The sequence below is a fragment of the Streptomyces sp. NPDC054783 genome, assembly GCF_053611725.1.
In genome coordinates this window covers 1-48,184 of sequence record NZ_JBSHAY010000051.1, presented here as the reverse complement: position 1 = coordinate 48,184, position 48,184 = coordinate 1, and the positions used below count along the sequence as shown (strand labels likewise).

Here is a 48,184-nt window from a genome sequence, read left to right as displayed (position 1 = left end):
GTTGATTTTTGGCACGCTGTTGAGTTCTCAAGGAACGGTCGCTTCCTTTGTACTCACCCTCTCGGGCTTTCCTCCGGGCTTCCCTTCGGTGTTTCAAACTCTACCAGGGTTTTTCCGTCTCTCTGACCACCGCCCTGCGGACATGCCGAAGCGGATCCAGAGATAGGATCTGACGAGTTTGGGTGCTGCTGAGCGAGGGCGCTTTCGCGGCCTTCGCCCCAAGCAGGAGTACGACTGTACACGGAGCCTTGAAGGCGGTGCAAATCCACGGGGCTGGTGGTCTAGACCACTACCTGGTAGCTTCCATACGGAACCGCCACTTCATATGACATACGCTGCTGCCAGCGCCGTCCGGGACAGGTAGTGACGGCCCGTACGCAGCTCCACTCCTTGGGAGGCTTCCCATGACCACCGTGACGTCCCCGCTCGCTGGACGGGCCATCGGACTGGCCGAAGTGCCTGATCCGGTCTTCTCCGGGGCCATGGTCGGCCCGGGCACCGCGATCGACCCCGTGCGTGAGCCCTCTGAAGCCGTTGCGCCCGTGGACGGCGTCATCGTCTCCCTGCACCCGCACGCCTTCGTCGTGGTGGACGAGAGTGGGCACGGCGTGCTCACCCACCTCGGCATCGACACGGTGCAGCTCAACGGCGAGGGTTTCGAGCTCCTCGTCAACAAGGGCGACACCGTGACGCGCGGGCAGGCCATCGTGCGCTGGAACCCCTCCGCGGTCGAGGCCGCCGGCAAGTCCCCGGTCTGCCCCGTCGTCGCCCTCGAAGCCACGGCCGAGTCCCTCTCGGACCTCCGTGACAGCGGAGACGTGAAGGCCGGCGACAGCCTCTTCGCCTGGAACTGACGGCAGTGCCGTCATCGGACGGCGATCAGTACAACCACCGCGGCGGTGGGACCCGCCGCACTATCGGAGACGGGTGAGATGGAGACAACGCTGCGAGGCGTCGGCGTGAGCCATGGCGTGGCCATCGGCGAGGTTCGGCACATGGGTACGGCGGTGCTGGAGCCGCCCGCCAAGCAGATTCCCCCGGAAGATGCCGAGCGTGAGCAGGGGCGGGCCCGCCAGGCCGTGGACGCCGTGGCCGCTGATCTGATGGCGCGCGGCAATCTGGCGGGGGGCGAGGCCCAGGCCGTGCTCGAGGCGCAGGCCATGATGGCCCAGGACCCCGAGCTGATGGCGGACGTGGACCGGCGGATCGCCGTCGGCAGCACGGCCGAGCGGGCGGTGTACGACGCGTTCGCGGCGTATCGGGAGCTGCTGGCCGGTGCGGGTGAGTACCTCGCCGGTCGGGTGGCCGACCTCGATGATGTGCGGAATCGTATCGTCGCCCGGCTGCTGGGCGTTCCGATGCCCGGTGTCCCGGACAGCGACCAGCCCTATGTGCTCGTGGCGCGGGATCTGGCGCCCGCCGACACCGCGCTGCTGGATCCCTCTCTGGTGCTCGGTTTCGTGACCGAGGAGGGCGGGCCGACCAGTCACAGCGCCATCCTGGCGCGGGCGCTGGGTGTGCCGGCGGTCGTGGCGCTGCCGGGGGCCGGTGAGCTGGCCGAGGGCACGGTGATCGCTGTCGACGGCAGCACCGGTGACATCTTCGTGCACCCGAGCGAGGAGAAGAAGGCGCAGCTGCAGGCCGCGGCAGCCGAGCGCAAGTCCGCGCTGGCCGCCTCGACCGGGCCGGGTGTGACGGCGGACGGTCACAAGGTGCCGCTGCTGGCCAACGTGGGTGGGCCGGCGGACGTACCGGCCGCGGTTGAGGCCGGGGCCGAGGGTGTGGGTCTGTTCCGTACCGAGTTCCTGTTCCTGGACGACAGCAAGAACGCTCCTTCCGAGGCGAAGCAGGTGGAGGCCTACCGGCAGGTGCTGGAGGCGTTCCCCGAGGGTCGTGTGGTCGTGCGGGTGCTGGACGCCGGCGCGGACAAGCCGCTGGACTTCCTCACTCCGGCCGACGAGCCGAACCCGGCGCTGGGCGTGCGGGGTCTGCGGACGCTGCTGGACCACCCCGAGATCCTGCGATCGCAGCTGACCGCGCTGGCGAAGGCCGCCGAGGGGCTGCCGGTCTACCTCGAGGTCATGGCGCCCATGGTGGCGGACCGCGCGGACGCGAAGGCGTTCGCGGACGCCTGCCGCGCGGCGGGGCTGCAGGCGAAGTTCGGCGCGATGGTGGAGATCCCGTCGGCCGCGCTGCGGGCGCGTTCGATCCTGCAGGAGGTCGAGTTCCTGTCGCTGGGGACCAACGACCTCGCGCAGTACACGTTCGCGGCCGACCGTCAGGTGGGCGCTGTGTCCAGGCTGCAGGACCCGTGGCAGCCGGCGCTGCTGGACCTGGTGGCGCTGTCCGCCGAGGCGGCCAAGGCCGAGGGCAAGAGCTGTGGTGTGTGCGGTGAGGCCGCGTCCGACCCGTTGCTGGCCTGTGTGCTGACCGGTCTGGGTGTCACCTCCCTGTCCATGGGTGCTGCGTCGATTCCTTATGTCCGGGCGACGCTGGCGAAGTACACGCTGGCGCAGTGCGAGCGGGCCGCGGCGGCCGCGCGTGCCGCGGACAGCGCCGAGGAGGCGCGCGGCGCGGCTCAGGCGGTGCTGTCCGGCGAGTAGCCGTACCGGCGCCGCGTTGCGCGTGCCGGGTGCAGGGGCGTCCCGCCTTCGGGTGGGGCGCCCCTGGTGCGTTCGGCGTGTGCTCGGCGTGTGCTCGGCCTCGTCAGTGCCTTCGGCGCACCGCGGGTCAGTGCCGGTGGCCGGGTGTCGTGCTCTCGTCCCCGAGGTCGGGGGGCTCGCAGTAGTCGACGCCGGATTCCGGCGAGATGATGTCGCCGGATTCGATGTCGGTGCAGTAGGCGTCGAACACCTCGGAGGCGGTGAGTGGTTCGAGACCGCCGGAGCGCAGTCGCCAGCCGTAGACGCGGTCGGTGGTGTCCGGGGCGCTGGTGCGCAGGACGAGTCCGCCGGGGCTTCGGGTCGCGAGGCCGAGGGCGAGGACGCTGGTGAATTCCAGGGCCTCGGCCTCGTCGAGGCGAAGGGCGCCGTCGCCGTCCTGGTCGCCGTGCAGGACGGAGACCAGGGTGTCCGGTGGTCCGGAGACGCTGCACACGAGGTGCCGGTCGCCGTCGGGTGCGCTGTCGAGGATCCGGAACAGGAGGTCGGAGGCGCGGGTGAAGGCCGCCCTGCCGATGTCCTCGCCGCAGGTGGGGCAGGGGCCGAGGCGGGACAGCAGGGTGGTGGCGTACTCCCATGTCGCCTGGCGTACTGCTTCGTCCACAAGGGCGGGTACGAGCGTGGCGAGAGGCTGGCCGTCGTAGGGGATGGTGGGGCCCGTGGCCGCCAGCTCCGCCGTGAAGCGGGTCCGGCTGGTCGGGGCTTCGGGGTCGAGGCCGGTCTCCGCGCAGTAGGCGGCGTAGTCCTCGGGGTCGAACAGGGCGAGGGTGGTGTGGGTGCCCTGGGCGGCGCGGGCTTTGAGGACGGCCTCGACCTGATTCAGGTAGGTCGTGTGGTCGTCGAAGGTGAAGCTGCGGTAGCGCCGCATGGCGCTGAAGTCGTGTTCGTCGGTGAGCAGGCCGATGGTGCCGGCGATCTCACGGCGCAGGACGCGTCGCAGGGTCTGGTGGTCGGTGTGCGCCATTTTTCCCCCATAGTGCGCGGTCGATCAATGCTCACTCACCGTAACCGGCGGCACTGACAACGGGCTTCGCTGGAGGCGGTCCCGGACCAGTCGGTGCTGGAGTGCGCAGGTCGCGGCGATGGTGGCGCCGAAGACGGTCCAGCCGAGGGGGCCGGTGGCGATGGCGGCAGTGACGGCGAGTGGGCCGAGGCTGCGCTGGCCGGACTGGGCAAGGCCGTGTACGCCCAGGTAGGCGCCCTGTGCGGTGTCCGGCGCGAGGGCGAGGGAGAGCTCCCAGGACACGACGGCGTGCAGCATCTCGGCCAGGGTGAACAGGGCGGCGGACGCGGTGAGCAGGCAGATCGCCTGGGAGGTGCCGCCGGTGGCGGACAGGGCGAGGGTGATGCCGCCGGCGGCGGAGGCGGCGGACAGCGGGAGGAGCAGTTTGCGGGCTGCCGCGGTGGTGGTGCCGTAGCGGGCGAGCGGCACCTGGAGGGCGACCACCATCAGGTTGTTGAGGACGAGCAGCAGGGGTGCGAGGCCGTGGGGCACGCCTTCGGTGTGCGCGATCCACAGGGGCAGGCCGATCTGGAAGACGGAGTCGTCGAGGAAGAGGACGGCATCGGTCGCCACGTATGCGAGGTAGGTGCGGTCGTGCCAGGGGCTGGCCGGCCTGGCGGCGCAGGGTGTGGTGCCGGAGGCGGCGACACGGCTGACGGACGGGGGTTCCCCGCAGGTGAGGGTGAGGAGCGCGATCGCCACGAAGGAGAGCGCGTCGCCGGTGAGGAGCCAGCCGTAGGCGGTGGTGGTACCGAGGGTGAGGGCGGTCGCGGCGGCGAGGCCGCCCAGGGCCCAGCCCGCGTTGGAGGCGGTGCGGTTGACGGCCTGGTAGCGGACGCGGTCGGGGCCGGCGATGCGGGCGGCGTAGAGCTTGGTGAGGACGCTGGAGGCGCGGTCGGCGAGGCTGCCGACTGCCGAGATCGCGAGCAGCGGGAGGTAGTGGTCGGTGGTGAGCAGGCCGAAGGAGGCGAGCGCGCGCAGGAGTTGGAGTGGGATCAGGATCCGGGTGAGGGGGAAGCGGTCGGCGATGCGTCCGCCGAGGGGTGCGCCCGCGATGCCGACGGCGCCGGAGACGGCGACGAGGGTGCCGACCTGGGCGACGGAGAGTCCCGAGACGTAGGTGAAGTACAGGACGGAGACGGATGCCCACAGGCCGCTGCCGATGCGGTCGATGAAGGTGATGAGGAGCATCCGGCGTCCGTCGCGGCCTCCTGGTATGCGCGACGGACGGATGGCGGCCTCGGGCTTGGCGTCCACTGGTTCCCCCTCTGGTGGAGCTTGTCACTTGCCGAAAGTTATGTACTGATACATAATTGCGAACGTGGCAACACAATATGAGATCAGCGGTACGACGGCCAAGGGAATTGCCGGATCCGTCGAACGGGGCGTGGCGGACGGAGCGTTGGCACCGGGGGTCGCGCTGCCGCCCGTGCGGCGGCTCGCGGACGAGCTGGGGGTGAGTCCGGGCACGGTTGCCACGGCCTACAAGGAGTTGCGGCGGCGGGGCATCGTCGTCACGCGCGGGCGTGGCGGCACGGTGGTCGCGCCGGCTCCCGCGGTCGGGTCTCGGCGGCCGCCCAAGGTGCCCGAAGGACTGCGGGACCTGGCCGGCGGGCACCCCGATCCAGCACTGCTGCCCGCTCTGGTGCCGCCCTCACGCCTCTCCCCGGGCGCCCGCTCCCATCGGTCCACGCCCCGGCTGGCGCGGCTCGAGGACGTGGTGCGCGAGTGGCTGGGCGCGGACGGTGTCCCCGTGGAACACGTGACGTTCGCGCACGGGGCGCTGGACCTGATCGACCGGGTGCTGTCTGTCGAGTTGCGTCCCGGGGACGGCGTGGCGATGGAGGACCCGGGGTACCACCATCTGCTGGATCTGGTCGCTGCACTGGGGCTGCGCATCGTCCCAGTCGCGGTGGACGACGAAGGAATGCGCCCGGAGGCTCTGCGCGGGGCGCTCGCGGCCGGGGTACGGGCCGTGGTGTTCAGTCCGCGTGCGCAGAATCCGTACGGCGGATGTCTCTCCGCCGGCCGTCGGGACGCGCTGGCCGAGGTGCTGCGTCACGCGCCCGATGTCCTGGTGGTGGAGAACGACCACGCCTCCGAGGTGGCCGGCGGCCCGCTGCACTCGGTCACGGGTGCGGGGCCGGCACGCTGGGTGCATGTGCGGACCGTGAGCAAGTTCCTGGGGACGGATCTTCGCTGGGCGGCCGCGGCCTGCGACCCGGTCACTCTCGCCCGGCACGACGGCCGGCTGCTGCTCACCTCGGGCTGGGTCAGTCACCTGCTGCAGGAGACCGTGCACGGCCTGATGACGGACGAGGGCACGCGCGCGTTGGTGGCACGCGCGCGTGAGACGTACGCGCTGCGGCGCACCGCGCTGGCAGGCGAGCTGGCCGCACGCGCTATCGCCTCGCACGCCGCGAGCGGCATGAACGTGTGGGTGCCCGTGCGCGACGAGTCGGCGGTGGTGAACGGCCTGCGGTCGTACGGCTGGTGGGTCGCGGCCGGGGCGCGGTTCCGCCTGGCTTCGGGGCCGGGGGTGCGGATCACGGCCGCCGGTCTTGAGCCCGCCGACGCCGCGCGGCTCGCCTCGGACTTCGCCTCCGTGCTGGGTGAGTCCGAGGCCACCTATGGCGGGTGACCCGCCTGCGGGTCAGGCGCGCTTGCGGGCGAGTTCCTCGTAGAAGCCCAGCAGGGCGAGGTTGTCGATGGAGCCGGGGTTGACCGCCTTCTCCAGGGGCGTGCCCTGCAGCAAGCGCTTGACGGGGACCTCGATGCGCTTGCCGGTGAGGGTGTGCGGGACCCCGGGCACTTCGATGATCTCGTCCGGTACGTGGCGCGGCGAGAGCTGTTCGCGGATGGTCTGCTTGATGCGGTTCAGGAGTGCCTCGTCGAGGACGGCGCCCGGCGCGAGGTGCACGAACAGCGGCATCCAGTAGCCGCCGTCGGGCTGCTCGATGCCGATGACGAGGGACTCCTTGATCTCGGGCAGGCGCTCGACGACCTCGTAGATGTCGGCGGAGCCCATGCGCACGCCCTGCCGGTTGAGGGTGGAGTCGGAGCGGCCGTGGATGATCACGGTGCCGCGTGAGGTGACGGTGATCCAGTCGCCGTGCCGCCAGACGCCGGGGTAGGTGTCGAAGTAGCTGTCGTGGTAGCGGCTGCCGTCCGGATCGTTCCAGAAGCGGATCGGCATGGAGGGCATGGGGTTGGTGACGACCAGCTCGCCGACCTCGTCGGCGACGGGCTTGCCGCTCGGGTCCCAGGCCTGCAGGTCGGTGCCGAGACCGGGTGCCTGGAGTTCGCCGGTGTACACCGGGAGGGTCGGTACGCCGCCGGCGAAGCAGGAGCAGACGTCGGTGCCGCCGCTGACGGAGGCGATCCACAGGTCGTCGCGCACCTCGTCGTGCAGCCAGCGGAAGCCGTCGGGCGGCAGCGGGGAGCCGGTGGTGGCGACGCACTTCACGGCGGACAGGTCGTAGTCGCGCGCGGGGTGGACGCCGGCCTTGCGGCAGGCCATGACGTAGGCGGCGGAGGTGCCGTAGAGGGTGGCCCCGGTGCGTTCGGCGATCCGCCACTGGGCGCCCGTGTCCGGATAGCCGGGGCTGCCGTCGTAGAGGACGATCGTCGTGCCCGTGAGCAGGCCGGAGACGAGGAAGTTCCACATCATCCAGCCGGTCGAGGTGTACCAGAAGAAGCGATCCTCGGGGCCGAGGTCGCAGTGCAGGCCGAGCTGCTTGAGGTGCTCGACCAGGATGCCGCCCTGGGACTGGACGATGGCCTTGGGCAGGCCGGTCGTGCCGGAGGAGTAGAGCACCCACAGCGGGTGGTCGAACGGGACCTGCTCGAAGACGGGCTCGGTGTCCCCCGCCGTCAGCGCCGACCACTCCAGCGCCCCCTCGGGTGCCTGGGTGCCCAGCAGCGGGATGTGGACGACGGCACGCACCGTGGGCAGCTCGCGGCGCAGCTCGGCGACGGTCTCGCGGCGGTCGTGCTCCTTGCCGCCGTAGCGGTAGCCGTCGACGGTGAACAGGACGACGGGTTCGACCTGCTGGAAGCGGTCGAGGACGCTGCGGGCGCCGAAGTCGGGCGCGCAGGAGGTCCAGACGGCGCCGACGGCGGCCGTGGCGAGCAGGGCGACGACGGCCTGCGGGATGTTGGGCAGATAGCCGCTGATGCGGTCGCCGGGGCGGACTCCGAGGGTCCGGAGTCCGGCGGCGAGGGAGCCGACCTGGCGGCGCAGTTCGGACCAGGTCACCGGGCGCGGTTCGTGGGTCTCGTCGACGTACAGGAGGGCGGGGTCGTCCGCGCGGTCGGCCGCGGCCCGCAGGGCGTGCTCGGCGTAGTTGAGGGTGGCGCCGGGGAACCACTGGGCGCCGGGCATGGCACGGTCGCCGAGCACGCGCGCGTAGGGCGTCGAGAACCGTACGTCGAACCACTCGGTGACGGCTTTCCAGAAGGTGTCCAGCTGGTCGACGGACCACTGGTGCAGCGCCGGGTAGCCGCCTTCGGCCGGGGCGCCGTGGTGCTCGGCGGCCCATGCCTGGAACTGGGTGATGCGTGCCTGGGCGATCCGCTCGGGGTCGGGCTGCCAGAGCGGCTGGGGGTTCGCGGTCGTCATGGGGCGGCTCCCGGGCTGTGCGCGTCGTGTGCGTCGGTCCGCGCACGGGCTGGGGTGTGCGCGTGACGCGGCTGACAGGGACGATGCCATGTGATCGACTTCTGCACCAGGGTGCGCCCCACATAGTCCGTGTCGTGAAGATGTGGTCCCGGCACGGGTGAACGGCAGTTGAACGACACGCGCGCGTGGGGCGCTCAGTGGCAGGGTGAGCAGCATGGACGGTCGTGACCTGGTGCGTTCGGTGAGTGTGGTCGGTTCGGGGAGGGCGGCTCGGGGGTTGCGTACCGTGCGGGCCGCGTGGCGCAGGAGGCGGATCGACGCGGTCGGCCTGCCGCCGCGGGGGGCCGAGCGGGCGCGGGTCCCGGGACAGGTGACGAGCGTGGCGCCGGGGCCGGGGGGCGGTGTCATCCGGTTCGGCCGGTCCGAGCTGCGGATCACCGTGGCGGTGAACGGGGCGGTGTTCTGGGGGTGGGACGGGGCCGCTCCGCAGCCGTCGTACGCGCTCGCGGGGGGCTGTCCGGAGCCGGATCCGCGCGCGGTGCTGGAGCCGGACAAGGACGGTGGCTGGCGGGTGGTCGCCGAGCGGGTGACGGTCACGGTCTCGCGGCACGGGGCGGTGGAGGTGTGCACGCCGGGCGGGGTGACCCTGCGCCGGGATCTGCCGCCGCGCTGGTGGGAGCCTGTGGGCGGAGGCACGGCGCGCTGGATGCAGCGGTCGGAGGTGGCGGCGGACGCGCGCTTCTTCGGTCTGGGCGGCCGGGCGTCCGGGCCCCGGCTGCGGGACGGCACGTACCGGCTGTGGAACACCGATCCCGGCCGGGCGTTCGGCCCCGGCGACGATCCGCTCTACGTGACCATGCCGGTGCAGCTCGTGGTGGCCGACGCCGGCACGCATCTGGTGTTCCACGACTCCACGTGGGACGGCACGGTCGTGCTGCGCGAGGGCGAGGAGGGCGCCGGGTCCGGGCACGACCGGGCCGGGCGCTGCGAGCTGCGGATGGACGGCGGGCCGCTGCGCTGCTGGGTGATGGTGGGCACCCCCGCGCGCGTGCTGCACACGTGGGCCTCGCTGACCGGTGCGCCCGCGTTGCCGCCCGCGTGGGCGCTCGGCCACCAGCACGCGCGGTGGGGCTTCGGCAGCGAGCAGGAGGTCCGCCGGATCGTCGCCGGCTACCAGGAGCGCGAGCTGCCGCTGGACGCCGTGCACCTGGACATCGACCACTACGACGACCACCAGGTGTTCACCGTCGATCAGGAGCGGTTCCCGAAGCTGCGCCAATTGGCCGAGGAGTTGCGCCGGGACGGGATCCGGCTGGTGTCGATCGTCGACCCGGCCGTGAAGGCGGTGCCGGGCAACGCGGTGTACGCCGGCGGTTCGGCCGTGGACGCGTTCGTGCGGGACGCCTCCGGGCGGACGGTGGGCGGTGTGGTGTGGGCCGGGGAGTCGGTCTTCCCGGACTTCACGCACGCGCGCGTGCGCAAGTGGTGGGGCTCTCTCTACGAGGAACGACTCGGGCAGGGCTTCGCGGGCTTCTGGCACGACATGAACGAGCCGACGTCGTTCAACGCCTTCGGAGAGCTCACCTTGCCGCGGTCGGCCCGGCACGCCCTGGAGGGGCGCGGGGGCGACCACCGGGAAGCGCACAACGTGTACGCGCTCTGCATGGCCCGGGCGGGCTACGAGGGGCTGCGCGAGCTGTCGCCCGGGGAGCGGCCCTTCCTGTTCTCCCGGTCGGGCTGGGCGGGGATGCAGCGGTACGGGGGGACCTGGTCCGGGGACGTGGCGACGGGCTGGCCGGGGCTGCGGGCGTCGCTTTCGCTGGTGCTGGGGCTCGGTCTGTGCGGGGTGCCGTACTCGGGCCCGGACGTGGGCGGTTTCGACGGCAGTCCGTCGCCCGAGCTGTATCTCCGGTGGTTCCAGCTCGGCGCGTATCTGCCGTTGTTCCGGACCCACGCGAGTCTGCGGGCGGGGCGCCGGGAGCCCTGGGAGTTCGGTGCCGAGGTGCTGGAGCACGCGCGCGTGGCGCTGCTCGAACGGCGGCGGCTGCTGCCGTACTTCATGACGCTGGCCCATCTGGCGCGGCGCACCGGCGCGCCCTATGTGCGGCCGCTGTGGTGGGGGGCGCCGGAGGACCGGGCGCTGCGCGACTGCGAGGACACGTTTCTGCTCGGGGACGCTCTGCTGGTGGCTCCGGTGCTGGACCCGGGTGCCGACCGTCGGGCGGTGCAGCTGCCGCGGGGCCGCTGGTACGACACCGTGACGGAGCAGGCGTACGAGGGGCCGGGGCAGGTTCTTGTCGACGCGCCGCTGTCACGGATACCTGTGTTCGCCCGGGCCGGCGCGGTCATTCCCGTGCGCGGCGCCGACGGCGGCCTGGAGCTGGAGGTGTGGGCACCCGCGCGTGGCCGGACGGGCGGCGGTCTGGTCGTGCCGGACGCGGGCGCCGCGTGGGACGAGCCGGAGATCGAGCGCTACGTCGCCCGCCGGCAGGGCCCTCGGGTGGTGGTGACCCGGGAGCGGGAGGACGGTTCCGCCGAGCCCCCCTTCCCGGTGCGGGTGCGGGGGCTCGGCTGAGCCGCGCCACTCAGACGTACCGGCCCTCGAACCAGGCCCGTACGGCGACGGTGTGCAGCGGGAAGGCGAGCTCCTCGGGCCGGCGCAGCAGCCGCCAGCCCTCGGTCTCGTCCGTGGGGTCGGCGGGCGGGAGCCCTTCCGCCGGGCGCTCCGGGAGGAGTCCGAACAGCAGCAGGTGACCGTCGGGCGAGCTCATGGCGTCCACGAGCCGTACGTCCCGCGCGGCCGCGTCGATGCCGGTCTCCTCCTTGAGCTCGCGTACGACGGCCTGCTTCCAGTCCTCCCGGTCGTCGATGTAGCCGCCGGGCAGTGCCGTGCCCCCGCGCGCGGGGGCGACGGTCCGGGTGATGACGACCAGGGCCGTGCCCTTGGTGTCGTACACGGGCTGGAGCGCGATCGCGACCGGCAGCGGATTGCGATAGGCGACGGCCCTGCAGGACGGGCAGGTGCGCGGCCAGCCGGAAACGCCCTCTCCATAGGGCGCTCCGCAACTCGAACAGTGGGAATCCGGTGCGGAGTTGTCAGTTGAGTGCTGAGTTTCGGACACGCGCGGACTGTATCCGATCAGAGGAGGGACATCTTCCGGAGGTTGCTCAGTGGTCGCCGATGAGCGACTTCGAGGACACGGGGAAGTCGAAATAGGTGTCCGGGTAGGGCTCGGGCTTGTACGTGTAGTGCCACCACTCCTCGGCGAGGTTCACGAATCCGAGGCTCTCCAGGGTGTTCTTGAGGAGCAGGCGGTTGGCTCGCTGTTCGCCCTGGATGCGCGGGTCGAGCGTGTGGGCGAGGGTGTCGAAGCAGTCGAATCCGGTGCCCATGTCGACGGAGTTGTCGGGGAAACGCTCATCCTTGGGCGCGAAGCAGGGCACCAGCGGCTGACCGGGGTGGTAGGGCCGGGTCGGCCTTGCGGGGAGCTGCACGATGGTGAGGTCCATGGTCGAGCCGCGGCTGTGGCCGGATTTCTCGGCGATGTAACCGTCGGCGAACAGACGGGTCTTGTCGACGTTCGGGTAGAACTCGCCCTTCATCGACTGGTCGTCGAGGTCCTTGGCCCAGCGGACGAAGTGGTTCACGGCCCGCTGCGGCCGGTAGCAGTCGTACACCTTGAGGGTGTAGCCCTTGCGCAGCAGGGTGAGCTGCGCCTTGTGGAGGGCTTCGGCGGCGGGGCGGGTCAGGATGCACATCGGCTGCTCGTAGCCGTCGATGCGCTCGCCGACGAAGTTGTGCGGGGTGAAGTAGCGCATCTCCTGGATGATCGTCGGATCCACGGTTCTCAGGGCCACGAAGTCCTTCGGCGCCTTGGTCCCCGTCGTCGCCCCGGCGGTGACGGGGGCGGTGGTCACGGCCAGCAGGGCGGCGAAGGCGGTGACGAGACCGCGGACTGCACCGGTGAGTCGTGTCATGTCTCCTGCATCTATCAGGTTCGCGTTCCGGCCGGGAAGCGATCGGATGCGATTCCCTCGGATGCCCTGCCCATTTCCCGGCGCCCGTGCCACACTCCTGACGCTCCGTCAGGAAACGTGATGATGGGAGGCACCTTTGCCGCACACACGCACACCCGTGGTCGACGGATGGTTCGCCGGCGAGGGAGACGGCTTCCGGCTTCTGGGCACCCGCTGCTCGTCCTGCGCCACGGTCTTCTTCCCGCGCGAGGACGTCCGCTGCCGCAACCCCCACTGCGACGGCGGCTCACTGGAGGAGGTGCCCCTGTCACGAAGCGGGCGTGTCTGGTCGTACACGGACAGCCGGTACCGTCCGCCGTCACCCTATGTGAGCGACCGGGAACTTCCGTGGGAGCCCTACGCGTTGATCGCGGTGGAGCTGGAGGCCGAGCGGATCGTGGTGCTCGGACAGGCGGCTCCCGGGGTCACCGTCGCCGATCTGACGGTGGGCATGGAGGTGGAGGTCGTCCCCGGAGTACTGCACGAGGACGCGGAGACGGCCTGGACGACCTGGCACTGGCGGCCGACGGGGGTGAGGGCGTGACGATGGACGTGGCGGTGCTCGGCGCGGGCATGCACCCATGGGGCAAGTGGGGCCGCTCCTTCGTGGAGTACGGCACGGCGGCGGCCCGCGCGGCCCTCGCGGACGCCGGTCTGGACTGGCGCGAGGTCGGCTCGGTCGTGGGAGCGGACACGGTGCGTGGCGGGTATCCCGGGTATGTGGCGGGAGCGACCTTCGCCAAGGCTCTGGGCTGGCAGGGGGCCAGGGTCGCCAGCGTGTACGCGGCGTGCGCCTCCGGAGCGCAGGCGATCGCCACGGCCCGGGCCCAGATACTCGCCGGGCTCGCGGACGTCGTGCTCGTGGTGGGGGCGGACGCGGCGCCCAAGGGGTTCTTCCGGCCGGCGGGCGGCGACCGGCCGGACGATCCGGACTGGCTGCGCTTCCGCGTCCTGGGCGCGAGCAACCCGGCGTACTTCGGGCTGTACGCGCGGCGGCGGATGGCGGTGCACGGGGACACGCCGGAGGACTTCGCCCTGGTCAAGGTGAAGAACGCCGCCATGGGCGCGCTCAACCGGCACGCCCGCTACCGCAAACGGGTCACCGTCGAGGAGGTCGCCGCGTCCGCGGTGGTCGCCGATCCCCTGCGGCTGCTCGACATCTGCGCCACCTCCGACGGCGGGGCGGCCCTGGTGCTCTCCAGCATGGAGTTCGCGCACCGGCACGGGACGACCCGGCCGGTGCGGATCCGGGCGGTGTCGACTGTGACCCCGCGCTTCCCGAACACGGTGCTGGACCTGCCGGACATCGCCACGGACTCCGCCGTCGCGGTGGGCGCCCCCGATGAGACCTTCCGGGCCTCCATAGCCCGGGCCGCCTACGAGGAGGCCGGCGCCGGCCCCGGCGACCTGTCCCTGGCCGAGGTCTACGACCTGTCCACCGCGCTGGAGCTGCAGTGGTACGAGGACCTGGGACTGTGCGGCGAGGGAGAGGGGGCGAAGCTGCTGCGGGAGGGCGCGACGGCCCCGGGCGGCCGCATACCCGTCAACGCCAGTGGCGGGCTCGCCTCGTTCGGGGAGGCGGTGCCGGCCCAGGCGATCGCCCAGGTCTGCGAGCTGACCTGGCAGTTGAGAGGCACGGCCGGCGACCGGCAGATCGCCGGGGCACGCGTGGGGATATCCGCCAATCAGGGACTCTTCGGGCACGGATCGTCGGTGATCGCGGTGAGGTGACAGCATCGGAGGAGAGCGGGGTGTGACACCAGAGGCCACAGAGGTTTTCTACGCTGTGTGACCACCCCGGAATCCTGCGTGAACGTCTCATGAACTGCCCCTGGGCGCACGCGGGCAGCGAAATCATGCTCCCGTGCACTCCTGGACGGACACTCTCCGCTTCGCCTTCCAGCCGGTGGTCAACCTGAGGACGGGCGCGGTCACCGCACTGGAGACACTCGCCCGCCCGGAGACCGGTGACATCCTGGCCGAGGCCCGCCGAGACCCCGAACTCGACGGAAGGCTGACGGTGTTGGCGCTCCGCGCCGCGACGCACAAGGAAACCCTGCTGCCGCTGCATCTGAACGTGTTCGCGGCCACCCTCGCCGACCTCGGCGGCCTGGCCCCGCTGCACGACGCCGTGCGCGCGGCCGGACGCCAGCCCTGGGAGGTGACGCTGGACGTGGTCCCGCCCTACACGCACGTGCCGCAACGGGCCCTGCTGGAGGCCGTGGCCACACTGCGCGAGCAGGGCTTCCGGATCAGCGCGGACGGCATCGGGGACGGCGACGTACCGCTCCGGCTGCTCACCGACCTCTCCCCCGACCTGGTCAAACTCGATGCCTCGCTGCTGTCCCGGCCGGCCGCGGTGCGGGCGATGCGGACCCTGTGCGAGGTGCTGGGCGCCCTGGTGGCGGTGGAGGGGGTGGAGACCGAGCTGCAATACGCGGCGGCGCTGTCGGCCGGGGCGCAGCTGGGCCAGGGCGAGCTGTTCGCGCCGCCGGCCCGGATCCCCGCCGCGGACGTATACGTTCCGCCCCGCTCCCCGGGCACCGTCGGTGTGCCCCGGTCCGGGCCGTCGGTGCGGGAGTTCGTGCGCCCGGCCGCCGTACTGCCGGTGACCGCTTCGGCGGGACAGGTGCGGGGGCTGCTGACCGGATCGCCGGACGTGTCCGGTGTGCTGCTGGTGGACCAGGTGGGCAGGCCCGTGCGCTCGGTGCACCGCTCACGGTTCCTGCTGTCGATGTCCGGCCGCTATGGGCACGCCCTGTACGCCGACCGGCCGGCCTTCAAGCTGGGGGACGCGCCCCGTACGGTCGGCGTCGACGCCACCGCATGGGAGGTGCTGGACGTCGTCGCGATCGGCGGCCGGGACCGCACCTCCGACGATGTCGCGGTGGTCGACCGGTACGGCCGGTGCGTCGGTGTCGTACGGCTCGCGGACCTGGTGCGGGCCCTGGCCGAGAGCCGGGTCGAGGAGGCCGCCGGGCTCAATCCGCTGACCCGGCTGCCCGGTTCGGACGCGATAACCGGCGAGGTGGACCGGTGGATCGCGGACGGCCGGACCTTCGCGCTCAGCTGGCTGGACATCGACCACTTCAAGCAGGTCAACGACGGTGCCGGGTTCGCCATGGGCGACGAGCTGATCCGCTCGGTGGGGCGGGCGCTGCAGCAGGCGGTCTCGGGGAACGCGCGCGTGGGGCACATCGGCGGGGACGACTTCCTGGTGCTGGCCGAGGAGGAGGCGCTCGACCCGCTGGTCGCGGTGCTCGACGCGCCCTGGTCGGCGGGAGACCGGCCGGTCACGCTCTCCCTCGCGACGGTGGTGTGCGCGCCGGGAAGCGTGGGCGACCACCGTCAGGCCGCCGCGCAGCTCGCTCCGCTGAAGCAGGCGGCCAAGGCGCTGCGCGGTGCGAGCTGGGTGCTCGGACGGGCCGGGCTGCCCGGCCACGAGGTCCGGCGCGGCACCGGGGCGGTGGCGCAGGCCGGTTACGCGACGGTCGAGCCGGGGCGATGAACGTCCTTCCCGCACACCTCCGTCGGGGTCCGGCGCCGTGACCTGGGCGTCGTGTGGGTCGCCGTCACCGTCGCCACCGGGCCGCGGGGCGAGTCGCCGTCACCGTCGCCGTCGGCAACCTTGACGCCCCCGGGACGCCGGTGAACACTTCCCGGTGTCAGTCGACATCGCCGTACATTCTCGGCGTTATCAGGCACTGCGCCACGGGTCTGTCCTGCTCCACAACTCGTCCCTCCACGGCGATACGGCTGCGACGGCACGCTCGTCACGGACGCCGGGCGGGGCGCGGGGCTCCCTGCCTACGGCTGAAGACGCCAACGGAACGTTCCTGCACGGAGGGCCGGGGCTCACCGCCCCCACCGGCGCCAAGGGAGCCGCCATGAGCAATGGACACATTTTCGTCGGCGAAGTGATCGGCACCGCGATCCTGATCCTCTTCGGTGCCGGCGTCTGTGCCGCCGTCACTCTCAGATACTCCAAGGCGCGGGCCTCGGGCTGGGTCGTCATCGCGTTCGGCTGGGGCTTCGGCGTGCTCGCGGGCGCGTACACCGCCGCTCCGCTGTCCGGCGGACAGCTCAACCCCGCGGTCACCATCGGCATCGCCATCGACACCGGTAAGTGGGGCAAGGTCTGGGTGTATCTGCTGGGCCAGCTCGTCGGCGCCATGCTCGGGGCCGTACTGGCCTATCTCGTCTACCTCGCCCAGTTCCAGGCCAACGTCCGCAAGGAGGGCACGACGGAGGGCACGGCCGACGAACCGGTGCCGACGCTCGGCATCTTCTCGACCATCCCGGAGATCCGGAACCCGGTCGCCAACCTCATCACCGAGATCATCGCGACAGTCGCGCTCGTGCTGCCGATCCTCGCGTTCGGGCTGACCAAGGGACTCGGCGAGTCCGGCACCACCGTGCTGATCGTCTCCCTGCTCGTCGTCGGCATCGGACTCTCCCTCGGCGGCCCCACCGGGTACGCCATCAACCCGGCCCGCGACCTCGGGCCGCGGATCGTGCACACCTTCCTGCCGATCCCCAACAAGGGCACGTCCGACTGGGGTTACGCCTGGATCCCGGTCGCCGGGCCGCTGATCGGCGGGGCACTCGCCGGCGCCATCTACAACGCGGCCTTCTGATCCCCGTACGTCACCGCCGACCCCGTACGCGCCTCCGTCCGCGCCGTAGGCCTGTACGCCCCCGTATGCCTGCTCCCGGCCCGTACGCCGCCCTCCCACCGCACACGCGCCCCTCTGACCAGCGACCCGACCCAGCGACCCAGGGGACTGCCATGACGGACACCGCCGACACCTACGTCGCCGCCATCGACCAGGGCACCACATCCAGCCGCTGCATCGTCTTCGACCACAGCGGCGCCATCGTCGCCGTGGACCAGCGCGAGCACCGCCAGATCTTCCCGAAGCCGGGCTGGGTGGAACACGACGCGACCGAGATCTGGTCCAAGGTGCAGGCCGTGGTTGCCGGGGCGCTCGCCAAGGCGGGGCTGCGCGCCGACCAGCTGAGCGCGCTCGGCATCACCAACCAGCGGGAGACGACCGTCCTGTGGGACCGCGCCACGGGCAAGCCGGTGCACAACGCGATCGTCTGGCAGGACACCCGTACCGCGGCCCTGTGCAACGAACTGGGCGGCACGGACGGCCAGGACCGCTTCCGTGAACAGACCGGACTGCCGCTGGCCAGCTACTTCTCCGGGCCCAAGGCGGCCTGGCTGCTGGACCATGTGCCCGGCCTGAGGGAGCGGGCCGAACGCGGCGAGATCGCCTTCGGGACGATCGACTCCTGGCTGATCTGGAACCTCACCGGCGGCACCGAGGGCGGCCGGCACGTCACCGACGTCACCAACGCCGGCCGCACCATGCTGATGAACCTGGACACGCTCCAGTGGGATCCCGCCATCCTGTCCGCCATGAACGTACCCGAGGCGGTGCTGCCCGAGATCCGGTCCTCCGCCGAGGTGTACGGCACGGCGGTCGGGCAGCTCGCCGGTGTGCCCGTCGCCTCGGCTCTGGGTGACCAGCAGGCCGCCGTGTTCGGGCAGGCCTGCTACGACGTGGGCACCGCGAAGAACACCTACGGCACCGGCAGCTTCCTGCTGCTGAACACGGGCAACCGGCCGGTGCCGTCCAAGAGCGGGCTGCTGACGACGATGGGCTACAAGATCGGCGGGGAGGCGCCGGTGTACTGCCTGGAGGGGTCCATAGCGATAACGGGCGCGCTGGTCCAGTGGTTCCGCGACCAGCTCGGGATCATCCGCACCGCCGACGAGATCGAGACACTGGCGGCGAGCGTCGAGGACAACGGCGGCGCCTACATCGTGCCCGCGTTCTCCGGCCTGTTCGCGCCCTACTGGCGTGCCGACGCACGAGGTGTCGTCACCGGCCTCACCCGGTACGTCACCAAGGCCCATCTCGCGCGCGCGGTGCTGGAGGCGACGAGCTGGCAGACCCGGGAGGTCGTGGACGCCATGTACCAGGACTCCGGCGTGCGGATCACCACCCTGAAGGTCGACGGCGGCATGACGAAGAACAACCTGCTCATGCAGCACCAGGCGGACGTCCTCGGCGTCCCGGTCATCCGGCCACGGGTGTCGGAGACGACCTGCCTCGGCGCCGCCTACGCGGCCGGTCTGGCGACAGGCGTGTGGAACGACCTGGACGAGCTGAAGTCGCACTGGCAGCGGGACGCGGAGTGGACACCGGCGATGGAGCCGTCGGTGCGCGACCGCGAGTACCGCAACTGGCGCAAGGCCGTGGAGAAGAGCTTCGGCTGGCTGGGGGACGCGGAGCAGGGCGGCGCGTAACGGTGCGCGGCACGCACGCGTGAGGGCTCCTTCCACGGCACGCACGCGTGAGGGCTCTTCACCGGACCACGGCCCGTACCCCGGTCGGCGGGGGTACGGGCCGTGCCCGTGGGCCGGCCGGGCGCGGCTTGGGTCAGCCGAGGGCGGCCTGGCGGTCGTTCGCGGCGTACTCCATCGCATGCCGGACGACACCGATGAGCACTTCCTTGACCGATTCCCGCTCCCGCGCGTCACAGAGCAGGACGGGTACGCCGTCGTCCAGGTCGAGGGCCTGCCGGACGGCCTCGGCCGGGTAACGGGCCGCTTCCTCGAAGCAGTTGACGCCGACGAGGAAGGGAATGCCACGCCGCTCGAAGTAGTCGACGGCGGCGAAGCAGTCCTCCAGGCGCCGCGTGTCGGCGAGGACGACGGCGCCGAGCGCGCCCTCGGACAACTCGTCCCACATGAACCAGAACCGTTCCTGCCCGGGCGTGCCGAAGAGGTACAGCACCAGGTCCTCGCGCAGGGTGATACGGCCGAAGTCCATGGCCACGGTGGTGGTGTGCTTGGCCTCCACACCGCTGGTGTCGTCGACCGGGCGGCCGGCCTCGGTGAGCAGTTCCTCGGTGCGCAGCGGCCTGATCTCGCTGACCGCGCCGACGAGGGTCGTCTTTCCCACGCCGAAGCCGCCGGCCACCAGGATCTTGAGCGTGACGGGCTCGACCGGGGGCTTGCCGCGCTCAGAACGCCCGAGGATCATCGGTTTCTTCTCCTGCTCGAGGGGGTCTTGCCGTACGGGATCACAGCGCCCGGAGGCCGTTGATCACGTCGCGCAGAATGCTCTCGTCCGGCAGCTCGGCCGGTGGCACCGGGCGTGTGACGTGGACGAGTTCCGCGTGCACCAGGTCGCCGATGAGCACCCGCACCACTCCGATCGGCAGGTCGAGTCCGGCGGCGAGTTCGGCGACCGACTGCGGTTCGCCGCGGCAGAGCCCGACGATCTCCACGTGCTCGGGCGACAGCGCCGGATCCGTTTCGGGGTCACCCGCGCCGGGTTCCGTGACGACCACCGCGATCAGATCGAGCCGGTGCTGGGCCGGACTCGTGGTACGGCCGCGTGTCATGGCGTACGGACGGACGACCGGTCCGGCCTCGTCGTCGAACCAGTGGTTTCTCACCTGACCGTCTGTGCTCATGTCATCCCACTACCCGCCTGCGGACAGATCGGTGCGCGGGGCGGTGCCCAGATGTACGCCGACCCGCTTGACCAGGAGCGTCATCTCGTAGGCGACCTGTCCGACGTCGGAGTCGGCATCGGACAGGACGGCGAGGCAGCTGCCGTCCCCGGCGGCGGTGACGAACAGGAAGGCGTCGTCAAGCTCGACCACCGTCTGCCGGACGCCGCCTGCGTCGAATTGGCGGCCCACACCCTTGGCGAGGCTGTGAAAGCCGGATGCGACGGCGGCCAGATGCTCGCTGTCCTCCCGGGTCAGGTCCTTGGACACCCCCGTCGCGAGCCCGTCGCCGGACAGGACGACGGCCTTGCGGATGCTGGCGACCCGATCGACCAGGTCGTCCAGGAGCCAGTTCAGCTGCCCCTTGTCGGTCGCGGTGTGGCCGGTCGTCTTCGGTGCGGTCATCGACCGTCCCCCTTAGTCGTTCCTTGTGCTGTGCCGTTGTGGTCTGCGTCGCCCCCGGCGTTCTCCTCCCGGCCGCGCTGCCAGCCGCGCTGCAGCGAGGCCATCCGGCTGCGGACCTCATCGGCGTCGCGGTCGGCGGTCCGCGCCGCGCGGTCCGCGCGCCGTGCGGTGTCCTGCTTGAGCTGGGGGGCCAGGCTGGCCTGACGGACACGCCGGGGCAGCGTGCCGGTGACCGGCTCGTCGCCCGGTGCGCCGACCGGCTGTGTGGCCGCGGGGCCACGGGTGCCTCCAGTGTCTCCGAGGTCTCCGGTGACTCCGGGACGGGACCCCCCGCCGGTGGGCTCGACCGGGCCGGTGCCGGACCGGCCTGCGGTGTCCGGGCCGTCGTCGGCGGAGCGCTGGGGCGGCGGGGTGCGCCGGGGCAGGGCGGGGACGTGCGGCGTCGTGCCGGTGCCGTCGCCGGCGGCCCCGTCACCTTCCTGGACTCGGCCGGTGCGCTCGGCAGCGGCCCCGTCGGGGAGTTCGGCAGGCCGGCGGGAGGCGGTGGTGCGCCACGGCAGAGGGGGAACGCCCGGCGTCGCATCTGCGCCATAGGAGGGCTCGGGCGGCGTCGTGCCGGTGCCGTCGCTGGCGGTCCCGTCACCTTCCTGGACTCGGTCCGTGCGCTCCGCAGCGGCCGCGTCGCGTTCCCCGACTCCGTCGGGGAGTTCGGCAGGCCGGCGGGAGGCGGTGGTGCGGCGGCGGGAGGGCAGCGGGTCCAGTCCGCCCGTGTCGGGGCGGCGGGAGGCGGCGGGGGGCTGCTGGTCGGTGACGGGCCTGCCGTGTGAGCTGACCAGTTTGGGGGTCTGCCGGCGCGGCAGCGGTATGGGCCCGCGGTCGTCGGCCTCTTCGCGTGACGCGCGGTCGGCGGGCGGGGGCGGCGCCTGGTCGTCGGCGCGGGTGCGACGGGGCCGGAACAGTCCGCCGCGCTCGCTTTCCTCGTCGGCCAGGACGCCGGGGAAGGCGTCGATGGCGTCGAGATCCACCGGCGCATCCAGCTCTATCGGGCCGTCCATCAACGAAGTCGGCAGGCCGGGCAGCTGCGCGGGTGCCACGAAACGTCCGGCGCCGCGGCCCGCCTGCCCGACCTCCTTCGCCGGGCGCTTTCGGTCGAGGCGGAAGCCGAGGCCGTTGGTGTCCGGTACGTCGTCGCTCAGCAGCGCGTCGGGGATGAACACGACCGCGGTGGTGCCGCCGTAGGGCGAGGGCTGGAGCGAGACCCGGATGTTCTGTCGCTGGGCGAGGCGGCTGACCACGAACAGGCCGAGCCGGTCGGTGTCGGACAGTTCGAACTCGGGTGTCTCGGCGAGGCGCAGGTTGGCGTCCAGCAGCGCCTCGGCCGTCATGCCGAGACCCCGGTCGTGGATCTCCAGTGTGAAACCGTTGGCCACCCGCTCGCCGAGCACCTGGACGGCGGTGTGCGGGGGCGAGAAGACCGTGGCGTTCTCAAGGAGTTCGGCCGCGAGGTGGGTGAGGTCGGCGACGGCCGGACCGGTGACGGCGACCCGGGGCAGCCGGCGTACCTCTACGCGTTCGTAGTCCTCGACCTCGGCGACGGCGGCGCGTACGACGTCCATCAGCTGCACCGGGCGGCGCCATTGCCTGGAGGGTGCGGCGCCGGAGAGGATCACCAGGCCCTCGGCGTGCCGGCGCATACGGGTGGTGAGGTGGTCCAGGCGGAAGAGGTCGGCGAGCTCGTCGGTGTCCTCGGTCCGGCGTTCCATGGTGTCGAGGAGCGTGAGCTGCTTGTGCAGCAGCACCTGGCTGCGGCGGGCGAGGTTGACGAAGACCTCGGAGACGCCGGAGCGCAGCTCGGCCTGTTTGACGGCGGCCTCGACGGCGGCCCGCTGGAGGGTGTTGAGGGCCTGGCCCACCTCGCCCATCTCGTTCTTGTCGTACTCCAGGCGCGGTACCTCGGTCTCGACGTCGACCTGTTCGCCGGCGGACAGGCGGCGCATCACGCTCGGCAGCCGGACACCGGAGGCCTCGTGCGCCTCCAGCCGCAGCTGACGCAGGTCGCGGATGAGGCCGCGGCCGATCCGGACCGACAGGAAGAGGGAGAACACGAGCGCGACCAGGCCGAGCAGGCCCGCGACGGCCGCCTGCAGGATGACGCCCATGGCCACCGGGTGGGTACGGCCCTGGAGGTGGTCGCCGACCTGGTCGTCGAGGGTGCCGAGTTCGTCCAGGACGTTCGCGGCCGCGGAGTCCCAGCTCTGCGCCGTGACGCCGCGGGGAGTGCCGGAGTCCGTGTCGATGACGGTCTGTTCGGCCGTGCGCAGCGGGGCGGTGGTGGCGTCCTTCCAGAAGCGTTCGTAGCGTTCCCGGTCGGCGGCCGGCAGCAGTGGCAGGCTGACGTCGTACAGGACCCTGCGCTGGGCGGCGAGGTCGGAGATGTCACGGGTCTCGCCCCGGGTGAGCCGGCCGACGACGAGGGACGAGCCGAGCAGGGCGTCTTCGCGGGAGAGCAGTTCACGGGCGCGGCTGACGTTGACCAGCGCGCGCTCCTGCGCGTCCAGGTCGACGTTGTCGATGCCTTCGAGGACGGCGAACAGCGTGAAGCAGGGGTCGACCAGGCGGTTGTAGAGGTCGAAGGCCTGAGCGCGGGTGACCGTGCGCTGCTCGACGTCACGGCGCAGGGAGCCGAGGCCGTCGAAGGCGTCGAGGGCGGCGGTGAGGCGTTCGCTGTCGTCCGCGTCCATGTTGTCGACGACGTCGTGGGCGCCGGCGTTCTTGCGGATCGTGGCGATCGCCCGGTCGGTGGCGGCGCGGGTGCGCTGCAGCGCGGAGAGGCCGTCGGCGGCTCTCGGGTCGGCCAGGTAGACGAGGGTCTGGCGGCGCTCCTGCTGCAGTACGCGGACGGTGTCCTCGGCGGGATAGCCGATGTCCTGCTTGACGTCCGTCACCTGGAACAGCCGGGCGACCTCGCGCCCGGTGAGTACCGTTGCGAAGCCCCAGATGGCGGTCAGGGACACCAGCGGCACGAGAAGCAGCGCCACGATCTTCCGGCGGATGGACTTCCCGCGAAAGCGCATGGCCTCCCCCAGCTCGACCCCCGCCGGCCGGGGGTGCACATGTCCGTCAACAAACGGCGCGAGCCTACTACCGCCTCACAGATAACTCGAAGACATGTCCGGAGGGTCAACTTCCGCTCCGGCGGCAAGAGATGCCGAGTTGTCCGGGCATTGCGGGAGATTGCCACCGCGATCCCGTGGCCGCGCCCGGCCGGACGGAGCTGCAGTGACCGGGCGGTTGGCTGGAATTTTTCCCCGGTCGGGAATCATCGGCCGGTCTCGTTCGTCCTTCTCTACGGGAAATGGGGGCGGAATGGGCCACAGGTGCCGCATCCCGCACCTCGGCGGCGTAAAACAGCGCAAGCCGGGCAGCCACTGGGGAGTCGGTGTCTTGTGACACCGGGGCGAGCGGTGTGTCGGCGGTGGGGAGGTACTCGGTGATGGGCACGGCGGAGTGGCGTGATGCGCCCGAGGAGAGCGTGGTGGGGCGCTCGGCGGGGCGCTCGGCGGCGCGGCGGGGCGCGGAGGCACCGGATCGCGACATTCGGGCGCGTGGCCGCGCCCGGGAGTCCGCCCGCGAACAGCAGCAGTACTACCGGCCGTTGTGGGTCGAGGAGCCCGCCCGCCGGCACCCGCTGCCGGATCCGGTGCGTACGGCGGCGGTGCGGGCCCTCCTGATCATCGCGGTGACGCTGATACAGGCGATGGTGGCGTTCCTGTGCACGCTGGCCGAGTCGTGGCTGGCCTTCCCGATGGTGATCAGCAGCGTGGCGAGCACGGTGGTGGCCACGTGGGCCGTGGTCGACGTGTGGGTGACCCGCCAGGTGTGGAACCAGCGGTACGGCGTGGTCTCCGAACCGAGCAGCACGGCCCGGGCACTCCGCCGTGAGCGGCGTGCCCGCCGGCGCGAGGAGCGCGCGGCCCTGCGCGAGCAGGACCGCATACGCCGCCGGGGCGGCACCGGGCAGCTGTCCCACCCCTGAGTTCCACGGCTCGCCGCTACGGCGTGTTCGGCACCGGCTTCTTGAACATCCGCGTCGCCGTGATCTCGCTGTGCCCCGCCTCTCCGGCCTGGGGCTGCTGGGGCAGCCCGGGCCGAAGGTGCTCCTCCACGCTGATGTACTTCAGGCCCGCCCTGAGGTCGGCGTCGTTGCGCAGGCGGATGACCAGCGGGAACTCGGCCAGGGCGGTCGTGTCGAACAGACCGGTGGTGTACAGCAGCTGCACGCCGAGCGCGTCGGACACGGCCCGCTGCAGCTCCAGCAGGTAGGTGGCGTTGGCCCGGCCGATCGGGTTGTCCAGGAACAGCGTGCCGGCGTGCCGGTGCTTGTCCCGGCCCCGGTCGTTCGAGCGGAGGGCGGCCATCGTGCAGTACAGGGCGATCGCGGCGGTGAGCAGCTGGCCGCCGGAGAAGACATCGCCCATCTGTCCCACCGGTACGCGCTCGGCGCGCAGCACGGCGTCGGGCTTGAGGATCTCGACGGCCACGCCCTTGGGCTGCAGCGCGGCCGCGACTCCGCGCAGCAGCAGCGACATGCCGTCCCGGCGCAGGTCGGAGTTCTTCTTCACGGCCGCGCGTGTGGCGTCGTCGATGACTTCGCCGAGCCGTTCGGTGAGTGTGGCCTGGTCGGGCTCCTCGAAGCGGATGCGCAGGAACTCCTGGCCGGACCACTCGCCGAGCCCCTCGGGCAGCCGGGACAGCCGCTGGGCGGACCTCAGGGTGGCGAGAGCCGACTCCACCAGGCCCCTCAGGCGGTCCACGATCGAGTCGCGGTTGCGCTCGAGCTGGGCCAGCTCGTCGGTCAGGACGCGCAGCCGGGGTGCGAACGCGTCCGCCCACTTCTGCGCGTGCTCCGGCAGCGCGGACGCGGGCAGTTCGCGGATCTGCTGCCGGGCGGGGGTGCGGACCTGCTCGTAGCGCGTGGAGTTGGCGTGCCGGACGAGGACGTCGCCGGCCTCGCGCACGGCCGCCTCGGCGGCGGACAGATCGGCGGCACAGCCGCGCAGCGAGCGGCGGGCCTCGGCGGCGGAGTGCCGGGCCTCCTCCAGGCTGCCGGGGTACGGCTCCGGCTCGTCCTGCTCCTCCTCGGGGCCGTGCTCGCGCAGCAGGTCGCGGAGCATCGCGGCGATCTCGTCGAAGCCGCCGGCCGCGTCCTCGGCGGCCCGGTGGGCCTCCAGCAGCTCCGCGTGGGCCTCGCGGGCCTCGGCCAGCGCCTCGGTGCGGGCGGCGAGCTCGCCCGTCGCGGTGCGCAGCAGCGCCTGGGCGTGCTCGGCGTCGCTCGGGACGAGTTCCTCGGGCAGCTCGGTGTGCGCCTCGCCGTCCTGCGGAGCGTGCCGTTCGGCCTCACCGCGCAGCCGGCCGAGCTGCTCGCTCGCGCTGGACATGCGGGTCTCCAGGAGCTGCACCAGCTCCTCCGCGCGGGCGGCTGCGGCCTGCCGGGAAGGCCCGTCGGAGCCGTCGGGCGACTGCAGCAGCTGCTCGGCCCGGGTGCGCACCTTGTTGCTGAGCCGGTCGAGCTCGGCGCGGGCGGCGCTCTCGTCGCTCTCCGCGCGGGCCTGCTCGGCGCGCAGGTCGGCGCCGACGCCGACCTTCTCGTACAGCTGGGAGGCGGCCCGGTAGGCCTCGCGGAGGGCGGGCAGGGAGGCCTTGGGGGCGTCCGTGTCCTCGACGGGTACGTCGTCGGGAGCGCCGGCGATCTCGGAACGCTCGGCGCGCAGGGCGCGTGCGGTACGGCGGGCGTCGTCGGCGGCGCGCTGGGCGGCGCGGCGGTCCTCGTCGGCGGCGCGGGCACGCTCCAGGCAGGTCTGGGCCCGGGCCTCGGACTCGGCGGCCTCGTCGGCGAGTTCCCGCAGCCGGGCCTGCCAGCCGGCGCGCTCGCGCAGCCGGTGGGCGAGCCCGGCGAGGGCGTCGGCGGCGCGGCGGGCCTTCTGCGCGCCCTCCTGCCGTTCGTCACGGACGTGTACGGCCTCGGCGGCGGCCTCGTCGGCCTCCGCGCGCAGGGTGCGGGCCTCGGCCAGCTCGGCCTCGGTCTCCTCGGCGAAGGCGCGGGCCTCCTGGGCGGCCCGAGCCAGTTCGGTGAGGCGTCCGGCGGGGCAGCCGGTGCGCCAGGAGGCGAGCCGGGCGGCCAGTTCGCGGTCCTTGCCGAGGCGCGCGGCGAGCGTGCGGATCTCCTCGTCGCGTTCGGTGGCCCGCGCGCGCAGTGACTGTCGTTCCTCGTCGGCGGCGTGCTCGTCGTGCATGGCCGGGTTCGGCGGCACGAGGAAGACGTCCCCGGTTGCGCCGCTGTCGGCGGGGGGTGGGGCGAGCAGGGCGGCGGCCGTGCCGACGGCCACGGCGGAGCGGGGCAGCAGGGCGGCGTCCCCGAGCACCTCGCGGGCACGCGCGTGCGTGTCCGGGTCGGTGATGATCACGCCGTCGACCAGTTCCGGGCGGGCGGCGAGCACGCGCGCGTGGTCGGCGGGGTCGACGGCCTGGGCGAGGTAGCGCCAGCCGGGCAGTGCGGGGATGCCGTGCTCGCCGAGGAACTCCACCGTGGCCAGGACATCCGGACCCGGTGGCAGGAGTCCGCCGTCACCGAGCGCGCCCAGGATCCGGGAGTCGTCGGCGGCGGCGGTGCGCAGCTCGAACAGGTGCCGTTCGGCGGTGGAGACGGCGTCGTCGAGGAGCTCGCGCAACTCGTCGGCGAAACGGTCGAGTTCCTCGGGACTGAAGGGGCCTTCGGCGGGCAGGCGACGAGTGCCGTGCGCGCCCGGTCCCGTCGGCTCCGCGGCGCCCTCACGCCCGTCCGCCGGGTCATCCGGTCCCCGGCCGGCGTCCGTCTCGGCGGTCGCGCCGGCGCGCGCGCCCATCGCGTCATCGGCCCCGGACCGGGGCCCGGGCACTCCGGGCTGCCCGGCCGCAGGCGCACCCGGCAGGCTGAGCAGTTCGGCCAGCCGTCCCTCGGCGGCCAGGGACTCGGCGAGGCGCCGCTCGGCCTCGTAGGACCGCTCGGCCGCCGTCGCGGCGTCCGCCGCGCGGGCGGCGATCAGTTCCGCGCGGGACTCGGCGGCGGCCGCCTCGCGCGCGTGCTCGGTGGTCCTGCGGGCGGCCTCGCGAGCCGCGTCCCAGGCGGCGACGGCACTCTTCTCGGCATCGCTGGCGGCGAGCGCGGCCCGCGCCGGGTCGGCGTCCGGGGCGCTGTCGTCGAGCCAGCCTGCCCGGACGGCCTCGGCGGTCTCCTGCTCGACCTCGGCGAGGCGCTGGCGCAGATGCCCGGCCTCGCTGCGGGCGCGCTGTGCCTCGGTCGCGGCGGTGGTGGAATCGCGGTACGCGCAGTCGCCCGCCTCCTGCAGGGCGGCGGAGCGCTCCTCCTCCTCGTTGGCGAGGGCCTCGGCGCTCTCCGCGGCCGTGTGCAGGGCCCGTACGAGGTCCACGGCGGCCTTGGCACGCGCGGCGAGCGCGGGCGCGGCGTCCCGCTCGGCCTCCTGGATGGCGGCGGACACGCGCGCGACGCGGTCGGCGGCGGCGCGGTGGCGCAGCACGGCCTCCGCGGCCTGCCAGGCGGAGTGCAGGGTGCGGGCGTCGGCGAGCTCGCGCTTCTGCGCGGCGGCGGACTTCTCGGCGGCGGCGAGCGCGAGGGAGGCGTGCCGGTAGGCGAGTTCGGCCGCGATCAGCGCGCTGCGCTCCCGCGCGCCCTCGGAGTGGGTGACGGCGTAGGCGGCGGCCGTGACCCGCTGGGCGAGGTCTGCGGCCCGCACCCGCTGCTGCACGGCCCGCGCGGACAGCCGCCGGGCCAGGGCGCGGGTACGGCGTTCGGCGCCGGTGTGGATGTCACGCGCGTGTGAACGGGCCTCGGCGGCCTCGACGATCCGCCCGAGCAGGTCGACGGACCCGGCGGTGAAGTCCCTTTCGGCGATCAACTCGGCGCGGCGGCCCAGCTTGTTGCCGAAGCCGCCGACGAGGTCGGCGAGACCGTCGGTGTCGCGGGTGTCGGTGACGGCGCGCAGCAGCAGGTCGGTGAAGTCGGAGTCCTTCTTGACCGCGAAGAGACCGGCCGCCTCGCCCTCGTCGGCGTTCATCTCCCGCTGGTAGCGGAAGAGTTCGGGGTCGAGGCCGAGGTCGCCGAGGTGCTCGATCCAGCGGTCGTGGATCTCCTCCCAGTGCACCTCCAGGTGGGGGTAGGCCTTGCCGGCCTCGGTCAGGGCGTCGCGGAAGCCCTTCATGGTGCGGCGCCGACCCTGGGCGCCGGAGGTGCCCTCGACGGGCGGCCGTACGGCGGTCGACTCGGCGACCGGCAGGTTGTCCAGGCTCAGTCCGGGGCCGGGCCGGAACGAGTACCAGGCCTCGGCGAACTTGCGCGGGTCGTTGGACACCTGCCGTCCGCGCCACTCGCTCACCTTGCCGACGACGACGCACTCGCCGGTCTGCACGTGTTGCCACTCCAGCGCCACGTGCCCGCAGTCGTCGGCGAGCAGGAACTTGCGCAGTACACCGGAGCTGGCGCCGCCGAGGGTGTTGCGGTGGCCCGGCAGCATCACCGAGAAGATCAGTTTGAGCAGGACGGACTTCCCGCCGCCGTTCTCCAGGAAGAGCACGCCGGCGGGCGCGGGCCGGCGCGGCGGGCCGGACGGCTCCTCCTCGAAGAACTCCGCCTGGGTGGGCGCCGGGTCGGGCACGGGCTCGCCGACACCCCGCAGGTCAAGCACGGTGTCGGCGTAGCGCGCACCGGCGGGACCGATGGAGTAGAGGCGGACCCGGGACAGCTCGTACATGGCGGACTCTCGTAAGTCTGGTGAAAAGTGCGGTGGTTCAGGATTCTGCGGGAGCTCGGCGGCCCTCAGGAGTGGAAGGGCAGCCCGGCGTCGGCCACCAGCTCCAGGTCCTCGGTGTCCTCGGCCGACAGCAGGCTGGCCGTGCCGTCGGTCACCGGTACGACGCCCAGCTCGAGCAGCTCGGCCATGGCGGCGCTGCCGGCCATGTCGCGGACCTGGAGCTGGTAGCGGGCCGTGGTGCGGTAGGTGCCGCCGCCGTCGTCGCCGGTGCGCTGCAGGAAGCCCGAGTCGGTGAGGAAGGCGAGAGCCTTGGCCACGATGCCGGTGGTGGAGGCGGCCGGGCGGCGGGCGTCCTTGGTGGCGCCGGTGGCACTGCGTCTGGCCCAGATGCGCCAGGCGGCCTCGAGGCCGGGCGCGTCGGTCGCCGGGTCGGTGTTCTCGCCCCGTTCCTCGGCCCGCTCCTCCAGGCGCCGGCAGGCCTGCCGTACGAAGGCGTCGACGCCGTTGACGGTGACCCGGCCGATGTAGGTGTCGTCGGCCAGGTCCTCCGGGCGCGGGAAAGCCAGTGCGGCGACGGCGAGATGGGCGAGGCCGTGCAGGAAGCGGTCGCCGGAGTCGGCGGCGGTGCGACGCGCGTAGTCGCCCATGCGGACGGCGAACACCGAGTCCTCGGCGGCCGTCACGGCCATGCCCGCGCGGGGGGACACCTCCAGCACGACGAGGCCCAGGCCGGCGGCGACGGCGTCGGCGAGCCGCGCGAACGCCGGATCGTCGCGGTACCGGCGCAGCAGCTCCGTGTACTCCTGGTCCCGCGCGGGCTGCAGCTTGGGCTGCAGCCCGAAGGCGACGAGCCGCGCCGCGTCGGCGGCGTCGGCGGGGGTGACGGCGGCGGGGGCCGACGGCGGCGACGACTCCGCCTCACTCCACTCGACGTGCTCGCTCACGGTTGGGGCTCCTTGTCGCGCTGTTGTTGACTCATGCTGCTTCCGTCCGGTCCGCCGCCATCCCGGCCGCGTCCAGCAGGGCGGTCCCCACGATCAGGTCCGCCCCGCCGAACTCGGGATCGTCCAGCTCGGTCCCGTCGTCCACGGCGAACAGCAGCTTCTCCTCACCCTGCCGGTACGCGGTACCGACAGCCGGACTGGCCGCATGAACCGCCAACAGGGCCACCAGATAGGCCAGATCGGGGTCCCCGGTGCGCCGGGCCTCGGCCAGCAGCCCCGACAGCCTGCGCGGCGCGTCGGCCGGCAGGTCCAGCAACTCCGTCGCGGCGGCCAGCTGCTCCTCGCTGAACCGGCTGTCGTCCGGCGTGGCGATCAGGTCGGGTTCGGGCATCTCCGCGCCCAGGTGCTCCCGCTCGACCGGCGGCGTCAGCAGTATGTCGACGAGGTCCGCCACCCGGACGGACACCGGCGTCCGCAAGCCCGTGCCGCTGGCGAAGAACGCGTCCGTGACCCGGATCGCCTGTTCCAGGGGCAGCGGCAGGACGGGGGCGACGAGATGGCCGTACAGGTCTGTCCCGGACGTCGTCGCCGGTGCCGCGAAGGCCTGCCGGTCCTGCTCGGCGCGGAACAGCGGGCCGGCCTCCAGCAGCCGTGACTGGAGCTGGGTGTGCCGCCGGATGCAGTCCTTGACGATGTCGACCAGCTCGGCCGCGCGGCGCTTGTGCTCGGGCTCCTCGGTCTCGTCGCGGGCCTTGCGGATGTTCGTGAGGATCGCGTTCTCGTGGCGGTAGCGGTCGGCCACGTGGTCGAGTGCCTCGGCGATCATGTCGGGCACGGCGTTGAGCCAGTCGACCGCGCGGACGTTGCGCCGGGTGGCCTCCAGGGCGCGGCGGAGGGTCTCCGAGTACTGCACCGTGCGGTAGCGGGCCTGTTCGGCGGCGAGCTGGGCGTCGGCGAGCCGGCCTCGGTTGATCAGCACCTCCAGCTTGACCTCGGCGGCGATCTGGGCGCTGGTGACATCGGTGTCCAGGGCGCCCACCAGGACGTTGACCGCCTCGTCCGTCGTGCGCAGGTACACCGTGCCGCCGGGGCCGGGGACCTCCTCGATCAGCTTGAAGTCGTAGTCCCGGCGGACATACGTACCGTCCGGTGCGAAGGTGCCGTAGACGGCGCGGAAGCCGCGGTCGACGCTGCCGACGTTGATCAGGTTCTCCAGGACCCAGCGGGCCACGCGCTCGTGCTCGGCGGTCGGCCGGCGCGGGGCCTGGGCGGCGATGCGCGGGACGAGCCGGGCCACGATCTGCTCGTGGTCGGCGCCGGTGTCGAAGTCCATGTTGAGCGTGACCAGGTCGATGGCGGCGAGGGCCACCTCGGCCATGCCGTACACCGAGTACTCACCGGCCAGGTTGGCCTTGCGCGCGTCGAGGTCGTGCAGCGGCGCGGTGCAGGCGAGCGCGCGCAGCCGGCGCGCCAGCCCCTCGTCGGCGGCCGGGCCCGGAGCAGGGCGCGGCCCCGCGCTGAGCTGGGGCGGAACGCTGTCCGTCGATGCAGGCGAAGTCACGGTGCACAGAGTAGGTCCTAGGTCTGACATCGACCCAAACGGCGCGGAGTGGCTGCGCCAGGGCGGGGTGCTGCCGAGTTACGGGGCGACCCGGCGCTGGTACACCTCCACCATCCGCTCCAGGGAATCCGCGAGGTACGTCTCCAGCAGTCGCTCGGCCTCGCGCTTGTCGCCGGACTGCAGCACCTGCAGGATCCGGTGGTTGCGGGCGAGGTAGGGCTCGTGCAGCCGGCGCGGGTCGTCGACCACGTGAAAAGCGAGCCGCAGCTCGGCGAAGACACTGCGCATCAGTTCGTCGGTGCGTTCGCTGCCCGCGAGGGCGACCAGATCGCGGTGGAAGTGGATGTTGGCGGTGCCCAGCGCCTTCCAGTCGTTCTCCGCGGTCGCCCGCTCCCCTTCGGCGACCGCCGCGGCCACGCCGTCCAGCCGGTACGGCGGCTCGCCGAGCCCGCGCACGACGGCGCACTCGACCAGGGCGCGCGTGCGGTAGATGTCCTCGACGTCCTCGACGGTCAGGACCCGCACGAACACCCCGCGGTTGAGCTCGTGGACCAGCAGGCGTTCGTGCGTGAGCAGCCGGAACGCCTCGCGCAGCGTGTTGCGGGAGACCCCGAGCGCGCCGCCGATGCCGTCCTCCGACAGCCGGGTGCCGGGCGGGAAGTACCCGTCGGCGATACGACTCCGGAGGATGTCCGAGACCCGCTCCGCCGTGCTGGTACGCCCCAGGAGCGCGCGGTCGTCGGCCAGTGCCGTCAGCTGCTCTGCCATGCCGGAATTCAATCGCAGAGTCCGGAACGAAACAACGTGGGCATTGAAGGATCGTTGAACGATCCTCTGTTGCCGGTGCAAGTGGGCCGGCGCAGGAGGGTCGGGTTCCTTCAGGTGTGCGGGACGAGGCGGGTAGGTCTGCTGCCTGAGGAGATGGACGCCGGACCCCGGGCACGTGCGCGTACCGCGTACGCGGTCTCTTCGCATTAGCCGCGGCGGGCCGTGCCTGCCCGGCGGGGCCTGGACCTCGGCACGGGCCAGACCCCTTCGGACAGGCGTCCGGTCACCCTCCGGGCGGGCCGCCGACCGCCGGTCGTTCCCCGGTGACAGCTGTCGTCCGCGCCGTCTGCGCCCCGGCGGCCGCGCAGGCGGTGTCCGCCACCATGGCCCCTGGACGGGCGCAAGGTCCCGGCCGGCCCTCCGGCCCTCCGGGCACTATCCGGCTGCCACGGTCGTCCGCGCGGTCTGCGCCCCCATGGCCCCACGGGCCGAACCCGGCGCTGTGGCCTCGCCGACCGGATCCGTCACCGTGACCGCGCGGGCCCTGCCCGCCGTCATGGCCTCGCCGACCTGATCCGCCACCACTGCCGCGCGGACCATACCGGCCGTCACGGCATCGTCGGCCTGATCTGCGGCCGTGACCGCGCAGACCGTACCCGTCGACACAACCTCGCCGGCCGAATCCACTCCCGCAGCCGCGCGGACCATACCCGCCGTCATGGCCTCGCCGACCTGATCCCCCACCACTGCCGCGCGGACCATACCCACCGGCACCTCGCCAGCCGGATCCGCTGCCGCAGCCACGCCGGCCCTACCCACCGAGCCCGCCGAAACGGCCTCGCCGACCTGATCCGGCACCACGGCTGCGCGGGCCGTGCCCACCGTCGCGGGCTCACGGGCCGTATCCAGCCTCCGGCCCGTCCGTGCGGGACCAGGTATCCCTGTCGGCTGCGTGCCCGCAGGGCGTCGCTGAGCCTCGGCGTCCTGGTTGGGGACTTCCGACAGGGCGGCCAGGGCTTCGGACACCGCTGCCGAGGCGCTCAGGTCGAGGCGGGCGCTGGTGCCGCGGGCCCGGTGGTGGAGTTCGTCGGCGGCCAGGCGCAGCAGCTGCGGCAGCAGGTCCTTGCAGCGCCGGGCCACCCAGGCGGTGCCGGCCGTGGCCAGCCACAGCAGGCTCGCCGCCCGGGTGGGCGCGGAGAACTCCGGTTCGGGGGACGGCGGTTGTCCCGTCGCTCGGCCCGCCTCCGTGAGCAGGGCGTGGAAGCGGACGGCGAGCTGCCGGTGCCCGCGTTCGCCCGGGTGCAGCCGGTCGGCGCTCCACAGGCTCCGGTCGGTGATCCAGGCGCCGTCAACGGCGTCCAGGTGGACGGCCCGGTACCGCTCGGACAGCGCGTGAACGACCGTGTTGACGGCCCGCTGCCGGCGGGCCAGCGGACGGGCCAGGGCGCTCGGCAGGCCCAGCATCGCTCCGGGGTCTGGCAGGCAGGCGGTGAGGAGGGTGGCGCCCTCGCGGGTGAAGGCCGCGTAGACCTCGTCGAGGCGGGCGGCCACCGCCCGGATGTCGAAGGTGCGACGCAGCGTGTCGTTGACCCCGATCACCACCGACACCAGGTCGGGACGGAGTTCGAGGGCGGCCGGAGTCTGCCGCTCCAGCACGTCGCGGGTCTGCGCACCGCTGACCGCGAGATTGGTGAACTCCACGGCGTCCGGGGTCTCGGCGAGGGAGGGCGCCAGCAGCGCGGCCCAGCCCCGCCAGCCGTCCCCGACGGGGTCGCCCACGCCCTGGGTGAGCGAGTCACCGAGGGCGACGAAGCGGACGGGGGTCATGCCACGCCCTCCTGCACGGTGCGACGGACGCCGGCCGGGCGGAGCACCTCCGCGTCGTGGGCCGCGAGGAACGCCTCCACGGCCGTACCCCAGCCGAAGCACTCCGCACGCGCGCGTGCCGCCTCGCGCCGCGCGTGCTCGCCGCGGTCCAGCAGCTGCTCCACGGCGTCCGCGAACGCCTCGCCCCGGTCGGCGGCGGTCGCCCCGGCGGAACCGATGACCTCGGGCAGCGCGGAGGACGCGCTCGCCACGACGGGCGTGCCGCACGCCATGGCCTCCAGTGCGGCGAGCCCGAAGGTCTCGGCGGGCCCGGGCGCGAGGGCGATGTCCGCACTGGCCTGGAGGGCGCCGAGCGCGGCCCGGTCGGAGACGTGCCCGAGGAAGGTCACGGGCAGCCCGTGTTCCCGCGCACGCTGCTCCAGCCGGGCTCTGAGCGGCCCGTCCCCGGCCACCACGAGCACCGCCCGCCGCCCGCGTCGTATGAGCGCGTCCAGGGCGTCCAGGGCGGTGCCGGGGCGCTTCTCGACGGACAGCCGGGAGCACATCACGAGCAGCGCCTCGTCCCCGCGCGCGTGCCGGGTGCGCAGACCCGGGTCGCGCAGGGCGGGGTGGCGTTCCATCAGGTCGACGCCCAGGGGGGCGCGTACGACGTTGCGCGCGCCGATGCGCACGAACTCGCGCTCTGCGAACTCGGTGGTGCACACCACGCGCGAGTAGACGTGCGCGGTACGGGTGTTGAGGGCGTCGGCCGCGCGCCGGGAGAGGTGCTCGGGCAGGCCCCAGGTGCGCAGCACGCCGTCGGCGGTCTCGTGGGAGACCATCACGGCGGGCACGCGCGCGCGGCGGGCCCAGCGGCCGGTCCAGCGCAGGGTGGTGCGGTCGGAGACCTCCAGGCGGTCCGGGGCCAGCTCCTCCAGGAGGGCGGCCACGCGGCGCTTGTCGGTGAGGACGCGGTAGCCGCCGGTACCGGGCAGCAGCGGGCCGGGCAGGGTGATGACCCGGCCCTGCTCGGTGTCGTGGTCGGTGTGCCGTTCGCCGGGCACGATCAGGACGGGTTCGTGGCCCGCCGCCTTGAAGCCCTTGCCCAGCTCGCGCAGGGCGGTGCGCAGGCCGCCGGAGGCCGGGGCGACGAAGTTGGCGAGCCGGACGATGCGCAGGGACTGGCCGGTCATGCCGCCACCGCCGTCTTCCGTGCCGCGAGCACGTCGTCGTAGTGGGCGATCAGCTGGTCGCCGACGGCGGCCCACGTGCGGCCCTCGACCATGGTGCGGGCTGCGGCACCGAACGCGGTCCGCCGCGCCGGGTTGGCGGCGAGTTCCCGGACCGCCTCCTGTACGGCGTCGGCGTCACGCGGCGGGACCAGGTATCCGGTGCGGCCGTGGGCGACCAGGTCGAGCGGGCCTCCGGCGGCGGGTGCGACGACCGGGACCCCGCTGGCCATGGCCTCCTGGACGGTCTGGCAGAACGTCTCGAAGGGGCCGGTGTGCGCGAAGACGTCCAGTGAGGCGAAGATCCGCGCGAGCTCGCCTCCGGTGCGGCGACCGAGGAAGACGGCGCCGGGCAGGGCCTCCGTCAGGTGGGCGTGGCTGGGCCCGTCGCCGACGACCACGACCTTGACGCCGTCCAGGCCGCAGGCGCCGGCGAGGAGTTCGACGTGCTTCTCGGGGGCGAGTCTGCCGACGTAGCCGACGATCAGCTCGCCGTTCGGGGCGAGTTCGCGGCGCAGCGCCTCGTCCCGCAGATCTGGCCGGAAACGTATGGTATCCACGCCACGTGGCCACAGCCGGACCCGGGGCACCCCGTGCGCCTCCAGGTCACCGAGGGCGGCGCTGGAGGGGGCGAGGGTGCGGTCGGCGGCGGCGTGGACGGAGCGGATCCGCCGCCAGGCGGCCGCCTCGCCGGCACCCATGTAGGTGCGGGCGTAGCCGGCCAGGTCGGTCTGGTACACGGCGACGGCGGGGATACCGAGCTTGGCGGCGGCGGCCATGCCGCGCACACCGAGGACGAAGGGGCTGGCGAGATGTACGACGTCAGGCCGGTGTTCGACGAGCGCCGCGGCGAGCCGCCGGCTGGGCAGCGCGACGCGGACCTGGGGGTAGCCGGGGAGCGGGAGGGAGGGGATCCGGACGACCGGGCACGGGGCGTCCGTGTCCGGTCCGCTGCCCGGAGCGGGGGCGGGGGCGACGACGAGCGGATGGTGACCGCGATCTACGAGGTGCCGGGCGGTCTGGAGCGCGCAGTGGGCCACGCCGTTCACATCGGGGGGAAAGGATTCGGTCACGATGACGACACGCATACGGGTGTTGTCGCCGCGCCGGACGTGGGCGCGTCAACTTCGATCTTTCCGCCCGGGGAACGTCCCATGAGCGTTGGGCTGCGCACCCGAGCAGGTCAGACGGCCGTCATGGCCGCCTGACCTGCGGGACACCCGGCGTTCACACAGCGGGCGGTCGTCCGCCCGGGCCGCGTGCGTGCGAGGGGTCAGCCGAGGGCGGCGTCGGGCCCGAAGCGGCTGCGTACCGCCGTCTGCACCTCCGCCTCCTCGGCCGGATCGGCGGCCAGGCGGCGCAGGCGCTCCACGACCCGGGTGTCGCCGGTCTCGGCGTGCCGGGCGGCGAGCTCGCGGGTGGTCTCCTCGCAGTCCCACAGGCACTCGACGGCGAAGCCGGCGGCGAAGGAGGGGTCGGTGGCGGCCAGGGCGCGGGCGGCCCGGCCGCGCAGATGGGAGGACGCCGTCTCGCGGTAGATGTGGCGCAGCACGGGGGCGGCGCAGGCGATGCCGAGGCGTCCGGTGCCGTCGACGAGGGTCCACAGCGTGGGCGCGTCGGGGCCCTCGCCTCGTACGGCCTCGCGGAGGGCGCCGAGGACGAGGTCGCGGTCCTGGACGCCGCCGCGGCAGGCGAGCATGCGTCCGGCGGCGGCGCCGAGCGCGTCGGGGCGCTGGGCCCAGCGGCGGGCGCGGTCGACGGCGGCGATGCTGCGCATCCGTTCGAAGGCGTCGACGGCGGCCTCCACGACGACGGTCGTACCGTCGGCGACGGCGGCCTCGATCAGCTCGAGGGCGTCGGGGTCGTTACTGTCGGCGAGATAGCGCAGCGCGGTGCAGCGCGCGCCGTCGATGCCGCCGCGGGCGGCCTGGACGATCTCGGGCCGGTCCTCGGGGCCGGCCACGGCGACCAGACAGCGGGCGGCCGGGACGTGGAGAGCGGCGCCGCGGTCCATGCCCTGCTGGGCCCATTCGAAGACGGCGCGCACGCTCCATCCGGGCCGGGGGCCGGTGGGCCGCAGCTGGCGCTGCCAGCGGTCGAAACAGCCGGTCTCGTGGGCGGCACGCACGCGCGTGGCGATCGATTCGCGCGGATCGTCGGCCCACAGCCGCCAGGGCCTCGGCTCGAAGGCGTCGCGTACGGCGGCGGCCAGCTCGGCCTCGCCCTCCGGGTCGGTGCCGAAGCGGGCCAGGACGGGTGCGGCGAGGGCGCGCAGGCCCGCGTCGTCGTCCCTGAGGGCCAGCTCGTCCAGGGCCCAGGCCCAGTTGGAGCCCTGGGCGGCGTACCTGCGCAGCAGTTCGAGGGCGTCCCGCCGGCCGTAGGAGGCGAGGTGCCCGAGGACGGCCAGGGCGAGGCCGGTGCGGGACTCGTCGGTGTCGAGGACGTCCTCGGCATCGAAGAGGTGCGCCTCCATCGCGTCCAGCTCGCCGTTCAGGTCGAGGTAGAGGCGGGCGTAGTACAGGGAGCGGTTCTCCACCTGCCAGTCGTGGCGGGGATCGCGCAGGACACAGTGGTTCAGGGCCGCGAGCGCTTCCGCGCGGGGGGCGGTGAGCGCGTGCAGTGTGCCGTCGCCGCGGCCCCGCTGGAGCAGGCCGAGCAGCGTACCGCTGGGCGCTATGACCGGATCGAACATGGGAAACAGCCTCACATCAAGCGTCGACGCAACCGGGGAACACGCACTACCTGGCCGCGTGACACAACGTCGGAGCGCCCGCCGTCTCTTGCTTGCTGAAGACCATCTCTCTCTGCCTCTCGTCGGTGGCCCATGCGGACCGCATCACGGCCCGCGCGGTGCGGCAACACCTGCCCAGCCATCGCGTCCGTGAATCACGTCGTCATGATGACCCGGCCGTTTGCGCTGCCGCGACCGTATTTCCGGCGGCCCTTTACCGCCTCCCCCGTTTTCCGTGTCGTACCTGGTCAGGACATGCGCGTCAGTGCGCGCCGAACAGCTCCAGGAGTTCCGTCTTGCCGAACATCCGGGCGGTGTCGGCGGCCGACGGGGTCCCCGCGGCCGGGTCGGCCCCACCCTCCAGGAGCGTCTTGATCACTTCCGTCTCACCCTTGAACACGGCGCCCGCGAGCGGGGTCTGACCCCGGTCGTTGATCTGGTCCGCCGCGGCACCCCGGGCGAGCAGGGCGCGTACCGCGTCGGCGTGGCCGTGGTAGGCGGCGAGCATCACCAGGGAGTCACCGCGGTCGTTGGTGAGGTTGGCCGGAACGCCGGCGTCGACGTACGCCATGAGCGCCTCGGTCTGCCCCTGCCGGGCCAGATCGAAGATCTTGGTCGCCAGCTCCACGACCTCGGGGTCGGGGGCTTCACTCATCGGGCGGACCGCCTCTCCTGCGAACTTCGGGGACTTCAGGGAGCGTACGGCAGCGAGAGCGGAACGCGGCCGTACGAGTGAATCGCCAGCGTACTGGCTCGCGCGGCACATGACCCGATGTGCCCGAGGTAAAGATCACCGACAGCCCCCGCCGGAGGCAACCGCCCAGCTCAGCCGGGCCGGACGGGACGATTCTGCCGACTGGGTGAAATCAACCGCATTTCACTCAGTTGCACCTTTAATCGTATGGATACATCCTGTGATCCTGGAAGAACTCATGGTGACTGTCCCCCCTCGACACCAGGAGGCCTCAAATGATCCTCTCCATGTCCGGCGTCTTCATCCTCGGCGTCATCGTCTTCCTGTTCTTCCGCAAGGACGGGCTCAAGGGCTCGCACGCCACGGTTACGGCCCTGTTCGGCTTCTACCTCGCCAACACGGGCATCGCCCCGAGTATCAAGGCCGGCGGCGAGAGCCTGGCGAGCCTCCTGGGCGGCATCAAGTTCTGACCCCGCCCGTCCCGCCCGCACGCACCCCCAGGAGACAGCAGTGGCCCGGCGCCCTCTCCCCCGCATCCTGAGCAAGGACAGCGCCCAGATCGCCCGGATGCAGCTCGCCCGGAGCCGGGAGCTGGCCCGGACGGCGGCCGACAGCGCCACCGACGTCCTCCATCCGCTGATCACCGTCACACGCGGGCTGCGCCTGCTGGCCTCGGCCGCGCGGCGCAAATGGGCGGACACGCCCCAGGACAGGCGTGGACCGCTGCTGTTCCTCGTGGCCTCCGTGATCCTGGCCGTGGGGCTGGCGCCGTACGGGCCGCTGCTCGCCGTCATCACCGTGATGGCGGCGGCAGCCTGGCAGGGCCGCGACCGCACCGCACCGGCTCCCGAGGGGCCCGACGAGGCCCAGACCGTACGGCTCCAGTCCCTCTACGAGGCGCTGATGCCGTACTTCTCCAGCCCCGAGGACCCGGCGCCGCTGTACACGCACGGCGGAGAGTGGGAGAAGGCCTTCCCCGCCCACGAGTTCGACGACGCCGGGCGTGTCGGCCATCTCGTGATCCGTTATCCCCCGTACTTCCCGGACGGCGAGCCCGAGGCCCGCATGCGGATCGAGCAGCTGCTCACCGCGAAGGCCGGCCGGGGCCGCGAGTACCGCTTCGCCTGGGACGAGGAGGGCAACCAGCTCACCGTCGCCGTCCTGCCTCCGTTGCCCGCCGACATCCCGGCCCAGCACTTCGTCACCGCGCCCGGCGAGACCGTTCTCGGCTTCACCGACCCCGGCGAGGTCCAGCGCACACTCCCCCTCTCCTACGGAGAGGAGGAGATCGACGTGCCGCCGGTCGTCTGGCGCACCGGCATCCGCTCCACAGAGCCGCACCTGCTGGCCGTGGGCCACCCCGGCAGCGGCACGTCGACGCTGCTGCGCTCCATCGCCCTGCAGGCCCTCCGGTACGGCGACGTCCTGATCGTCGACGGCGGCGGCACCGGCGAGTACGCGTGCCTGACCGGCCGGGACGGCGTGCTGGCCGTGGAGTGCGCGCTGCCCGGCGCGCTGGCGAGCCTGGAGTGGGCGGCACAGGAGACCGAGCGGCGGCTCATCGCCGTCAACCTGGCCCGGCAGGCGGGCGACCCGCCACCGGCCGACGCCCGCCGCCCGCTGTGGATCATGCTGGACCGCCCCTGCGTCTTCACCCACCTAGCCGCGGCGGACGGCCGCAAGGACCCGCAGGCGCTGCTCCAGGTGCCGCTGAGGCACGGCCGCGCGGCGAACGTGACGGTCGTCGTGGCCGAGCAGTTCGACAGCGCGGAGGCCTTGAGCGACGCGGTACGGCAGCACACACGCGCGCGTGTCGTACTCGGACCCGCCGCGCCCCGGCAGGTGGAGGCGGTACTGGGCGCGCCGCCGCACACCACGCCGCTGGGGCATGTGCCGCCCGGGCGGGGGTATGCGCGGCTGGGCGTGGGGCCGGTGCATCGGCTTCAGGTGCCGCGTACGCCGGATCCGTACGACGACGCGACCAGTGACGCCGACCGGCAGGCGGTGCTGGAGTTGCTGCCGGCGCGGGCCACTGCCGTGGAGGCTCGGCCGACGGAGCCTCCGGAACCGACGGAGCCCCGGGAGCCGGCGGATCTGGCGAAGCCGGCCGTGCCTGCGGAGGCAGCCGGCTAGCGCCGTGGGTGTTCGGGCCGTCTTCCGTGGCGGTCCGTCGGGGGCACTCGCGAAGTTCCCCGGGGCCCCTCATGGGGCGCCACAACGCGCCCCGAGCCGGTGGGCGGCCTAAGCCACGAACGTGCGCGGCGCCTCCCCACCCCCCGTGGCCCCCGTCTCCACCAGTCGTGCCGCCGCGGCCAGCCGGACCGCCGCCTCCTCCGCCACAGCTCCCCCGACGGTGAACGGCAGCCGGAGATACCCCTCGAACGCGCCGTCCACGCCGAAGCGGGGGCCGGACGGGACGCGGACGCCGGTCCGCTCGCCCGCTTCGGCGAGACGGGAGCCGGACAGGCCGCCGGCCCGGACCCAGAGGGTCAGACCGCCCTGGGGCAGGTGGAACTCCCACGTCGGCAGCTCGCGGCGGATCGCCGCCACCAGCGCGTCCCGGTTCTCCCGGGCCTGGGCCCGGCGCAGCTCCACCGCCTGTGCCCAACCTCCCGTGCTGAACAGCCAGTTGACGGCGAGCTGTTCCAGCACCGGCGTACCGAGGTCGGCGTACGCCCGCGCGGCGACCAGGCTGCGGATGACGTCCGGCGCCGCCCTCACCCAGCCGATCCGCATGCCGGCCCAGAACGCCTTGCTCGCCGAGCCGACCGTGATGACGGTCGAGCCGGCCGGGTCGAAGGCGCAGACCCGGCGCGGCATCCCGCCGTCCGCGAACTCCTCGTCCAGCCACAGCTCTGTCATCGTCTCGTCGGCGACGAGCACCGTGCCGGCCGAGCGCGCCGCGTCCACCAGCCGGCGCCGCTGGTCCTCGTCGGCGAGCGCCCCGGTGGGGTTGTGGAAGTCGGCGACGACGTACGCGAGGCGGGGCGCGGCCTCGCGCAGGACCTGACGCCAGCGGTCCACGTCCCAGCCGGACAGCCCCTCGGCCATCGCGACCGGGACCAGACGGGCGCCCGCCTCGCGCATGAGCTGGAGGATGTTGGCGTACGACGGGGACTCGACCGCGATCCGCTCGCCGCGGCCGGCGAAGAGATGGCAGATGGCGTCGATGGCGCCCATCGCACCGGTCGTCACCATGATCTGCTCGGGCATGGTGGGGATCCCGCACGCGGTGTAACGCTCGGCGATCATCGAGCGCAGCGAGGGCAGGCCGGCCGGGTAGTCGCCGTGCGTGTGGGCGTACGGCGGCAGTTCCTCCAGGGCGCCCTGCACGGCGCGGGTCAGCCATGGCTCGGGGGCCGGGAGCGAGGCGCAGCCGAGGTCGATCATCGAGCCCAGGGCCTCGGGCGGCAGGGGTTCGAGGCCACGGGCGGGCAGCGGGTTGCCGGCCGGTACGGCGGTCCAGCTGCCGGCGCCGCGCCGGGACTCCAGGAAGCCCTCGGTTCGCAGCGCCTCGTAGGCGGCCGCCACCGTGGTGCGGCTGACGGACAGGGCGAGGGCGAGCTCACGCTCGGCGGGGAGGCGGGCGGCCACCGGTACGCGGCCTTCGAGCACCAGCAGGCGGATGCCGTCGGCGAGGGCACGGTAGGCCGGCGGACGGCGGGTGCCGGGGCCGGCCGGGCGGTCCTGCTGGGACTTGAGGAGCCGGGCGAGCTGCGAGGCCCCCATCGCTGAGGTCCACTGCGCCATGACGATCAGTCCACCTTCCCCGAATTGGCCATGGATGGCCATTCTTCCCAAGCCACAGAGTGACATGCGTCAGGCCACCGCCACCACCCAGGGGGGTACTTCATGTCCACTCGGCGCCGTCTCGGACGACGATTGATCCAGCTGTACGCCGGGCTGGCGCTCTACGGCGCGAGTTCCGCCCTGCTCGTCGAGGCAGGCCTGGGCCTGGAGCCCTGGAACGTGCTGCACCAGGGCCTCGCCGAACTCACCGGGCTGACCATCGGCGTGGTGTCGATCATCGTGGGGGCCGCGGTGCTGCTGCTGTGGATCCCGCTGCGCCAGCCGCCCGGGCTCGGCACCGTCTCGAACGTCTTCGTCATCGGCCTCGCCATGGACGGCACGCTCGCGCTCGTCCCGGACGCGCACTCCCTCGCCGTACGCGTCCCGCTCCTGCTCGCGGGGATCGTGCTGAACGGCGCGGCGACCGGCCTCTACATCGCGGCACGCTTCGGTCCGGGCCCCCGCGACGGGCTGATGACCGGGCTGCACCGGCGCACCGGCCGCTCGGTCCGGCTGATGCGGACCGGGATCGAGGTCGCGGTGGTGGTCACCGGGTTCCTGCTGGGCGGCACCATCGGCGTCGGCACCGTGCTGTACGCGGTGTCCATCGGGCCGCTGGCCCAGTTCTTCCTGCGGGTGTTCGCCGTCCCGGCGGCATCGGCCGGAAGCACCGCCGTTGCCGCGGAGACACCGGAAGGGGTGATACTGCGACCGTGACCCTCACGACACCGCCCAAGCGCCATCCGTACCTGGACCACCCGGGGCCCATACCCTTCGCCCACCGGGGCGGGGCCGCCGACGGGCTGGAGAACACCGTGGCGCAGTTCCGGCGCGCGGTCGAGCTGGGCTACCGCTACATCGAGACCGACGTGCACGCCACCGCCGACGGCGTGCTCGTCGCCTTCCACGACTCGACGCTGGACCGGGTCACCGACGGTGCGGGCCGCATCGCGGACCTGCCGTGGAAGGACGTACGGCACGCGCGCGTGGCCGGCCGCGAACCGGTGCCGCTGTTCGAGGAGCTGCTGGAGACCTTCCCCGAGGTCCGCTGGAACGTCGACATCAAGGCGGAGCCCGCCCTGCGCCCTCTGCTGGAGCTGATCGAGCGCACCGGCTCCTGGGACCGGGTGTGCGTGGGCTCGTTCTCCGAGGCGCGTGTGCTGCGCGCCCAGCGGCTGGCCGGGCCGAAGCTGGCCACCTCGTTCGGCACGCGCGGGGTGTTGAGCCTGCGACTGCGCTCCTGGGGACTGCCGGCGGCGGTGCGCCGGTCAGCCGTCGCCGCGCAGGTGCCCGAGGCCCAGTCGGGCGTCCCGGTGGTCGACCATCGCTTCGTCCGCGCCGCCCACGCGATGGGGCTGCAGGTGCACGTGTGGACGATCAACGAACCCGAGCGCATGCACCGGCTCCTGGACCTGGGAGTCGATGGCATCATGACCGATCACATCGACACGTTGCGCAAGGTCATGGAGGAACGCGGCGTCTGGGTCTGACCGCCCGGCCGGCCGGCCCGAGCCTTCGCACTTGAGCAGTTGAGCGGGGAAGCGAGGGCAGGGGTGAGCACGGACACCGTGCGGACGGACGCGGCGCACGACGCCGCCGGCCTCCGGCGCGAACAGCGCGGCTGGTACTTCTACGACTGGGCCTGCTCGGTCTATTCGACGAGCGTGGTGACGGTCTTCCTGGGGCCGTACCTCACCGCGGTCGCCAAGCGGGCCGCGGACGCGGACGGCTATGTGCATCCGCTGGGCGTCCCGGTCCGGGCGGGCTCCTTCTTCGCCTACACGGTGTCCCTGTCGGTGGTCATCGCCGTCGTGGTCATGCCGATCGTGGGCAGTGCGGCCGACCGCACCGGCCGCAAGAAGCCGCTGCTCGCGGCGGCGGCGTACACCGGGGCCGCCGCGACCACGGGCATGTTCTTCCTGGACGGCGACCGGTATCTGCTCGGCGGGGCGCTGCTGCTGGTGGCCAACGCGGCGCAATCCGTCGGGATGATGCTCTACAACTCCTACCTGCCGCAGATCGCCCCGCCGGAGGAGCGCGACGCGGTCTCCTCGCGGGGCTGGGCCTTCGGTTACGCGGCGGGCTCCACGGTCCTCGTCGCCAACCTGGTCCTGTACTCGGCGCACGACTCCTTCGGTCTGAGCGAGACGGCCGCGGTCCGCATCTGCCTGGCCTCGGCGGGCCTGTGGTGGGGCGCCTTCACGCTCATACCCCTGAGCAGGCTGCGTGACCGGCACGCGCGCGTGGAGCGCGCCGCGGCACCCGGGCTCAGGCAGCTGGCCGCGACGGTCCGGGACATGCGCCGGCACCCGCTGACGCTCGCCTTCCTGCTGGCGTACCTCATCTACAACGACGGCATCCAGACGGTGATCACCCAGGCCTCCGTCTACGGCTCGCAGGAACTGGGACTGTCCCAGTCGACGCTCATCGTGGCCGTGCTGCTGGTGCAGGTGCTGGCCGTGACCGGAGCGCTGGCGATGGGCCGGCTGGCGCGGACGTACGGTGCCCAGCGGACGATCCTCGGCTCGCTGGTGGCGTGGACGGTGACACTGGCGGCCGGTTACTTCCTGCCCGCGAAGGCACCGGTGTTCTTCTTCGTGCTGGCCGCCGGGATCGGCCTGGTCCTCGGCGGCAGCCAGGCGTTGTCCCGGTCGCTGTTCTCCCATCTCGTGCCGCCCGGCAAGGAGGCGGAGTACTTCTCGGCGTACGAGATGAGCGACCGCGGGATGAGCTGGCTCGGGCCGCTGCTGTTCGGCATGACGTACCAGCTGACCGGCAGCTACCGGTCCGCGATCATCTCGCTGGTGGCCTTCTTCGTCATCGGCTTCGTGCTGCTGGCGCGCGTCCCGGTGCGGCGGGCGATCGCCGAGGCGGGGAACCCCGTTCCGGAGAAGATTTAGCACTGATTTAGCGCTCAGCACGAAAGGGCGGTAGTGTACGCCTTTGGCCTGCCAGGCGTACCGTTACTGCGCGTCAAAGATGCCGAAACGCTGGGTGACATCTGCTATCAGATGTGACAAACCGGGCGCCGGTGGGTAGAACAAGGGGCGGCTACGACGGCGACGCGTGACCCGGAACGGGACACGGAACGGGAATCTTTACCGCCGACCGGACGTTGACCGGATGACGACGACAGCGACACCTGTCCTGTGGGCGACAAGCCCGGGAGGCACGATTCATGAGTGAGCGAGCTCTTCGCGGTACGCGCCTCGTGGTGACCAGCTACGAGACGGACCGCGGTATCGACCTGGCCCCGCGCCAGGCCGTGGAGTACGCATGCGAGAAGGGGCACCGCTTCGAGATGCCCTTCTCGGTCGAGGCGGAGATTCCGCCGGAGTGGGAGTGCAAGGTCTGCGGAGCCCAGGCACTCCTCGTCGACGGCGACGGCCCTGAGGAGAAGAAGGCCAAGCCCGCGCGTACCCACTGGGACATGCTGATGGAGCGGCGCACCCGTGAGGAACTCGAAGAGGTCCTCGAGGAGCGCCTGGCGGTTCTGCGCTCGGGGGCGATGAACATCGCGGTTCACCCTCGGGACAGCCGTAAGTCGGCCTAGTTCCTGCGGGCTGGGCGCGGACACAGCCCATCCGAAAACCGCGGGCGCCGTACGTGATTCACGTACGGCGCCCGCGGTTTCGCATGTCCGGGAGCTTGCTGCGCGGGGGCGTGTTCAGCCGGTCAGCGGTGGACGCTCCTGCTCCCCCGGCTCGGGCCGGTCCTCACGGATGACCTCGCCCTGCACCACCTTGCCGTCGGGACGGCGGATACGGGCCTGCTGGAAGGCGTCGCCGAGGCTGCCCGGGGCCGCCGTGCGCAGCCTCTTGTCCAGGGCGTTCTCCGTGTAGCGACTCACGGCCTGCTGCACCGGTGGGAGCAGCAGGAGCAGGCCGGCCACGTCGGAGACCAGACCCGGGATGATCAGCAGCAGGCCGCCGAGCATCATCAGGCCGTTGCCGCCGCCGCGCTCCGGTGAACCACCCCGCTGCAGCGCCTCGTTCAGGCTCTGGAAGGCGCGGCGGCCGGCCCGCTTGATGACCACGGAGCCGGCCACGAAGCCCGCGACGAGCAGCAGGAACACGGCAAACCCCCCGGCCGCCCCCGCGACCAGGGTCAGCAGCCAGATCTCCAGCACCAGCCAGGCGGCGACGCCCAGCGGCAGATATCTGCGCAGCCGGGAGCGCCGGGGCCGGGCGGTGTACGGAGAGGTCGGAGCGCCAGTCGTCATGCCCCCAGTGTGCCTGGCGGCGGCTCAGCGCGGGATAAGGGGATGTTCGCCCAGGGCCGACCGGGACGCATCGGCCCGCTTGCGACTACTTGGCCCGCTTGTTCTTGCCGGTGAGCTTGGCGACCCGCTCCCCCGCGCCCCAGGCGGTGACCCGCCACAGCGCCTCGACGAGGATGTCCTTGCTCATCTTGGAGTCGCCGAGTTCACGCTCGACGAAGGTGATCGGGACCTCGACCACTTGGTAGCCGGCCTTGACCGCGCGGCGGGCCAGGTCGACCTGGAAGCAGTAGCCCTGCGAGGCGACCTCGTCCAGACCCAGCCCCTCCAGCGTCTCGCGGCGGAACGCGCGGTAGCCGCCGGTGATGTCGCGCAGCGGCAGGCCGAGGGCGAGCCGGGAGTACAGGCTGCCGCCACGGGAGATGAACTCACGCGACTTGGGCCAGTTCACCACGCGGCCGCCGGGCACCCAGCGGGAGCCGAGCACCAGGTCGGCACCCTTGAGGGCGGTGAGCAGCCGGGGAAGCTCCTCGGGCTGGTGGGAGCCGTCGGCGTCCATCTCGATCAGCACGCCGTAGTCGCGCTCAAGACCCCAGCGGAAGCCCGCGAGGTAGGCGGCGCCCAGGCCTTCCTTGCCCTTGCGGTGCATCACCTGGACGTTGCCGTCCTCGGCGGCCAGCTCGTCGGCGAGCTTTCCGGTGCCGTCGGGGCTGTTGTCGTCCGCGATCAGCACGTGCGCCTCGGGGACGGCCTTGCGTACCCGGCCGACGATGGTCTTGATGTTCTCCGCCTCGTTGTAGGTCGGAATGATCACCAAGGCCGTGCCGAGCGGACCGAACTGCCTCCCCTGGGCCTTGGCCGCGAGAGTCCCGTCGCCGTCGTTCACTGATGCCCCTTCTTGGTCGTACGCAGGGGACCACCATAGTGGCCACCGCCTGGTAAGACGTGCGGAGTGCTTCCTTTGGTGGTGTCGATTCCACAAGAGTGGGGTAAGAATGCGCTTTTCGGCACCTTCACGGCACGCCGGGGCCGCTCGCCCACCACGGCGGATGGGGGCCCGGCGCCCTTCGGGCCGACCTGGGACCCGCTGGCTGCGGATCGACCGAAAGCCGTTGTCTACTGAGCGCACGGGCCCCACCCGGGTCACACCTTGCCGGGCCGGAACGTTCCCTCGGCGGCGCGGGCGCTGAGCCTGGCTCCCAGCGACGGTGCCCCGGTGCGGCACACCGTCCCTGACCCAGCGGCGCTGCGACGAGTTGCGCGAACGCTCCCCGGTCAGGCGTCCGGTGGTGGACTCGGCCGAACCTACCGGCCCCCGGCCGTCGACTGTCAACAGCCCCCTGGCCTGCGAAGACGGCCCGAACAGCACGGTCTTGGGGGAGGATGCGCAGGTCGGGCGG

The 48,184-nt window shown here is 72.7% G+C and carries 36 protein-coding genes and 1 pseudogene; 16 read left to right on the top strand and 21 right to left on the bottom strand.

Annotation, left to right across the window (positions count from 1 at the left end):
* Positions 1-404: 404 nt before the first annotated feature.
* Entirely contained in the window at positions 405-854 is a 450-nt protein-coding gene (locus ACWGJ5_RS43245) for a PTS sugar transporter subunit IIA (RefSeq protein WP_055705222.1), read from the top strand.
* 78 nt (positions 855-932) lie between these two features.
* A complete protein-coding gene (ptsP, locus tag ACWGJ5_RS43240; protein WP_453315094.1) occupies positions 933-2,603 on the top strand; it encodes a phosphoenolpyruvate--protein phosphotransferase in 1,671 nt (556 codons plus the stop codon).
* A 127-nt stretch (positions 2,604-2,730) separates the two neighbouring features.
* On the opposite strand, the gene ACWGJ5_RS43235 is transcribed toward ptsP, so the two are convergent.
* Together ACWGJ5_RS43235 and ACWGJ5_RS43230 are read right to left on the bottom strand one after the other, a co-directional pair.
* Positions 2,731-3,624, bottom strand: a complete 894-nt coding sequence (locus ACWGJ5_RS43235; protein ID WP_453315093.1) for a hypothetical protein — start codon at positions 3,622-3,624, stop codon at positions 2,731-2,733.
* 24 nt (positions 3,625-3,648) lie between these two features.
* Positions 3,649-4,854: an MFS transporter gene (locus tag ACWGJ5_RS43230; RefSeq protein ID WP_453315092.1), complete on the bottom strand. Its 1,206-nt coding sequence runs from the start codon at positions 4,852-4,854 to the stop codon at positions 3,649-3,651.
* Between the two features lie 130 nt (positions 4,855-4,984).
* On the opposite strand from ACWGJ5_RS43230, the gene ACWGJ5_RS43225 reads away from it, so the two are divergent.
* Positions 4,985-6,304, top strand: coding sequence for an aminotransferase class I/II-fold pyridoxal phosphate-dependent enzyme (locus ACWGJ5_RS43225; RefSeq protein WP_453315091.1), 1,320 nt, complete (start codon positions 4,985-4,987; stop codon positions 6,302-6,304).
* A gap of 12 nt (positions 6,305-6,316) precedes the next feature.
* Here ACWGJ5_RS43225 and ACWGJ5_RS43220 read toward each other — a convergent pair whose 3' ends face one another.
* Positions 6,317-8,284: an acetoacetate--CoA ligase gene (locus tag ACWGJ5_RS43220; RefSeq protein WP_453315090.1), complete on the bottom strand. Its 1,968-nt coding sequence runs from the start codon at positions 8,282-8,284 to the stop codon at positions 6,317-6,319.
* Between the two features lie 214 nt (positions 8,285-8,498).
* On the opposite strand from ACWGJ5_RS43220, the gene ACWGJ5_RS43215 reads away from it, so the two are divergent.
* The gene (locus tag ACWGJ5_RS43215; protein ID WP_453315089.1) at positions 8,499-10,859 is read left to right on the top strand and encodes a glycoside hydrolase family 31 protein; all 2,361 of its coding nucleotides are present in this window, start codon (positions 8,499-8,501) and stop codon (positions 10,857-10,859) included.
* A gap of 10 nt (positions 10,860-10,869) precedes the next feature.
* On the opposite strand, the gene ACWGJ5_RS43210 is transcribed toward ACWGJ5_RS43215, so the two are convergent.
* On the bottom strand, positions 10,870-11,406 hold the full coding sequence (locus ACWGJ5_RS43210) for an NUDIX domain-containing protein (protein ID WP_385318122.1): 537 nt from the start codon (positions 11,404-11,406) through the stop codon (positions 10,870-10,872).
* Between the two features lie 46 nt (positions 11,407-11,452).
* On the bottom strand, positions 11,453-12,262 hold the full coding sequence (locus ACWGJ5_RS43205; protein ID WP_453315088.1) for a M15 family metallopeptidase: 810 nt from the start codon (positions 12,260-12,262) through the stop codon (positions 11,453-11,455).
* Positions 12,263-12,419: 157 nt separating this feature from the next.
* Here ACWGJ5_RS43205 and ACWGJ5_RS43200 point away from each other — a divergent pair, with 157 nt between their 5' ends.
* The 5 genes from ACWGJ5_RS43200 (at position 12,420) to glpK (ending at position 18,620) form a co-directional block, all read left to right on the top strand.
* Positions 12,420-12,845: a Zn-ribbon domain-containing OB-fold protein gene (locus ACWGJ5_RS43200; protein ID WP_453315095.1), complete on the top strand. Its 426-nt coding sequence runs from the start codon at positions 12,420-12,422 to the stop codon at positions 12,843-12,845.
* Positions 12,842-14,032: a lipid-transfer protein gene (locus ACWGJ5_RS43195; RefSeq protein WP_453315087.1), complete on the top strand. Its 1,191-nt coding sequence runs from the start codon at positions 12,842-12,844 to the stop codon at positions 14,030-14,032. Before ACWGJ5_RS43200 ends, ACWGJ5_RS43195 begins: the two co-directional genes overlap by 4 nt.
* Before the next feature lie 133 nt (positions 14,033-14,165).
* Positions 14,166-15,809: an EAL domain-containing protein gene (locus tag ACWGJ5_RS43190; RefSeq protein WP_453315086.1), complete on the top strand. Its 1,644-nt coding sequence runs from the start codon at positions 14,166-14,168 to the stop codon at positions 15,807-15,809.
* Positions 15,810-16,188: 379 nt separating this feature from the next.
* Entirely contained in the window at positions 16,189-16,938 is a 750-nt protein-coding gene (locus tag ACWGJ5_RS43185; RefSeq protein WP_453315085.1) for an MIP/aquaporin family protein, read from the top strand.
* Between the two features lie 152 nt (positions 16,939-17,090).
* The gene (gene glpK / locus ACWGJ5_RS43180) at positions 17,091-18,620 is read left to right on the top strand and encodes a glycerol kinase GlpK (RefSeq protein WP_453315084.1); all 1,530 of its coding nucleotides are present in this window, start codon (positions 17,091-17,093) and stop codon (positions 18,618-18,620) included.
* Between the two features lie 133 nt (positions 18,621-18,753).
* Here the strand turns inward: glpK and ACWGJ5_RS43175 are convergent, their stop codons facing one another.
* Genes ACWGJ5_RS43175 through ACWGJ5_RS43160 form a run of 4 tightly spaced genes read right to left on the bottom strand, consistent with a single transcriptional unit; the run spans position 18,754 to position 23,313 of the window.
* A complete protein-coding gene (locus ACWGJ5_RS43175) occupies positions 18,754-19,359 on the bottom strand; it encodes a GTP-binding protein (protein ID WP_453315083.1) in 606 nt (201 codons plus the stop codon).
* Positions 19,360-19,399: 40 nt separating this feature from the next.
* Positions 19,400-19,795, bottom strand: a complete 396-nt coding sequence (locus ACWGJ5_RS43170; RefSeq protein ID WP_453315082.1) for a DUF742 domain-containing protein — start codon at positions 19,793-19,795, stop codon at positions 19,400-19,402.
* Positions 19,796-19,804: 9 nt separating this feature from the next.
* Positions 19,805-20,239, bottom strand: a complete 435-nt coding sequence (locus tag ACWGJ5_RS43165) for a roadblock/LC7 domain-containing protein (protein ID WP_453315081.1) — start codon at positions 20,237-20,239, stop codon at positions 19,805-19,807.
* Positions 20,236-23,313: a nitrate- and nitrite sensing domain-containing protein gene (locus tag ACWGJ5_RS43160; RefSeq protein ID WP_453315080.1), complete on the bottom strand. Its 3,078-nt coding sequence runs from the start codon at positions 23,311-23,313 to the stop codon at positions 20,236-20,238. The genes ACWGJ5_RS43165 and ACWGJ5_RS43160 overlap by 4 nt, the downstream gene beginning before the upstream one ends.
* A 419-nt stretch (positions 23,314-23,732) precedes the next feature.
* On the opposite strand from ACWGJ5_RS43160, the gene ACWGJ5_RS43155 reads away from it, so the two are divergent.
* Positions 23,733-24,275: a hypothetical protein gene (locus ACWGJ5_RS43155; RefSeq protein WP_453315079.1), complete on the top strand. Its 543-nt coding sequence runs from the start codon at positions 23,733-23,735 to the stop codon at positions 24,273-24,275.
* 16 nt (positions 24,276-24,291) lie between these two features.
* Here the strand turns inward: ACWGJ5_RS43155 and ACWGJ5_RS43150 are convergent, their stop codons facing one another.
* The 9 genes and pseudogenes from ACWGJ5_RS43150 to ACWGJ5_RS43110 form a co-directional block, all read right to left on the bottom strand.
* The gene (locus tag ACWGJ5_RS43150; protein ID WP_453315078.1) at positions 24,292-29,043 is read right to left on the bottom strand and encodes a hypothetical protein; all 4,752 of its coding nucleotides are present in this window, start codon (positions 29,041-29,043) and stop codon (positions 24,292-24,294) included.
* 65 nt (positions 29,044-29,108) lie between these two features.
* Complete coding sequence (locus ACWGJ5_RS43145) at positions 29,109-29,987, bottom strand: hypothetical protein (RefSeq protein ID WP_453315077.1); 879 nt, start codon at positions 29,985-29,987, stop codon at positions 29,109-29,111.
* Positions 29,988-30,018: 31 nt separating this feature from the next.
* Positions 30,019-31,548: a hypothetical protein gene (locus ACWGJ5_RS43140; RefSeq protein ID WP_453315076.1), complete on the bottom strand. Its 1,530-nt coding sequence runs from the start codon at positions 31,546-31,548 to the stop codon at positions 30,019-30,021.
* Between the two features lie 78 nt (positions 31,549-31,626).
* Positions 31,627-32,316 (bottom strand): GntR family transcriptional regulator, encoded by a 690-nt coding sequence (locus ACWGJ5_RS43135; RefSeq protein ID WP_453315075.1) that lies wholly within the window; start codon positions 32,314-32,316, stop codon positions 31,627-31,629.
* A gap of 993 nt (positions 32,317-33,309) precedes the next feature.
* A pseudogene (locus tag ACWGJ5_RS43130) lies at positions 33,310-34,143 on the bottom strand (SGNH/GDSL hydrolase family protein); the annotation flags it as partial.
* On the bottom strand, positions 34,140-35,315 hold the full coding sequence (locus ACWGJ5_RS43125; RefSeq protein WP_453315074.1) for a glycosyltransferase: 1,176 nt from the start codon (positions 35,313-35,315) through the stop codon (positions 34,140-34,142). The pseudogene ACWGJ5_RS43130 and the gene ACWGJ5_RS43125, both read right to left, overlap by 4 nt.
* Entirely contained in the window at positions 35,312-36,439 is a 1,128-nt protein-coding gene (locus tag ACWGJ5_RS43120; RefSeq protein WP_453315073.1) for a glycosyltransferase family 4 protein, read from the bottom strand. Before ACWGJ5_RS43120 ends, ACWGJ5_RS43125 begins: the two co-directional genes overlap by 4 nt.
* A gap of 185 nt (positions 36,440-36,624) precedes the next feature.
* Positions 36,625-38,043: a HEAT repeat domain-containing protein gene (locus ACWGJ5_RS43115; protein ID WP_453315072.1), complete on the bottom strand. Its 1,419-nt coding sequence runs from the start codon at positions 38,041-38,043 to the stop codon at positions 36,625-36,627.
* Positions 38,044-38,344: 301 nt separating this feature from the next.
* Positions 38,345-38,737: an ankyrin repeat domain-containing protein gene (locus ACWGJ5_RS43110; protein ID WP_453315071.1), complete on the bottom strand. Its 393-nt coding sequence runs from the start codon at positions 38,735-38,737 to the stop codon at positions 38,345-38,347.
* Between the two features lie 314 nt (positions 38,738-39,051).
* Between ACWGJ5_RS43110 and ACWGJ5_RS43105 the strand changes: the two genes are divergently transcribed.
* Both ACWGJ5_RS43105 and ACWGJ5_RS43100 read left to right on the top strand, forming a co-directional pair.
* Positions 39,052-39,246, top strand: a complete 195-nt coding sequence (locus tag ACWGJ5_RS43105; RefSeq protein WP_228619019.1) for a hypothetical protein — start codon at positions 39,052-39,054, stop codon at positions 39,244-39,246.
* A 40-nt stretch (positions 39,247-39,286) separates the two neighbouring features.
* Entirely contained in the window at positions 39,287-40,909 is a 1,623-nt protein-coding gene (locus tag ACWGJ5_RS43100) for a hypothetical protein (protein ID WP_453315070.1), read from the top strand.
* A gap of 108 nt (positions 40,910-41,017) precedes the next feature.
* Here the strand turns inward: ACWGJ5_RS43100 and ACWGJ5_RS43095 are convergent, their stop codons facing one another.
* A complete protein-coding gene (locus ACWGJ5_RS43095; RefSeq protein ID WP_453315069.1) occupies positions 41,018-42,526 on the bottom strand; it encodes an SCO1417 family MocR-like transcription factor in 1,509 nt (502 codons plus the stop codon).
* 102 nt (positions 42,527-42,628) lie between these two features.
* On the opposite strand from ACWGJ5_RS43095, the gene yczE reads away from it, so the two are divergent.
* From yczE to ACWGJ5_RS43075, 4 genes are all read left to right on the top strand, one after another.
* A complete protein-coding gene (gene yczE, locus ACWGJ5_RS43090; protein ID WP_453315068.1) occupies positions 42,629-43,282 on the top strand; it encodes a membrane protein YczE in 654 nt (217 codons plus the stop codon).
* Entirely contained in the window at positions 43,279-44,055 is a 777-nt protein-coding gene (locus tag ACWGJ5_RS43085; protein WP_453315067.1) for a glycerophosphodiester phosphodiesterase, read from the top strand. The genes yczE and ACWGJ5_RS43085 overlap by 4 nt, the downstream gene beginning before the upstream one ends.
* Before the next feature lie 63 nt (positions 44,056-44,118).
* Positions 44,119-45,465: an MFS transporter gene (locus ACWGJ5_RS43080; protein WP_453315066.1), complete on the top strand. Its 1,347-nt coding sequence runs from the start codon at positions 44,119-44,121 to the stop codon at positions 45,463-45,465.
* Between the two features lie 278 nt (positions 45,466-45,743).
* Positions 45,744-46,118: an RNA polymerase-binding protein RbpA gene (locus ACWGJ5_RS43075; RefSeq protein ID WP_003977404.1), complete on the top strand. Its 375-nt coding sequence runs from the start codon at positions 45,744-45,746 to the stop codon at positions 46,116-46,118.
* Between the two features lie 114 nt (positions 46,119-46,232).
* On the opposite strand, the gene fxsA is transcribed toward ACWGJ5_RS43075, so the two are convergent.
* Positions 46,233-46,787, bottom strand: coding sequence for an FxsA family membrane protein (fxsA, locus tag ACWGJ5_RS43070; protein ID WP_453315065.1), 555 nt, complete (start codon positions 46,785-46,787; stop codon positions 46,233-46,235).
* Positions 46,788-46,872: 85 nt separating this feature from the next.
* The gene (locus tag ACWGJ5_RS43065; protein ID WP_453315064.1) at positions 46,873-47,670 is read right to left on the bottom strand and encodes a polyprenol monophosphomannose synthase; all 798 of its coding nucleotides are present in this window, start codon (positions 47,668-47,670) and stop codon (positions 46,873-46,875) included.
* Positions 47,671-48,184 lie beyond the last annotated feature (514 nt).

Excerpts from the sequence above, each read along its gene's own strand:
- ACWGJ5_RS43245 (WP_055705222.1), top strand. The coding sequence starts at position 405 with ATGACCACCGTGACGTCCCCGCTCGCTGGACGGGCCATCGGACTGGCC.
- ptsP (WP_453315094.1), top strand. The coding sequence starts at position 933 with ATGGAGACAACGCTGCGAGGCGTCGGCGTGAGCCATGGCGTGGCCATC.
- ACWGJ5_RS43235 (WP_453315093.1), bottom strand. The coding sequence starts at position 3,624 with ATGGCGCACACCGACCACCAGACCCTGCGACGCGTCCTGCGCCGTGAG.
- ACWGJ5_RS43230 (WP_453315092.1), bottom strand. The coding sequence starts at position 4,854 with ATGCTCCTCATCACCTTCATCGACCGCATCGGCAGCGGCCTGTGGGCA.
- ACWGJ5_RS43220 (WP_453315090.1), bottom strand. The coding sequence starts at position 8,284 with ATGACGACCGCGAACCCCCAGCCGCTCTGGCAGCCCGACCCCGAGCGG.
- ACWGJ5_RS43215 (WP_453315089.1), top strand. The coding sequence starts at position 8,499 with ATGGACGGTCGTGACCTGGTGCGTTCGGTGAGTGTGGTCGGTTCGGGG.
- ACWGJ5_RS43205 (WP_453315088.1), bottom strand. The coding sequence starts at position 12,262 with ATGACACGACTCACCGGTGCAGTCCGCGGTCTCGTCACCGCCTTCGCC.
- ACWGJ5_RS43185 (WP_453315085.1), top strand. The coding sequence starts at position 16,189 with ATGAGCAATGGACACATTTTCGTCGGCGAAGTGATCGGCACCGCGATC.
- glpK (WP_453315084.1), top strand. The coding sequence starts at position 17,091 with ATGACGGACACCGCCGACACCTACGTCGCCGCCATCGACCAGGGCACC.
- ACWGJ5_RS43175 (WP_453315083.1), bottom strand. The coding sequence starts at position 19,359 with ATGATCCTCGGGCGTTCTGAGCGCGGCAAGCCCCCGGTCGAGCCCGTC.
- ACWGJ5_RS43170 (WP_453315082.1), bottom strand. The coding sequence starts at position 19,795 with ATGAGCACAGACGGTCAGGTGAGAAACCACTGGTTCGACGACGAGGCC.
- ACWGJ5_RS43165 (WP_453315081.1), bottom strand. The coding sequence starts at position 20,239 with ATGACCGCACCGAAGACGACCGGCCACACCGCGACCGACAAGGGGCAG.
- ACWGJ5_RS43160 (WP_453315080.1), bottom strand. The coding sequence starts at position 23,313 with ATGCGCTTTCGCGGGAAGTCCATCCGCCGGAAGATCGTGGCGCTGCTT.
- ACWGJ5_RS43155 (WP_453315079.1), top strand. The coding sequence starts at position 23,733 with ATGGGCACGGCGGAGTGGCGTGATGCGCCCGAGGAGAGCGTGGTGGGG.
- ACWGJ5_RS43150 (WP_453315078.1), bottom strand. The coding sequence starts at position 29,043 with ATGTACGAGCTGTCCCGGGTCCGCCTCTACTCCATCGGTCCCGCCGGT.
- ACWGJ5_RS43135 (WP_453315075.1), bottom strand. The coding sequence starts at position 32,316 with ATGGCAGAGCAGCTGACGGCACTGGCCGACGACCGCGCGCTCCTGGGG.
- ACWGJ5_RS43125 (WP_453315074.1), bottom strand. The coding sequence starts at position 35,315 with ATGACCGGCCAGTCCCTGCGCATCGTCCGGCTCGCCAACTTCGTCGCC.
- ACWGJ5_RS43120 (WP_453315073.1), bottom strand. The coding sequence starts at position 36,439 with ATGCGTGTCGTCATCGTGACCGAATCCTTTCCCCCCGATGTGAACGGC.
- ACWGJ5_RS43115 (WP_453315072.1), bottom strand. The coding sequence starts at position 38,043 with ATGTTCGATCCGGTCATAGCGCCCAGCGGTACGCTGCTCGGCCTGCTC.
- ACWGJ5_RS43110 (WP_453315071.1), bottom strand. The coding sequence starts at position 38,737 with ATGAGTGAAGCCCCCGACCCCGAGGTCGTGGAGCTGGCGACCAAGATC.
- ACWGJ5_RS43105 (WP_228619019.1), top strand. The coding sequence starts at position 39,052 with ATGATCCTCTCCATGTCCGGCGTCTTCATCCTCGGCGTCATCGTCTTC.
- ACWGJ5_RS43095 (WP_453315069.1), bottom strand. The coding sequence starts at position 42,526 with ATGGCGCAGTGGACCTCAGCGATGGGGGCCTCGCAGCTCGCCCGGCTC.
- yczE (WP_453315068.1), top strand. The coding sequence starts at position 42,629 with ATGTCCACTCGGCGCCGTCTCGGACGACGATTGATCCAGCTGTACGCC.
- ACWGJ5_RS43075 (WP_003977404.1), top strand. The coding sequence starts at position 45,744 with ATGAGTGAGCGAGCTCTTCGCGGTACGCGCCTCGTGGTGACCAGCTAC.
- fxsA (WP_453315065.1), bottom strand. The coding sequence starts at position 46,787 with ATGACGACTGGCGCTCCGACCTCTCCGTACACCGCCCGGCCCCGGCGC.